Source organism: Saccharopolyspora taberi (genome assembly GCF_039534165.1).
GTDB lineage: Bacteria > Actinomycetota > Actinomycetes > Mycobacteriales > Pseudonocardiaceae > Saccharopolyspora_D > Saccharopolyspora_D taberi.
Map to the genome: position 1 here is coordinate 88,212 of NZ_BAAAUX010000003.1, position 43,832 is coordinate 132,043.

A 43,832-nucleotide genomic window follows, 5' to 3' on the forward strand; every position below is an offset into this window, starting at 1 on the left:
AACTCGGAGAAGGGCTTCGGCTTCATCGCCCCGGACGGTGGCGGCGCTGACGTCTTCGTCCACTACTCGGCGATCGACGGCAACGGCTTCCGGACCCTCGAGGAGAACCAGACCGTCACCTTCGAGATCACCCAGGGCCAGAAGGGCCCGCAGGCCACCGGCGTGCGCGTGGTCTGAGGCCGCTGAGGCTTCGAACGAGCCCCCGTCCGCCCCGGACGGGGGCTCGTTCGCGTCCGGTGATCGAAATCGCAGGCGCGCGGTGCGGGGCCGCGGGGTACGGTCGTGCACGGTTGTGCCTAGGGTTCCGCTCCCGCTCCGCCGCGCATCCCACAACCAGGAGCGGTGAGGACCGGTCCGAGCGGCACTGATGAGCACTGCGGGACGTGCTCACACATCTGACGGGACAAAAGCCTGGAGGAACCTCGATGTCGCGCGCCCGCGCGGCACGGAAAGGGTTCCGTGGGCATCGTCGCCGTCCTGCTCGTCATCGCCGCCGCTTTCGCGCACGCGGGCTGGAACTTCTTCGCCAAGCGCGCTGGCACTGCCGGGCCCGGGTTCGTGTGGCTCGGCGCCGCCTGCTCGACCACCCTCTACCTGCCGGTCGCGGCGGTCTCCGCGCTGTGGACCGGCTTGCCGGAGTGGGACATCGGCCTGCTCGCCGTGTTCGTCACCGCTGTGCTGCATCTCGGGTACTTCGTGTTCCTCCAGCGCGGCTACGCCGTCGGGGACATGTCGGTGGTGTACCCGCTGGCCAGGGGCACCGGGCCGATGCTGTCGATGGTCATCGCGATCCTGGTGCTGGGCGAGCGGCCCGGCGTGCTTGGCGTCGCCGGAGGGCTGCTGGTCGTGCTCGGGGTGTTCGTCATCGGGTTCTCGGACGGCGTGCCCCGCTCGGCGGCGAGCTTCGCCGGGATCGGGTTCGGGTTGCTCACCGGTTCCCTGATCGCCCTCTACACCGTCTGGGACGCCTACGCGGTGACCGCGCTCGCGCTGTCACCGCTGGTGTTCGACTGGGCGAACAACGCCATGCGGACGTTCCTGCTCGCGCCTTACGCCGTGCGGCAGCGCGGGCGGATCGCCGGCATCTGGCGGGACCACCGGACAGAGGTGCTGGCGGTTGCGGTGCTGTCGCCGCTGGCTTACATCCTGGTGCTGTTCGCGATGCGGATCGCGCCGGTCAGCATGGTCGCGCCCGCCCGCGAGCTGAGCATCGTGCTCGCCGGGCTGCTGGCGTGGCGAGTCCTCGGCGAGGCCCAGGCCGGACGCCGTCTGGGTGGTGCTGCCGTCGTGCTGGCCGGAGTCGTGCTGCTCGGCGTTGCGTGAACGCGGTGAGCGGGTATCAACGGGTGCATGGAGATCCTCAGCGGCCGGATGATCGTGCGTCCGGTGGACCCCGACAGGTCACTGCACTTCTACCGCGACGTCCTCGGGCTGGCCATCTACCGCGAGTTCCCCGGCGGCACCGTGTTCTTTGTCGGGCAGGGCTTCCTGGAGCTGTCCGGCAGTGCCGACCACGACTCCGGACGGAACCAGGCGCTCTGGTTGCAGGTGCGGGACGTGCGGGCCGAGTTCTCCCGGCTGCGCGGGCTCGGGGTCACCGTGCGGGCCGAGCCGGAGGTCAAGCCCTGGGGACTGCACGAGGCGTGGCTGGCCGATCCGGACGGGATGCCGATCGTGCTGGTCGAGATCCCCGCCGACCACCCGCTGCGGGTCGACGTGCGCGAGCCCTGATCACACCGTCGCCCGCCGCGCCCGCACCTGCGCCTGCGGCGTCATCCCGCGCGCCCGCGGTTGCCAGGCCCACGTCTGCACGTCGTCGAACCCGGCGTCCCGGACGTCGGCGTCCAGCCCGGCCCTCCCGCCGGGCAGCCACCGCTCGTGGGTCGAGAGCAGGAACAGCCCGCCGGGGCGCAGCAGCCGGTGCAGTTCCGCCAGGGCGGCCGGGCGGTCCGGCCACAGCTGCGCGTTGTTCACCGAGATCACCACGTCGAAGTCCGAGTCCGGGAGCCCGGTCCGCTCGGCGGTGCCGTCCCGAAGTTCCACCTTCCCGGCCTTGACCAGCGCGGCGCACCGGTCGGCCGCGTCCTGCCGCATCCGCTCCGACGGTTCGATCCCGACGGTCCACGCCGCCTGCTCACCCGCCGCGCGCAGGCCGATGCCGGGACCGGGGCCGATGACCGCGACCCGTTCGGTGCCGCGCAGCTTCGCGAGCCGCACCACCTGGAGTTCGGTCTCGGCGTTGGCGCGGGCCATCAGCATCCCGCCGACGTGGCCGAGCAGACCGCGCGGATGTCCGAAGGCGAGGTCGAGGGCGCGGGATCGCAAGCCGTTCATACGACCAGCACAACACCGGTCCCAGCAGGTCGGCATCGGGGAAGACCCGGAGTTGGGCACCGGGCACGCGCGACGCCGTGGGACCATGGGGTGAATCCACCCGAGCTTCCCGCACGGACCACCCCCAAGGATTACTGAGTGAGCAGCTTCGCCGACACCACCTTCACGCCCCCGGAGCGCATCCGGAACTTCTGCATCATCGCCCACATCGACCACGGCAAGTCGACGCTGGCGGACCGGATGCTGCAGCTCACCGGGGTGCTCGAAGAGCGCGACTACCGGGCCCAGTACCTGGACCGGATGGACATCGAGCGGGAGCGCGGCATCACGATCAAGGCGCAGAACGTGCGCCTGCCGTGGGTGGTCGACGGCACCGAGCACGTGCTGCACATGATCGACACCCCCGGGCACGTCGACTTCACCTACGAGGTCAGCCGCTCGCTGGCCGCCTGCGAGGGCGCGATCCTGCTGGTCGACGCCGCGCAGGGCATCGAGGCCCAGACGCTGGCGAACCTGTACCTGGCGATGGAGCACGACCTGCAGATCGTGCCGGTGCTCAACAAGATCGACCTGCCCGCGGCCGAGCCGGAGAAGTACGCCGCCGAGCTGGCGCACATCATCGGCTGCGAGCCCTCGGACGTGCTGCGGGTGTCGGCCAAGACCGGTGAGGGCGTCGGCGACGTGCTCGACGAGGTGGTCAAGCAGGTGCCGCCGCCGGAGGGCGTGGACGACGCCCCGCCCCGGGCGATGATCTTCGACTCGGTCTACGACACCTACCGCGGCGTGGTCACCTACATCCGGGTGGTGGACGGGCGGATCACGCCCCGGCAGCGGATCCGGATGATGTCCACCGGCGCGACCCACGAGCTGCTGGAGGTCGGGATCATCTCGCCCGACCAGAAGCCGTCGAAGGGCCTCGGCGTCGGCGAGGTCGGCTACCTGATCACCGGTGTGAAGGACGTCCGCCAGTCCAAGGTCGGCGACACCGTCACCTCGGAGAAGGGCGGCGCGGCCGAGCCGCTGAGCGGCTACCGCGACCCGAAGCCGATGGTGTACTCGGGCCTGTACCCGATGGACGGCACCGACTACCCGCTGCTGCGGGAGGCGCTGGACAAGCTCCAGCTCAACGACGCCGCGCTGACCTACGAGCCGGAGACCTCCGGAGCGCTGGGCTTCGGGTTCCGCTGCGGCTTCCTCGGCCTGCTGCACCTGGAGATCACCCGCGACCGGCTGGAACGCGAGTTCAACCTCAGCCTGATCTCCACCGCCCCGAACGTCGTGTACCACGTGCGGATGGAGGACGGTTCGGAGCTGGAGGTCACCAACCCGTCCGACTGGCCGGAGGGCAAGATCGGCGACGTCCACGAGCCGGTCGCCAAGTGCACGATCATCGCGCCGTCGGAGTTCGTCGGCACGATCATGGAGCTGTGCCAGAGCAGGCGCGGTCAGCTGTCGGGCATGGACTACCTGTCGGAGAGCCGGGTCGAGCTGCGCTACACGCTGCCGCTGGCCGAGATCGTGTTCGACTTCTTCGACCAGCTCAAGTCCCGGACCCGCGGCTACGCGTCGATGGACTACGAGGAGGCGGGCACCCAGAGCTCGAACCTGGTCAAGGTCGACATCCTGCTCCAGGGCGAGCCGGTGGACGCCTTCAGCGCGATCGTGCACCGCGACGCGGCCTACGCCTACGGCACGAAGATGGCCACCAAGCTGCGCGAGCTCATCCCGCGCCAGCAGTTCGAGGTGCCGATCCAGGCGGCGATCGGTTCGCGGATCATCGCCCGCGAGACGATCCGCGCGATCCGCAAGGACGTGCTCGCCAAGTGCTACGGCGGTGACATCAGCCGGAAGCGCAAGCTGCTGGAGAAGCAGAAGGAGGGCAAGAAGCGGATGAAGACCATCGGCCGGGTCGAGGTCCCGCAGGAAGCCTTCGTCGCCGCGCTGTCCACCGACGAGGGCAAGGACGACAAGGCCAAGGGCAAGAAGTAGCGCTCGGTGTTCGCGCGATAACTCTCCGTCGGTGCTCTCTGGTTGGCTTTCCGTCAGCTCGGAGTGCCGAGCTACTGGGTGATCGACCCCCTCGTGCCACGTCTGACGGCGTTCGAGCTCAACGACGAAGACGAGTACGAGCTGATCGCCAAGGCGAGCGGCCCCGAGGTGTTCGAGGCGCAGCGGCCGTTCCCGGTGTCCGTGGTTCCGGCTGAACTGCTGCCGCGCAAGCGACCTTGACCGGTTGAACCGGCAGCCGTGGTGGCTGCCGGTTCACACCTGGTGGGACTCCAGGAACGAGTACACGTCCGCCTCGTCGACGCCGGGGAAGGTGTCCGACGGCAGCGCGGCCAGGACGTGCGAGTGCGCCCGGGCCGACGGCCACACCATGCCCTGCCAGCGGCTGGCCAGCTCGGCGGGCGGGCGCTGGCAGCACTCGCCGTTGGGGCACATCGACTTCGAGTGGTTGGTGGTGTCGCGGCCGCGGAACCAGCGGGACTCGGTGTAGGGGACGCCGAGGGTGATCGCGAAGTCCCGGCCGCGGCTGGGGTCGACGTGGGCGACGCACCAGTGCGTGGCGCCCGGCTTGTCGGTGTACTGGTAGTACGTCGAGTAGCGGTCCTGGGAGGCGAAGACCTGCCTGCCCGCCCAGTAGCGGCACATCCGCTGGCCCTCGATCGCGCCCGCCGGGTCGCTGGGGAAGACCAGGCCGTCGTTCTCGTACGCCTTGTAGATGATGCCGGTCTCGTCGTTGCGGACGAAGTGGCAGACCAGCCCCAGGTACTCGGTGGCCAGGTTGGTGAACCGGTGCGCGGCCATCTCGTAGGACACCGAGAACACGTCGCGCAGGTCCTCGACCGCCAGGTCGCGCTCCTGCTTGGCCTGCTGGAGGAAGCTGACCGCCGCGCGCTCCGGCACCAGCACCGCGGCGGCGAAGTAGTTCGCCTCCACCCGCTGGCGCAGGAAGTCGGCGAAGTCGCGGGGCTGGCTGTGCCCGAGGGTCAGGTGGCCGAGGGTCTGCAGCAGGATCGTGCGCGGGCTGTGCATGCCCAGCGACTCCCGGCGCAGGAAGATCCGGTGGTGGCGCAGGTCGGTCACCGACCGCACCGAGCGCGGCAGGTCGTTGACGAACCGCAGGCCGTAGCCGAGGTGGGTGGCGATCGACTGGATCACGCCCTCGGACAGCGCGCCGCCGGTGTAGCCGACCTTGTCCAGGATCTCGGCGGCGGCCTTCTCGATCTCGGGGAAGTAGTTCCCGTGCTCGCGCATGGTGCGGCGCAGCTCGGCGTTGGCCTTGCGCGCCTCCTCCGGGGTGGCGACCTGCTTGGTCTCCCGGCGCTTGAGCTCCTCGTAGAGGGCGAGCACGTGCTCCAGCGCCTCGGTCGGCACCCGCTTGCCGACCTTCAGCGGCGGCAGCGTCAGCCGCTGGTACAGCGGGTCGAGCTGGGCCTGCTCCACCGCGATCTCCAGCTCGGCGCGGCGGTTCGGCGGTTTTTTCGACAGGAGTTCGTCGACCGTGCTGCCCAGGGCCTCGGCCAGGGCGCGCAGCAGCGACAGCTTCGGCTCGCGGTGCCCGTTCTCCAGCAGCGACAGCTGCGACGGCGCCCGTCCGACCCGTTCGCCCAGCTCAACCAGGGTGAGCCCGGCGGCCCGGCGGAGGTGCCGCAACCGCTGACCGAACACCAGAAGGTCCTGGTCGGTAGAAAAATTACGGTCTTCTTCGGTGATGAACTCCGGCATGGCGTTGATGCTAACAGAAAAATCGAGAAAATTACTACGGAATTCCTGTCGTCTTTCGGTTGTGCGCCGCCAAGACTGAGTTCATCACGCCGCGAGAGCCTCCCTGAAAGGTGAACACCATGAGCTCCATCCGCGAGAGGGCGACCAAGGCCGCTGAGGAACTGCAGCGCGAGTGGGACACCAACCCCCGTTGGAAGGGCATCGAGCGCACCCACTCCGCCAGTGACGTCATCCGCCTCCGCGGGTCCGTGCAGGAAGAGCACACCCTGGCCCGCCAGGGCTCGGAGCGGCTGTGGAACCTGCTGCACGAGAACGACTACATCAACTCGCTGGGTGCGCTGACCGGCAACCAGGCGGTCCAGCAGATCCGCGCCGGCCTCAAGGCCATCTACCTGTCCGGCTGGCAGGTCGCCGCCGACGCCAACCTGGCGGGCGAGACCTACCCGGACCAGAGCCTCTACCCGGCCAACTCGGTCCCGGCCGTGGTCCGCCGCATCAACAACGCGCTCAAGCGCGCCGACCAGATCAACTGGTCCGAGGCGCTGGACCCGGAGGCGGGCGAGCCGGAGAACATCCACTGGCTGGCCCCGATCGTGGCCGACGCCGAGGCGGGCTTCGGCGGCACGCTCAACGCCTACGAGCTGATGAAGGGCATGATCGCCGCCGGTGCGGCCGGTGTGCACTGGGAGGACCAGCTGGCCTCCGAGAAGAAGTGCGGTCACCTGGGCGGCAAGGTGCTCATCCCGACCAGCCAGCACGTCAAGACGCTCAACGCGGCCCGGCTCGCCGCCGACGTCGCCGGCGTGCCCTCGCTCGTGGTCGCCCGCACCGACGCGCAGGCCGCGACGCTGCTGACCAGCGACATCGACGAGCGCGACCAGCAGTTCGTCACCGGTGAGCGCACCTCGGAGGGCTTCTACAAGGTCCGCAACGGCATCGAGCCCTGCATCACCCGCGGCCTGGCCTACGCCCCGCACGCGGACCTGATCTGGATGGAGACCTCGAAGCCGGACCTGGAGGTCGCCAAGCAGTTCGCCGAGGCGATCAAGGACAAGTACCCGGAGCAGATGCTGGCCTACAACTGCTCGCCGTCGTTCAACTGGAAGAAGAACCTGGACGACAGCACCATCGCCAAGTTCCAGCGCGAGCTCGGCCACATGGGCTACAAGTTCCAGTTCATCACGCTGGCCGGCTTCCACTCGCTGAACTACGGCATGTTCGACCTGGCCAAGGGCTACGCGCAGGACGGCATGACCTCCTACGTGGACCTGCAGGAGCGCGAGTTCGCCGCGGAGAAGGACGGCTACACCGCGACCCGCCACCAGCGCGAGGCCGGTACCGGCTACTTCGACCTGATCAGCACCGCGATCAGCCCGGACTCGTCGACCACCGCGCTGGCCGGCTCCACCGAGGCCGCGCAGTTCTAAAGCGGGTAGGACCGTGGGCCGCCCGTTCCTGCGCGGGCGGCCCACCCAAGACGCACCAGCGGCCCTGTGGCGGGGTGTCGGATAGATCGCGATGGTGCGAGTGGGCGGGAACCCAGGCGTCGGGTTCCCGCCCACTTCTTGTTGTGACCGGCGGCGTTCACAGGTCCTGAACGAGCGCTGCGCCCGGCTGCCGAGCGGAGTTAGGGTCCGGAACATGATCACGAATCGACCGGTACCGGTGATCGCCGCGCCGATGGCGGGCGGTGTCTCCACGCCCGCGCTGGCCGCGGCCGTGAGCTCGGCGGGCGGACTGGGGTTCCTCGCCGCGGGCTACCTCTCCGAACAAGCCCTGCGAACGCAGATCGAGCAGACCCGGGAGCTCACCGACGAGCCCTTCGGCGTCAACCTGTTCGTGCCGGGTGCCCGCCGCGACGCCGATCTCGGCCCGTACCAGGAGGCCGTCGAGGCGGAGGCGGCGCGCTACGGCGTGCGGGCGGGGACTCCGCACTGGGACGACGACGACTACCAGGCGAAGGTCGAGCTGGTGATCGCCGAGCGGGTTCCGGTGGTGTCGTTCACCTTCGGCGCACCGAGCAAATCCACAGTGGACAGGCTGCACGAGGTCGGCGCCGAGGTGGCCGTGACCGTGACGACCCCGCAGGAGGCCCGGATCGCGGCCGAGGCCGGTGCGGACGTGCTTTGCGTGCAGGGCTCCGAGGCGGGCGGGCACCGCGCGACCTTCGAGGACGACGAGCGGTTCTCCGGCGGCGGCCCGCTCTACGGGCTGCTCGCGGCGCTCCGGGTGATCTCCGCCGAGGTGGACCTCCCGCTGGTCGCGGCCGGTGGGCTGGTGCGCGGCGCGGACGTCGCCGCGGTGCTGTCGGCGGGTGCGGTCGCCGCGCAGCTGGGCACCGCGTTCCTGGTCTGCGAGGAGGCGGGCACCCAGCCCACCCAGCGCGAGGCGATCGCGGCCGGTGCCCGTGAGACCGAGCTGACCAGGGCTTTCAGTGGGCGTCCGGCCCGGGGGCTGGTGAACCGGTTCCTCACCGAGCACCGCGCCGACGCGCCTGCCGCGTACCCGCAGCTGCACCACCTGACCAAGCCGGTGCGCGGGGCCGCGGGCAAGGCGGGCGACCCGGAGGCGATGTCACTGTGGGCGGGTCAGACCTACGCGCAGGCCCGGCCGATGCGGGCCGCCGGGCTGGTGCGGGTGCTGGTCGACGAGGCCCGGGAGGCGCTGGACTCGGTCCGCCGGGTGCTGTGACCGGGCGGAGCGGGCGCCGATTAGGTTGGGGCGCGTGGGTTACGTCGAATCGGTGAACGTCGCGGTGGTGTGGACCGGTGCCTGGACGGGGCGGGCCGGCCGGACGGGGATCGACAAGCGCCCGGTCACCGGACCGGTCGAGTTCACCGGGACCGGCGTGACCGGTGACTCCGTGTGCGACACCAAGCACCACGGCGCGTGGTACCAGGCGGCCTACTCCTTCGACGTCGAGGAGCTGCGGTACTGGTCCGCCGAGCTGGGCCGGGAGCTCGTCCCGGGCAACGCCGGGGAGAACCTGAGCCTGACAGGCCAGGACACCAGCGCCGCGGTGATCGGGGAGCGCTGGCGGATCGGCTCGGCGGTGCTGCGCGTGACCGGGCCCCGCCAGCCGTGCCGGGTCTTCCAGGGCTTCTGGGACGTCGAGCAGTTCATCAAGCTCTTCACCGAGCACGGCCGTCCCGGCGCGTACCTCGCGGTCGAGGAAGCGGGCCGGATCACCGCGGGCGACGGCGTCGAGGTGATCTCCCGGCCCGAGCACGGGGTGACGGTGGGCGACGTGTTCGCCCTGACCATGCAACGACGTGGCGAGCTGTCCGAGCACGTCGCACCCGTTCTCCCGGACCTGCCGGAGAAGTGGCGGGCCAAGGTCGCCAAGGCGCTGTGATCCCTCAGCGCCGCGCGCATTCGACGATGCAGTAGCCGTTGTCGAGCCGGTTGACCTCGGCGACGGTCAGGCCGGCGGTCACCGCGACGCGGTCCAGCGCGTCGAGGTCGCGCAGCCGCCCGCCGACGTAGATCATCATCCGCAGGTCCAGCTCGGTGAACAGCTTCATCACCCCGGGACCGGCGACCACTTCGATCACGACGACCCGCCCCGCGGCCTCCGCGCAGCGGCGCAGGATTCGCACCGCGTCGTCGTCATCCCAGTCACCGAGGACGTCGCAGAGCACCACGGCGTCGGCTTCGACCGGCAACGGCTCGAAGAAGTCCGCCGCCACCACCTCGGTCCGGTCCGCCAAGCCGTTCGCGCGGAAGTGCTCGGCGGCGTTGCGGACCGGGCCCTTCCGGTCGAGGAGGATCCCCCGCAACCCCGGATGGGTGCGCAGGATCTCGGCCAGCAGCACGCCCTTGCCGCCACCGACGTCGGCGACCCGCGCGAACCGGCTCCAGTCGTGGCCGGACGCGACGGCGGGCGCGAGACTTCGCGTCTTGGCCTCCATCAGCGCGTCGAAGGAGTCCGAGAGCCGGTCGCTGTGCGCGAGGTCTTCCCAGAACGTCCGGCCGAACGCCGTGGGGTAGGCGGTGTGGTGGCCGCGCACCTGCTCGATGAGTTCGACGAAGGCGAGGTCCGCGCGACCGACCGCCCCGTCGAGGTCGAGCCAGGCGCGGGCGCCGTCGTCGCCCTCCAGCGCCCGCGACGCCCGGTTCGGCCCGAACACGCCGGGCTCGGGTTCGCTGAACAGGCCGCGGTGCACCAGGAACCGCAGCACCCGGCCGAGCGGGTCGGGATCCGCGCCGCAGCGGCGGGCGAGTTCGGCCAGCGGCAGCGGACCGCCGCTGACCTCGTCGGCGATCCGCAGCGTGGCCACCGTCCGCACGGCGAAGGGCGTGGTCAGATCCGCCATCGCCCAGACGTCCAGCGGATCGCGGGGCATGTTCCGAGCGTAGCCAGCAGCGGGCGGTTCCGCGTGGCGACCGTCCACTGCGGACCGGGTCAGCCCGCGGGCGGGCCGGGTTCCGCGGGCCGGCTTGTGGCCGGGGGTTCGCCCGGGAAGCTCGGTTGGCTCGAGATCGGAGGTTCGCCCGGGGCGCTCGGTTCCGCGGGGTGGCTTGAGATCGGAGGTTCCCCGGGGACGCTCGGTTCCGCGGGGTGGCTCGACGTCGGGGGCTCCACCGGGAAGCTCGGCTCCGGGGGTCGGCTCGACGTGGGAGCGGGCGGGAACTCGGGCACCGGCTGGGAGGTCTCCGGCGGCGCCGGACGCGGCTCCTCCACGACCGGCGCTCCCGGACCGGCGGGCTGGATCTCCGGCGCCACGCCGGCGAACGCCGCGGCCCCGAACACGACCCCGCCGACCACCGCGGTCAGCCCGCCCACCGACAGCGCCCAGCGGGTGCGAACCTGCCTGCGGCCCCGCCGGATCACCTCCTCGCGCCGGATGTCGAGTTCCGGTTCGCCGGTGACCGCTCGGTTCAGCATGGTTCGGATCTCCTCGTCGTCCCAGTTCATCGGACTCCCTTTCACCGGAATCCCCCGGTCGCGGGCTGGGCGGTGCCGAGCAGGCGGCGCAGCGCGGCGAGGCCCCGCGCGGTCTGGCTCTTGACCGTCCCGGTGGTGCAGCCGAGCAGTTCCGCGGTCGCCTCCACCGACTGGTCCTCCCAGTAGCGCAGGACCACCGCGGCCCGCTGGCCCTGCGGCAGCTCTGCGAGCGCGTTGCGCAGGTCGACCGCGTCCTCCACGCCGGGCGGCGCGGTGCCGCGGTCGGGGACGTCCCGCAGCGCGGTCTCCCGCTTGCGGAACGCCCGCCGGGACTCGTCGATCGCGCTGCGCACCAGGACCTTGCGGGCGTAGGCGTCGACGGAGCCGTCCCGGCTGATCCGGGGCCACGCCACGTAGATCTTGGTGAGCGCGGTCTGCACCAGGTCCTCGGCCCGGTGCCAGTCCCCGCACAGCAGGAACGCCGTGCGGCGCATCGGCGCCACCCTGGCGTCGAAGAACTCGGCGAACTCCTCGTCTCGCTGGTGCAAGCTCGGCCACCTCCCGTCGCCCGGTAGTACGGGTCCGGGCAGGCGGGAGGTTGTCAACGAATCCGAATCCGGTTCAGTCCCGCTTGGGCAGGTTCTCGATGCCTTCGGTGACCGCCCGCGGGGCGCCCGGGCCTCCCCTGCTGACGTCCCACGTCCAGAACTCGACGACGTTGCCGTCCGGGTCGGTGACGTAGGCCGAGCGCGCCTGGCCGCCGAACTCGACCTCGTCCACCTTGACCCCGTGCGAGCGCACCTCGGCGATCACCGAGTCGTAGTCGTCCTCGTCCACCGACAGCGCGTAGTGCACGTGGACTCCGGGCCGTCCGCCGGAGATCCCGATGGCGGGCTTCCACAGCCCGATGCGGGTTCCGCCCGCGAGCACCCACACGGCGTCGGTGGGCGTGCCGTTCCACCGCTCGATCACCGGGAAGCCGAGCACCTCCGTGTAGAAGCGCTCCGCGGCTTCGAGGTCGCGGGATTCGAGCACCAGTTCGTTGACGCCGGTCGTGGAAACCATCGAGTACCTCCTATATAGGCAAATGCCGATTATCTCTATAGGAGATTAGCGATATGCTGATCGCGTGGGCAAGGACGAGGTGACGCGCTCGGCGGCGCTGCTCCGCGCGATGGGGCACCCGATCCGGCTCGGCATCCTCGACCGCCTCCGCGCGGAGGGCGAGATCTGCGCCTGCGACTTCACCGAGCACTTCGGCGTCAGCCAGCCGACGATCTCCGGCCACCTGCGCACGCTGCGCGAGAGCGGCCTGGTCCGGACCCGCCGCAACGGCACCCAGATCTGCTACTCGCTCGACCCCGGCGCGCTGTGCGACGTCCAGCGCATGGTCGGGCAGCTCTGCGGCTCCGCGAGCTGACGCCCCGTACGGGGCATCTGAATCGACGCTGAACTCTTCCTCAGCCGACAGGGCGCATCATGTGATTGAGAGCACATGTGCCGCGCTCTCGGCAGCGCGGAAACATTGGAGTACAAAAGGTAGGTCTTCCGAGTAAATCGGGTGGAAGCGGCGAAGGGTGCGTTGCGTTATGACCAACGAGCTTGGGCACTTCATCGGCGGGAAGCGCGTGGCCGGCACGTCGGGTTCCTTCGGTGACGTGTTCGATCCGAACTCCGGGCAGGTGCAGGCCAGGGTCGCGCTGGCCGCGCAGGAGGAGGTCGCGGCGGCCGTCGCCAACGCCGCCGAGGCGCAGCCCGCGTGGGCGGCGCTGAACCCGCAGAAGCGGGCCCGGGTGCTGATGCGGTTCCTGCAGCTGGTCAACGACGAGATGGACTCGCTGGCCCGGCTGCTGTCCTCCGAGCACGGCAAGACGATCCCCGACGCCAAGGGCGACATCCAGCGCGGGCTGGAGGTCGTCGAGTTCGCCACCGGCATCCCGCACCTGCTCAAGGGCGAGTACAGCGAGAGCGTCGGCACCGGCATCGACGTCTACTCGATGCGCCAGCCGCTGGGCGTGGTCGCGGGCATCACGCCGTTCAACTTCCCCGCGATGATCCCGCTGTGGAAGGCGGCCCCGGCCATCGCCTGCGGCAACGCCTTCGTGCTCAAGCCCTCCGAGCGCGACCCGTCGGTGCCGCTGCGGCTGGCCGAGCTGTTCATCGAGGCGGGCCTGCCGCCGGGGATCTTCAACGTGGTCAACGGCGACAAGACCGCGGTGGACGCGGTGCTGACCGACCCGCGGATCGAGGCCGTCGGCTTCGTCGGCTCCTCGCCGATCGCCGAGTACATCTACTCCACCGCCGCCGCGCACGGCAAGCGCGCCCAGTGCTTCGGCGGCGCGAAGAACCACATGATCGTGATGCCCGACGCCGACCTGGACCAGGCCGTCGACGCGCTGGTCGGCGCCGGTTACGGCTCGGCAGGCGAGCGCTGCATGGCGATCTCGGTGGCGGTCCCGGTCGGGGAGGCCACCGCCGACGCGCTGGTGGACAAGCTGGTCGAGCGGGTCAACAAGCTCAAGATCGGCACCAGCTTCGACGCCGACGCCGACTTCGGGCCGCTGGTCACCAAGCAGGCGTTGGAGCGGGTGCGCGACCTCGTCGACGCGGGCGTCGAGGAGGGCGCGGAGCTGCTGGTCGACGGCCGCGGGTTCAGCCTGGAGGGCCACGAGAACGGCTTCTTCATGGGCGCCTCGCTGTTCGACCGGGTCAAGCCGGACATGCGGATCTACCGCGAGGAGATCTTCGGTCCGGTGCTGTCGGTGGTGCGCGCCGCGGACTACGAGGAGGCGCTGCGGCTGCCGAACGAGAACGAGTTCGGCAACGGCGTGGCGATCTTCACCCGCGACGGCGATGCCGCCCGTGAGTTCACCGCGCGGGTCAACACCGGCATGGTCGGCGTGAACGTGCCGATCCCGGTGCCGATCGCCTACCACACCTTCGGCGGCTGGAAGCGGTCCGGATTCGGCGACCTGAACCAGCACGGCCCGGACTCGATCCGCTTCTACACCAAGACGAAGACCGTCACCTCGCGCTGGCCGTCGGGGCTCAAGGAAGGTGCCAGCTTCACCATTCCGACGATGAACTGACGTCGGGAAGCGGCGGGCAGCCACAACCGGGCCGCCCGCCCACCAACATCGATTCGCGGGGCGGCCCGACCGGCCGCCCCGCTCATCCGGGGAGGGCAGTGGGCGTGTCCATCACGGCATCCGCGCCGGTGTCACCGTTCGAGCTGACCGAGGACCAGCGCGCGATCCAGGAGACCGTGCGGGAGTTCGCCGCCGAGCAGCTGGCGCCGAACGCGATCGAATGGGACCAGCAGAAGCACTTCCCGGTCGACGTCCTGCGCGCCGCGGGCGGGCTCGGGCTCGGCGGCGTCTACGTCGACGACGCGGTCGGCGGCAGCGGGCTGTCCCGGTTCGACTCGGTGCTGATCTTCGAGGCGCTGGCCACCGGGGATCCGTCCATCGCCGCCTACGTCTCCATCCACAACATGGTCGCCGGGATGATCGACCGCTTCGGCGACGACGAGCAGCGCCGCCGCTGGCTGCCGGGCATGTGCTCGATGGAACGCCTCGGCAGCTACTGCCTGACCGAACCGGGAGCGGGCTCGGACGCCGCCGCGCTGCAGACCCGCGCGGTCCGCGACGGCGACCACTACGTGCTCGACGGGGTCAAGCAGTTCATCTCCGGCAGCGGCGACTCCGACGTCTACGTCGTGATGGCCCGCACCGGTGAGCAGGGCCCGCGGGGCATCTCGACCTTCGTCGTCGAGGGCGGCACCGACGGGCTCTCGTTCGGGCCCAACGAGAAGAAGATGGGCTGGAACGCGCAGCCGACCCGGCAGGTGATCTTCGAGGGCGTGCGGGTTCCGGTCGCCAACCGGCTCGGCGCCGAGGGCATCGGCTTCAAGATCGCGATGGCCGGGCTGGACGGCGGCAGGCTCAGCATCGCCGCGTGCTCGCTGGGCGGGGCGCAGGCCGCGCTCGACAAGAGCCTCGGCTACGTGCGGGAGCGCAGCGCGTTCGGTTCCAAGCTCAGCGAGTTCCAGGTGCTGCAGTTCAAGCTCGCCGACATGGCCACCGAGCTGGAGGCCGCGCGCACGCTGCTGTGGCGGGCGGCGTGGGCGCTCGACGTCGGGGATCCGGCGGCGACCAGGCTGTGCGCGATGGCCAAGCGGCTGGCCACCGACGCCGGTTTCTCCGTCGCCAACGAGGCGCTTCAGATCCACGGGGGATACGGATACCTTGCGGAGTACGGGCTGGAGAAGATCGTCCGCGACCTGCGGGTGCATCAGATCCTGGAAGGTACCAACGAAATCATGCGGTTGATCATCTCCCGCGGACTGCTGGCGGCCTGAGCGCCGACCGGACGGGGGTGGCCCCGCGAGAACTGGAGTCGGCAACATGACAGCAACGCCGGAGATCCTGATCGGCGAGCAGGGCGCGCTCGGGCGGATCACCCTCAACCGCCCCAAGGCGCTCAACGCGCTGACGCTGGGCATGGTGCGCGAGATGGCGGCGGCGCTGGAGCGGTGGCGCTCGGCCGACCACATCGCGGTCGTGCTCGTCGACGGCGCGGGGGAGCGGGGGCTGTGCGCCGGCGGGGACATCCGCGCCCTCTACGACGCGGCCAAGGCCGGCGACGAGGAGTTCCCCGCGACGTTCTGGAGCGAGGAGTACCGGCTCAACGCCGCGCTGTCGCACTACCCGAAGCCGGTCGTCGGCCTGATGGACGGCATCACCATGGGCGGCGGCGTCGGGGTCAGCGCGCACGGCTCGCACCGGGTGGTCACCGAGCGGTCCAAGGTCGGCATGCCCGAGACCGGGATCGGGTTCGTGCCCGACGTCGGCGGCACCTACCTGCTGTCGCGGGCGCCGGGCGAGCTGGGCACGCACATGGCGCTGACCGGCGCGCCGGTCAGCGGCGCGGACGCCATCGAGGCCGGATTCGCCGACCACCACATCGACAGCTCCCGGATCGGCGAGCTGGTCGAGGGGCTGGCCACCGGCGCGGTGGACGAGACCATCGGCAGGCTCGCCGAGCAGCCCCCGGCCTCGGCGCTCGCGGCCAACCGGGAGTGGATCGACGCGGCCTACTCCGCGGACACCGTCGAGGAGGTGCTGCAGCGGCTGCGCGAGCGGCCCGAGGAGGCCGCGCACGAGGCGGCGGAGCTGATCGGGACCAAGTCGCCCACCTCGCTGAAGGTGACCCTGCGCGCGCTGCGCGGCGGCTACGACTCGCTGGAGCAGGCGCTGGACCAGGAGTTCCGGGTGGCGATGGGCTGCATCCTCATCGGTGACCTGGTCGAGGGCGTGCGGGCGACGCTGGTGGACAAGGACCGCGACCCGAAGTGGTCGCCGGCGCGGCTCGACGAGGTCGACAGCGCCTGGGTGGAGAAGTTCTTCGAGTCGCCAGGCGTGGGAGAGCTCGGCCTGGCCGGGCGCGCCTGAGCGTCGTGCGCGGTGCCGCCCGCGACCGGCGGCACCGCCGCGGAACCTGCTGGGCATGACTGGGAACCTGCTGGAAGGGGACATGACAATGGCTGTCATCGGTTTCATCGGGCTCGGCCACATGGGCGGGCCGATGTCGGCGAACCTGGTCAAGGCCGGGCACACCGTGCGGGGCTACGACCTGGTGCCCGCCGCGCTGGAGGCCGCCGCGGCCAACGGCGTCACCACCGCTGCTTCGGTCGCCGAGACGGTCACCGGGGCCGACGCGGTGATCACGATGCTTCCCGGCGGCAAGCACCTGCTGGACTGCTACGACGACGTGCTGGCCTCGGCGTCCCCGGACACGCTGCTGATCGACTCGTCCACGGTGGACGTCGCCGATGCCCGCGAGGCGCACCGGCGGGCCGAGGCGGCCGGTTTCGGATCGCTCGACGCGCCGGTCTCCGGCGGCACCGCGGGCGCCGAGGCGGGCACCCTGACCTTCATGGTCGGCGGCAGCGAGGAGGCGTTCCACCGGGCCGAGCCGGTGCTGGAACCGATGGCCCGCAAGGTGATCCACTGCGGCGGTCCGGGCAACGGCCAGGTCACCAAGATGTGCAACAACCTGATCCTGGGCGCGTCGATGATCGCGGTCAGCGAGGCGTTCGTGCTGGGCGAGCGGCTCGGGGTCGCCAACCAGGCGCTCTACGACGTGGTGTCGATCTCCACCGGGCAGTGCTGGTCGCTGACCACCAACTGCCCCGTCCCCGACCTGGTGGAGACCAGCCGCGCCAACCACGACTACGAGCCCGGCTTCGCCGCCGCGCTGATGCTCAAGGACCTCAAGCTGGCGGCCTCGGCCGCCGAGCAGAGCGGCACCGACGCCGCGATCGGCCGCCTGGCCACCGAGCTGTACCAGCGGTTCAACGACGAGGGCGGCGGGGGCTACGACTTCGGCGCGATCATCAAGTCGATCCGGGACCGATCCGGCGACTGAGGTCGCGCGGACCGGGTGAGGGGGCGGCGCGACGCCCTCTCACCCGGGCGTACGCTTGCGCTCCGTGATGGAGTGGTTGGTCGAGTGGTGGGACGCCGCCGAGCTCTGGCTCGTGCAGTTGCCGTACCCGCTGCAGGTGACGCTCGTGCTCGCGGTCCTGGTTCCGCTGGCCTGGGGGCTGGGCTGGCTGATCGACCGCGGCGTCGACACCCTCGGTGCCAAGCTCACCCGGGTCCGCGACGCGGAGCCGCCGGTGGGGCGGCGCGACGGCGTGGCCGGGAGCTGATCCGGTGACCCCGCGCAAACGCATCTCGGTCGCGCTGGTCGGCCTGATCGCACTGGTCGTCATCGGCTGGCTCGTCCGCGACTACGCCGGAACCGGCGAGAGCTCCCCGCCCGGCGCCACCGAGTCCGGGCTGCAGGTGCAGCGGATGTCGGCGCTGCCGCCCGAGGTCGCCACCACCTGGAAGTCGATCACCGAGGGCGGGCCCTTCCGGTATCCCGGAAAGGATGGCACCGTGTTCGGGAACCGGGAGGATCTGCTGCCCCAGCGGCCTTCCGGTTACTACCGCGAGTACACCGTGCCGACCCCGGGTTCGCCGGACCGGGGAGCCCGTCGGCTGGTCACCGGCGAAAGCTCCGAGATCTACTACACCGGCGACCACTACGAATCCTTCGTGGTCGTCGACCCCGACGAGTGAGTGCGATGTTTGCGACGAAGCGGGCCAGCGCAGTGCTGGGAAAGGAGCCGGCGGTGAGCGGGCTGGAGGAACCTGGCGTCAGCGCCGAGCAGGCCGCCGAGGACGCGCGGGGCAGGGGTGCCGCGGTGCACGTGCTCGACGGCTCGGAACTGGCCAGCAAGCGCACCGCGCTGGACGGCATCGCCGCGGTGCTGGACTTCCCGGAGTGGTCGGGGCGCAACCTGGACGCGCTCTACGACTGCCTGACCGACCTGTCCTGGCTGCCCGAGGGCGAGCACGTGCTGATCTGGTCCGGCTACCAGGCGCTGGCCGACTACGACCCGAAGGCCTACCGCAAGATCAGCGCGGTGCTGGAGGAGGCGGCGCAGACCTCCTTCTGCGGGCGGACCTTCACCGCCGTGCTCACTCGCAGCTGATCATCGCTCAGTAGTAATACCGGCTCGCGCGAGTGATCGCTCACCGCCCGCTATTGCCGGGGCAGGCGCGTGACCAGCAGTAGCGCCAGCGACGCGAACACCAGGGCACCGATGACGCCGACGGTGTGGAGCCCGCTGGTGAAGGCGCCGTGCGCGGCGGCGACGAGGTCGGCTGCCTCTCCGGGCGGCAGGGCCGCTGCCGCCGCGGTGGCGCCCGCCACGGTTTCCCGGGCAGGGCCGGGCAGGTCCGCCATGTGGTGGCGGTAGATCGCGCCGGCGATCGTGCCCAGGACCGCGATGCCGAGGGTTCCGCCGAGGTGGTTCGCGGTCTCCGACATGGACGCGGCCGAACCGGCGCGTTCGGGCGGGACCGATCCGACGACGATCCCGGTGCCCAGCGCGAACAGCGGTCCGGTTCCCAGCGCCAGCACGGCGACTGCCGTCACGACCGTTCCGACGCCGTCGGTCAGCGCGAGCAGCGCCGAGCCGGCGGCCGAGAGCACGAGACCGCCCGAGATGGCCGTCCGGGGACTGATCCACTTGGTGATGGTCGGCGTGAGCAGGGTTCCGGCGGCGACTGCCAGGCCCATCGGCGCGAACCACCACGCCGACAGCGTCGGCGAGTAGCCGAGGACGGTTTGCAGGTACTGGGTGACCAGCATCCCGGCTCCGGCCATCACGACCCCGGCGAAGGTCAGCGTGGCCAGCACCGCGCCGAAGGACCGCTCGGCCAGCAGCCGCAGATCCAGCAGTGGATCGGTGCTGCGCAGCTGCCGACGTGCGAACAGCGCTCCGCAGACCAGGCCCACTGCGAGGGCGGCGACCACGGTCGGTGCGAACCCGGTGCCGACGGCGAGTTCCTTGAGGCCGTAGACGATCGGCAGCACCGCCAGCAGCGAGAGCGCGACGGCGGGCAGGTCGAGGCGGCCCGCGCCGGGATCGCGGTGCTCCGGCAGCAGCACCGGGCCCAGCAGCAGGAGCAGCACCATGACCGGGACGGCCAGCAGGAAGACCGACCCCCACCAGAACCGCTCCAGCAGCAGACCGCCCAGGACCGGGCCGAGCGCGGCCCCGGCGAACTGGCAGGTCGCCCAGACCGCGATGGCGGTTCCGCGCTGCGCCCGGTCGGCGAACATGCTGGTGATCAGCGCCAGCGTCGAGGGCATCAGGGTCGCTCCCGCCACGCCGAGCGCGATGCGGGCGGCGATGAGCAGGCCCGGAGTCGTCGCGAACGCCGCCGCCAGCGAGGCGAGGCCGAAGGCCGCGCCGCCGACGAGCAGCAGCCTGCGGCGGCCGATCCGGTCGCCCAGAGTTCCCATCGTGATCAGGAACCCGGCCACCATGAAGCCGTAGGCGTCGATGATCCACAGCTGCTCGGCGCTGCTGGTGCCCAGCGCGGCCGTCAGCGCGGGCAGGGCCAGGAACAGCGCGTTGATGTCGATCGCGACCAGCAGCGTGGGCAGCACCAGCACCACCAGCCCGCACCACTCGCGCCGTCCGGCTCGTTCCGCCACTTCCGTCATGTCCCACTCCTCGTCCGGTGTTCTCGATCGCGGGTCGGAGCGGGCAGGCCGAACCCGACATCGGAGTGCGGAGAAATTTCGGCGGTGCTGAGGTAGGAAGAGCCGGACCGGCTACGACTTCCGGGTGAGTGGCGCCGGAGGGGCGCCGGACGAACAGGAGCGAACCGTGAAGTACCTGCTGATCATGCAGTTGAACCAGGAGATCTGGGACGCGCTCACCGAGGAGGAGCGCAACGAGGTGATGAACGGCCACGGCGACTTCATGAAGACCATCCAGGAGTCGGGCGAGATGATCAGCACCCACGCGCTGGCCGATCCGTCCAACAGCGCCGTCGTGCACACCAAGGGCGGGGTGCCCGCGGTGACCGACGGGCCGTTCCTGGAGGCCAAGGAGTACATGGGCGGCTTCTACCTGGTCGACGTGGAGAGCCGGGAGCGGGCGCTCGAACTCGCCCGGCTCATCCCGGACACCCGCGTCGAGGGGCTGGGCGTGGAGGTCCGGCCGGTGATGTTCTCGGCCGGTTCGGACGTGTGACCGGTCACGAGCTCGGGGACCTGCTGCGCGGGCTCGCGCCGCAGGTCCTCGGCGTGCTCGTGCGCAGGCACGGGCAGTTCGACGCCTGCGAGGACGCCGTGCAGGAGGCGCTGCTGGCCGCCGCCGTGCAGTGGCCGGAGGAAGGCGTTCCCGCCGAACCGGTGGGCTGGCTGGTCCGGGTCGCCGGGCGCAGGCTCACCGACCTGTGGCGCAGCGAGAGCGCGCGGCGCCGCCGCGAGCAGTCCGCCGCGCTCGGGCACGACGGCCTGGTGCCGGGAGCGGACGAGGAGCAGGCGCCGGACAGCGACGACACGCTGGCGCTGCTGTTCCTCTGCTGCCACCCGGAACTGTCACCGGCGTCGCAGGTGGCGCTGACGCTGCGGGCGGTCGGGGGCCTGACCACGGCGCAGATCGCGCACGCGTTCATGGTCCCCGAGGCCACGATGACCCAGCGCATCACCCGCGCCAAGCAGCGGATCCGGGACGCCGGGGCGACGTTCCGGATGCCCGCGGAGCCGGAGCGCACCGACCGGCTCCGGGTGGTGCTGCACGTGCTCTACCTGATCTTCAACGAGGGCTACACCGCCACCGCCGGTCCCGAGCTGCAGAGCCACGCCCTGACCGGCGAGGCGATCCGGCTGGCCCGCGAGCTGCACCGGTTGCTGCCCGCGGACGGGGAGGTGTCCGGCCTGCTCGCGCTGATGCTGATCACCGACTCCCGGCGGGCCGCCCGGGTCACCCCGGACGGGGTGATGATCCCGCTGGCCGAGCAGGACCGGGACCGCTGGGACCGGGCCCTGATCGCCGAGGGGACCGAGCTGATCGGCCGCACCCTGGCCGGTTCCCGGCTCGGGCCGTACCAGGTGCAGGCCGCGATCGCGGCGGTGCACGCGGAGGCTCCGTCCACTGCGGACACCGACTGGCGCCAGGTGCTGATCCTCTACCGGATCCTCGACCGCATCGCGCCGAACCCGGTGGTCACGCTGAACCGGGCGATCGCCACCGCCATGGTGCACGGGCCTGCCGAGGGGATCGCGCTGCTGTCCACTTTGGATGGAGACAGGAGGGTGCGGCACCGCATCGATGCGGTGCGCGCGCACCTGCTGGAACTGGCGGGCGACCGCGCCGCCGCGCTGGACTGCTACCGGCGGGCGGCGCGGGCCACGCTCAGCATCCCCGAGCGCCGCTACCTCGAATCCCAGGCGGCCAAGCTCGCCCGGTGAAGGGGCTCAGTCCTGCGGAACCCAGGAGGGCTTGCGCTTCTCGCCGAAGGCGCGGATGCCCTCCTGGCCCTCCTCGCCCGCGAAGTGCTCGGCCGACAGCGCGAGCATCTCGGCGAAGTCGTCGCTCATCTTCGCCGCGCGCGGGCGGCGGAGCATGTCCTTGGTCGCGGCCAGCGCGTTCGGGCCGCCGAGGGCGAGCATGTCGGTGTAGCGGGTGGTCTCGGCGTCGAGGTCCGCGGCGGCGACGGCGGAGTTGAGCAGGCCGATCTCCACCGCGCGGCGGGCGTCGAAGGTCTCGCCGGTGAGGAACAGCTCGTGCGCCTGGCGGGCGTGCAGCCGGGGGAGCACGGTCACCGAGATCACCGCGGGGACCACGCCGATGCGGACCTCGGAGAAGGCGAAGGTCGCGGTGTCGGCGGCGACGGCGATGTCGGTGGCGGCCACCAGGCCGACGCCGCCCGCGCGGGCGGGCCCGGCGAGCTTGCTCACGACCGGCTTCGGGCTGGTCCAGATCAGCTCCAGCAGCGCGGGGAGGTCCTGCACGCCCTGGTCGCCCGCGCCCGCCGAGCGCGACTCCTTGAGGTCCATCCCGGCGCAGAACACCGGTCCGGTGTGGTCCAGGACGATCACCCGCACGCCGTCCTCGCCGATCGAGCGCTCCAGGTGGTCCCGGAGCTCGCGGCGCAGCTGCGCCGACAGCGCGTTGCGGTTGTGCGGTGAGTCCAGCGTGATCGTCGCGATGCCGTTCGTCACGCTGCGGTGCACGAGTTCTTCGGCCATGCCGCGAACGTTAGCCGCTCTCACCGGTTCGTGGCGACAGGGCGAGGTTCCGTGGCATAGTTGAACGCAAGTTCAACAACATGAGGAGACCTCCATGGGCTACCTGCTGCTGCTCGGTGCGATCGCTTCCGAGGTGATCGGCACCCTCGCGACCCGGTACTCGGCCGGGTTCACCCGCGTCGTCCCGTCGGTGGTCGCGGTGCTGGGCGTGGTCGGCGCCTACTTCCTGCTGTCGCAGGTGCTCAAGCAGGGCATGGGCATCGGCGTGGCCTACGGGATCTGGGCCGCGGCGGGCGTGACCGCGATCGCGGTGATCGGGGCGGTGTTCCTGGGCGACAGCCTCACGTGGGTGCAGGCGTTCGGGATCGTGCTGGTGATCGGCGGCGTACTCTCGCTGGAGTTGGGCGCGCAGCACTAGACCGAAGGGCAGCATTGACCGAGGACGGCAGGAAGGCACGAGGACGGCGCAGGCGCGCGGAGCTCATCGCGGCGACGCTGGCGGTCGTGGAACGCGACGGGGTCGCCGGGCTGACCCACCGAGCGGTGGCCAGGGAAGTGGGATGTCCGGCCAGTTCCGCGGTCTACTACTTCGCGACCCTGGACGACCTGCTGGTCGCCGCGCTCAGCGCCGCCATCGACGAGTACATCGGCCAGCTCCGGGAGCTCGTCGCCGACGGCCGGTCCGAGGTCGACGCGATCGCCCAGCTCATCGCCGACGTCGGCGGTCCGGGGCGCGGTCGCGCGATGGCCGAGCGGGAGCTGACCCTGCTCGCCGCCCGCAGGCCCGCGCTCCGGCCGATCGCGCAGCGGTGGCGGGACCAGGTCGTCGAGGTGGCTTCGCAGCACACCGACGACCCGGCGACCGTCCTCGCGTTCGTCGACGTGTCGGAGGGGATCTGCGCGCGCATGCTGCTCGACATCGAGCCGCTCGGGTACGACGAGATCCGCACCGAGCTGCTGCGCGTGCTGGGGCGTTAGGGGCCGGTTCCGCTCTCTCGCGCCCCTTCTCGGTCAGGTGGCCGGGTAGCGCTCCAGCCACTCCGCGCCGCGAGGCGGGCGGGGGCCGAACTCCAGCGCCGCGTCCCGGGCCAGCTGCTCGATGACCTCGGCCAGTTCCAGGTCCGTGATCCAGTGCTCCGGGATCGCCTCCGCGCCGACGCTCGCGCCGACCAGGCTGCCGCAGACCGCGCCGGTGGTGGCGCTGTTGCCGGAGTGGTTCACCGCCGCGGGCAGCGCCACGTCGAAGTCCCCGCCCGCCGACAGCGCGGCGAACAGGCCGATCGCCAGGGCTTCCGGCGCGCTCCAGCCGCCACCGATGGTCGCCTCCACGGTCTCGGCGGACGCGCCGCTCTCGGCGAGCCGGACCGCGGTCGCGAGCGCGCGGCTGACCTCGGCGTGGCCCCGCTGCCGGGCCAGGTGCGCCATCGCCTCCTCCACCGCGTCCGGCAGCTCCGCCCCGTCGAGCAGCCTCGACACCAGGAACGCAAGCGTCCCCGCGCTGAGGTAGGCCACCGGATCGCCGTGGGTGAGCGCGGCGGTGTTCATGCCGACCCGGAACACCTCGGCCGGGTCGTCGCTCCACAGCGCCGCGGGCACCGCGCGCATGACCGCGGTGCTGCCCTTGGAGTCGCTGACCGGGCGCTCGGGCGTCCCCATCTCCTGCTGCCCCTTGGCGAACGCGATGAGCGTGCGCATCATCGTCCGCCCCGGGTTGCGGGTCTGGAACAGCGCCCGCTGCCGCACCAGCCAGCCGTCGGGCTCCGGGGTGTGCCGCAGGAACTCGCCCGCCGCGCGCGCCCAGCTGAGGTGCTGGGTGTGCAGCCAGCGCTGGTAGGCGTGCTGGATGTGCCGGGACGGGTCGGTGACGCCGTGCTCCCTGGCCACCCCGGCGCGGATCATGCCTTCCAGCGAGAACAGCATCAGCTGGGTGTCGCTGCCCAGCCGTCCCGCCGGATGGCCGGCGGGCACGTAGGACCGGAGGCCGGACTCGCCGTGGCGGTCCCGGATCTCGGCCCAGCTGTCGCCCGCGATCGGCCCGCCGAGGGCTTCGCCGACCGCGCAGCCGAGCACCGCGCCGAGGAACCGGTCGCGGGACGCGGCCAGGCGCGGGGTGGCGGCGAGCCCGTCGCGCTGCGGCTCGGTGGCGGCGCCGACCGGGTACCGGGCGGTCCACGCCTCGGACTCGTCCGGGTAGGGGCCGAACTCGGTGGTGGCGTCGGTGGCGATCCGCTCGGCCAGCTTCAGCGTCGGCAGGTCCGCCAGCAGGCCCGGTGGGATCGCGGTCGGGCCGTGCAGGGCGCCGAGCAGCTGTCCGCACAGCACGGCCGAAGTCGCCGCGTCGCCGCTGTGGTCGGCGGCGACGCGGACCGCGGTGGCGAAGTCGTCCTCGCACGCGGTGGCCACCCGGATCGCGATGCCCAGCACCTCGGTGCCGCTGCGCCCCGCGCCCATCGAATCACTGCGCCCCGCGCCCATGGAGTCACTGCGCCCCGCGCCCATGGAGTCGAGGTGCCGCCGCGCGGGAACCGTTCCGGCGGGGCTGTCGAGCCCGAGCCGGTGCGCGCGCCGCAGGTGCTCCGACGGCCACCGCGCGAGCCCTGCTCCCAAGGCGTCCCGGAGCGAAGAACCGCGCAGCAGCAACGAAATCGCGGTCCCGAGGACGCCGGCCGGGCGGTGTCCGTCCGGATGCCCGTGGGTCAGCGCGGCCAGGTCGACGGCCAGCGGGAACACGTCGGCTCCGGCCCGCCACAACGCCGCCAGTGCGCCGAGCGGCACCGCGGTGGCGGAGTCGAACCCGTTGATCGGCTGCTGGCGGGTGCCCGCCGGTTTGCCCGCGGCGATCTGGGCGAGCGCGGCCAGCATCGTCGGCTCGTCGCTGCGGCGGGACCGCAGCTCCGGTGCGCCGACCAGCAGGCCGTCCGGCGACTCCTGCTCGGAACCGCAGTCGCGCCAAGGAATTCCCCGGCTGTGCAGCCACCGCCGGAGGCCCTCGGAAGCGCCGTCGAGCGGATCACCGTCGCCGGACAGCCGCAGCCGCGTGTGCGCGCCGACCAGACCTTCCAGGGCGAACAGCAGCGCCGCCGAGCGCTGGCCGACCTCGCCCTGCGCGACGAGCTCCCCGGCCGCGGCGCCGAGCAGCATCCCGAGGAACCGGCTCGGCGCCTCCGGCGCGTCGGCCAGCCCGGTCGCGGGGGCGGGCGCCTGCCCGGCGCCGAGCCGGTGCTGGAGCGCCGCGCCCCACGGCGGCCGGGTGGCGGGGGACTCCCGCCAGGTCCGCCACCGGTCGAGCAGCGCCCGCTCGACCGGGTCGAGCCGCGGTCCGGACACCGCGCCGCGCCGGACCTCCCGCCAGGTCGCCAGCAGGGTCCGTTCCGCTTCGCTGAGTCCGTCCCGTGCTCGGTCCATCTACGACGACAGGTAGCGCTGCGCCCACTCGGGCGGTCGCTGGTCGGTGTAGATCTCCGACGAGATCCGGCCTGCGTCGGTGATCAGGGTTTCCAGGACCTCCGCGAGTTCGAGGTCCCTGGTCCACTCCTCCGGGATCGCCTGCGCCCCGCGCGCGGTGCCGAGCAGGCTGCCGCAGATGGCCGCGGTCGCCGCGCTGTTGCCGCTGTGGGTGGCGGCGAGCGCGACCGCGTCGGCGAACGAGTTCGGGTGCGACAGGGCCGCGGCCACCGCGATCGCCAGCGCCTCGGGCGCGTCCCAGCCTGCGCCGAGTTCTTCCAGCGCGGTCGGCGGCACCGGGCCGGAACCCGCCAGCTCCAGCGCGGACCGCAGCGCGGTCGCGGTGGTCTCGGCGCCCTCCCGCCGGTCCAGCTCGGCGAGCACCGCGCGGACCGAGTCGGCCAGGGTCTGGCCACCAGCCAGCGCGGCGATCAGCCCGGCCAGCGCCCCGGCGGGCAGGTAGCCGTCGGGAGCGCCGTGGGTGATGACCGCGATCTCGGCGCCGACCGAGACGGCGTCCTCCGGAGCGCTGACCTGGAAGCCGAGGACCGCGCCGCGCACCGTCGCGGCGGCGGTGGTCGCGGAGTTCGGCGGGTTGCCCGCGGTGGGGAGGTGGTTGGCGTTGCCCAGCCGGGCCAGCGCGGTGACGGTGGTTTCGTCCGGGAACCGCTGCGCGCGCAGGGCCTCGGACCGCGTCAGCTCACCGGGCTCGAACACCGGCTGGATGTGCGCGCCCTGCGCGAACATCCAGTGCTGCAACGTGCCGCGCACCTTGCCGGGCAGCGATCCGCCGATCCCGCGCAGGATGCTGCGGATGGCCGAGCGGATCAGGCCGTCGAGCACGAACACCGACTGCTGGCCCAGCGCGCTCGCGGCGCCGAGGCGGCCGAAGTGCTCGCGGAACTCCCGGACGCCGTCCGGGTTCTCCCGCAGGATGTGGTTCAGGCTGGTGAACGTCCACGGCGCGCCGAGCGCGTCGCCGACCGCACCGCCGAGCGCGCAACCGGCCAGGCGCTCCTGCCGGGTCAGCTCGACCGGGGTTTCGCCTGCGAGCTCGTCCTCCCCGGCTTCGGCTTCCTCCTCGGCGGCCTCCCCGACGAGCTGCGCGGCGCGCTCCTCGCCGAACGCCTCCACCAGCAGCTTGTGCAGGCCCAGCGACAGGTCCGACGGCGCGTCCTCGTCGCTGTCGCGGAACTTCCGCCAGGCGGCGAGCAGGCGCAGCTCCTCGTCGGAGAGGTTGTCGTCGGAGTCGTCCTCGGCGGCCGGAGCCTCCGGCTCCCCGGCTTCCTGGGCCGCCGGTTCCTCCGCGCCGCCGACGGGGTAGCGCTCCAGCCACCCGGGCTCCGACGGCGGGTTCTCGCCGAACTCGCGCGCGGCGTCGGTGGCCAGCTGGGCGATGACGTCGCGGAGTTCGAGCTTGTTCCGCCACTTGCCGGGGATGACCTCCGCGGTGTGCACGGCGCCCATGATGTTGCCGCAGATCGCACCACTGGAGTCGCTGTCACCGGAGTGGTTGGTCGCCTGCAGCACCGCCTCGACGAACGAGTTCGGGTGCGACAGCGCCGCGCACACCGCGATCGCCAGCGTCTCCTGCCCGACGTGGCCCTCGCCGAGCCGCTCGTGCATCCGCTCCGGAGTCGGGGTGCCCTCGGCGGCCAGCTCGATCGCGCGCCGCAGCGCGTCCGCGGTCTCCTCATGACCGTCCCAAGTGGACAGTTCGGTGAGCGCGCGGTCCACAGCCTCCGGGATCGACCGGCCGGCCAGCAGCTGACCGACGATGACCGCCAGCGCGCCCGCGGGCAGGAAACCGCTGGGGTGGCCGTGGGTCAGCGCCGCGGTCAGCGCACCGACCCGGAACACCTCGGTCGCGTCGTCGGACCACAGCGCGGCCGGGGCGGCGCGCATGACGCCACCGCAGCCCTTGGAGTCGTTGAGCCGGTTGCCGAAGGTGCCCAGCGCGTTGCCGCTGGCGTAGCCGTGGAGGGCCTGTATCGAGGTGGCCCCCGGCGCGCGGCGGACGAACAGGCCCTTCTGCTCGATCAGCCAGCCGTCCGGCGGCGAGCCCGCGATCGGGCCGCCCGCGTCGCGCCAGTCGAAGCCCTGGGTGTGCAGCCAGCGCTGGTAGGCGTGCTGGACCTGGGTCGCGGGCTCGGTCTCGCCGTAGAGCCTGCGGCGGATGCCGGCGCGGATGAGCCCTTCCAGGGTGAACAGGGTCATCTGGGTGTCGTCGCTGATCGAACCGCCGGGGCGGTGCGCGTCGACGAAGTCGGTGAGCCCGGAGCGGCCGTACTTGGCGCGGATGGAGTCGATCGACTCGTCCTCGACCGGGTAGCCCAGCGCGTCACCGACCGCGCCGCCGAGCAGGAAGCCCAGCACCCGGGCGTCCCGCTCGGCGGGAGCTTCGGCGGGTTTCGCGGCTGGGGGCGTTGCGGCCGTGGGCGTTGCAGCGGGTTTCGCGGCGGCGGGTTTCGGTTGCTGCGCGGGCGCTTGCGGCGATTCGGGACGCGCGGGGGCGGGCTGCTCCGCCGGGGCCGGGGCTTTCGCCGCTGCTCCGGCCTCGGCCGGGGTCGCGGGGCCGGCCGGAGCCGCTGGGCTTGCCGGGGTGACGGGGCTGGCCGGGGTGGCTGTGCTCGTCGGAATTGCCGGGCTGGCAGAGGTTGCCGGGGTTGCCGGGCTGGTCGGGGTTGCCGGACCGGGCCTCGCCGGAGTGGCAGCTCCGGGGTTCGGGGCAGCGGAGTTCGCCGGGGCGGCAGCCCCAGGCGCCGCTGCTTCGGACTTCGCCGCGTTGGCGGTCTCGGGAGTCTTGGCAGCTTCAGGAGCCTTGGCGGTCTCAGGAGCCTTGGCGGTCTCGGGAGCCTTGGCTGCCTCAGGAGTCTTGGCTGCCTCGGGAACTGCTGCTGCGGGCTTCGCTGCGGCTTCCGGCGTGGCTGCGCCCGACTTCCTCGGGGCGGTCGCGGGCTCGGACTTCGCCGCGTTGGAGGTTTCGGGGGTCGCTGCGCCGGATTTCGCCTCGACAGCTGCGGCACCGACCGCTGCTGCGCCAGCACCCGCCGCCGCGGCGGCAGCACCGACCGCAACGGGCTCGGGCTGCGCCACGGGCGTCGGCTGAGCAGCGGGCGCCGACTGCGCCACGGGCTCCGGCTGAGCCGTGGGCGCTGGCTGAGCAGCGGGCTCGGGCTGCGGCGCCGGGCCGCCCGCCTTCCCCGACTCCGCCTGCCGCACCGGAACGCCTGTGCGCTGGGTGACCTCCGGCGACGGCTCCTCTGGGTTCGAGTGGGGGGCGTCCGGGTCGGGGGAGTTCGGGTCGAGCCGCTTCTGCGCGCTTTCCCGTTGCACCGTGCGGGTTTCCGTCGGCACCTTGATCGCCGGTTCGGAGTCGTCCTCCGGCTCGACGTTCCCCGGCTCGACGACCTCCGGCTCCGGCTCGGGCTCCGGTTCCTCGGGTTCGTCGCCCGCCGCGGGCAGGGTGGAGGTGAACACCAGGCTGGAGATGTCCTTCTCCGCCGGGTACCGCTGCGTCCACGCCGAACCGGTCGGCGGCTGCGCGCTGAACTCCAGCAACGCGTCCTTGGCCAGGGCCTCCACGAGCTGGCTGTGCTGGAGGTCCCGCAGCCAGACACCGGGCAGCGCGGTCGCGCCGTACCTCGCGCCGACGATGTTGCCGCAGATCGCGCCGGTCGAGTCGCTGTCGCCGGAGTGGTTCACCGCGACCATCACCGCGGCGGCGATGCTGTCGGTGCTCAGCGCCGCGCACAGCGCGATGGCCAGCGCCTCGTGCGCGGCCCAGCCACCGCCGAGCTGGTCCTTGAGCTCCTCGGGGCTTGGCCTGCCCTGCGCGGCGAGGTCGACCGCGGCCTGCAGCGCGGCGTCCACCTCGCGGTGCCCCCGGTAGTCGCCGAGCAGCACCCGGGACTGGGCCAGCGCTTCCTCCAGCGGTTCCCCGCGCAGCAGCCGGTGCACGATCACGGCGAGGACACCGGCGGGCAGGTACCCGGTGGGCTTGGAGTAGGTCAGCGCCGCGGTCGCGGCGGCCAGCTCGAAGACCGCCTGCGGGTCGTCCGACCAGAGCGCCACCGGGGCCGCGCGGACGACACCGCCGCAGTCGTCGGAGTCGTTGATCGCGCGCTCGAACGTGCCGGGCGCGCCGACCGACGCGAACTCCCGCAGCGCGGTGATGCAGCTGCTGTTGGGGGAGCGCACGGCGAACAGCTCGCGCTGCCCGATCAGCCACCCGTCGGGCTCGGGGTGGCTGTCGACGAACGGTCCCGCCGCGCGCGGCCAGGCGTAGCCCTGGGTGTGCAGCCACCGCTGGTAGGCGAGCTGGATCGCCGACAGCGGGCTCTCGGCTTCGGTGGTCCGGGTCGCGATGTGGCCCCGGATCAGCCCTTCCAGCGTGAACATCGCCATCTGGGTGTCGTCGGTGAACTCGCCGGGGCGCTCGCCCGCGCGGTCGTAGTCGCTGACGCCCTGCGCGCCGTAGCGGCTGCGGATCTGGTCGACCGGGTAGAACTCCACCGCCGCGCCCAGCGCGTCGCCGATCGCGCCCGCCAGCATCGAGCCGATGAACCGGCGGCCGAAGTCGGTCTCGGCCGGGTCGGGCTGCGGTGCCTTCGCCGCCGGTTCCGCGGCCGGGGGCGCCGCCGGTTCCGCGGGCGCCTGCGCGGCGGGCGGCACCGCGGGTGCCTTGGGCGGGACCGCCGCCGCGGCGTTGACCAGGTCCTCGGCGGGGATGCGGGCCTTGACCGGGCTGGTCGGGTTGATCTGCAGGTCCATCCCGGTGACCTTGAGCTCGGCGAGCTGGCGGCCGGTCATCCGCTGCCAGCTAGTCCAGTTCGACGGCAGGAACCCGTCGGAGGTGAACAGCTGGAGCTGCCGCCTGCCGGACTCGTGCTCCATCGTGAACAGGCCGCTGCCCTGCGGCTGGGCGAACAGGATCAGCTCGGCGTCCAGCAGCGCGGCCAGCAGGGTCTGGCCGGGGGCGTAGCCGGTGGTGGTGAGCTGGAGGGCGCGCTCGGCGTCGTTGGTCGGCGCGGGCAGCCGCAGCGCCACCGGGGAGGGGCGGTAGTTCGGGTTGGGGGAGAAGTCGTCGGTGAGCTCACCGCGCTCGTCGACCCGGTAGCCGCCGATGAACCCCCACGGCGGGACCTCCGCGTTCGGATCGGTGAAGATCGGGTCGACCACGTACAGCCAGGTGTTGGGCTGCTTGGTGGCCTGCTCCCGCATGGCCGGTGTGATGACCGGCCGGTTCGGCTGCTGCGTGTTCATCTCCCGCTTGTGCCCCCGACTTCTCGTCCAGCCCTTGATCCCAGCCATCGACGCGATCACCTATCGCCCGACAGTGCAGTGTTTGAGTGCGACGCACACGGTCGGCTATGGGTTCCGACCTCTCGTCGCTAAGGGATCACTCTCTCATGGCCACATGGTGTGAAGTTTAGTGTTCGCCGAAAATACGCTGAGTCAGCAAGGGGTTTCCCACGGCGAGCGCTCAGCCGACCAGCGCCGCGCGCAGCAGGCACGGCATGCACGGCATCCCGACCGGGCCGTCCAGCTGCTCGGCCTGCCCGGGGGTGATGTCGAACCCGCAGTAGGCGCGCAGCGACTCGGGCACCGCGCCGTCGGGGGGCAGCGGGAACAGGTGGCAGGACAGCTCCTGCTCGGTGCGCGCGAGCTCCGGGCGGACCCGTGCGATCAGGTGCGTGTGCGCGTTCATGATGCCGCCAGCAGGTTCGGGTCCGGCAGCGACCGGAAGTGTCGGAGGTTGTTCCGCGCCGCCGCCGGTGGTCGTGCGACCAGTCGGACCGCACGTGACGCATCATCCACGGAAGGTTGCGCGGCGGGGCGCCGAATGCCGAAATTGCGCAACAACGGCGCAGTTCCGGCCGCTGGATGCAGGACGCCGTTCATCCCAACGGCGGCTGTCGCGACGCTCGGTGTTCAGGGCAGCAGCGCGAAGGCCGGGACGTGGCGCGGACGCACGACCGAGAAGTGGCGGCGATCCAGAGTCGCGACAGCGGCCACGCCCAGCCGTTCGGCGATGCTCACCACGGATGCGTCGGTCGTGCCGAGCGGGAGGTCCGAGTACTTCGAGACCAGCTCGCGCACCCGGTCAAGATCCTCGCCGGAGAGTTCCGCCAGCTCGAACATGCCGCTGCGCACTTGGTCCAGGAACATCACTTCGGCGGTGACGCCGACACGGCTTTCGAGCAGCCAGCAGGTTTCCGCAATGACGGTGGAAGGCACCAGAAGTTTTCCCGGGTACCGGGAGAACAGATCCATGCACGCCGAATGGTGGTGATCCCGAAGGTTGCCCAGTGCGACCAGCGGACCCGTGTCAACGATGATCACGAATCGCCGCTGTCGCCGCGGAACCGGCCGTGCAGGTACTCCTCCGAGCGCTCGCCGAGGTCCGGCTCCGCGGAGAACGAACCCGCATATCCGGTCAGATCGCGAACGGGCTCGTCGGCCAGCTCCATCGTCTGCGTGACGAGCAGTACCAGCGCGGACGCGGCGTCGTCCAGCTTGTCGCTCGGCAGCTGCTCGACAAGCTGGTGGAGGTCGTCATGAGTGACGCTCATGGCGCCGATTCTAGTGCTGGCCAGCAGCCCGGCACACCTTCGGTCACAGCGCGGGGGAGAACTCCTGCGGCCGGGAGACGGCGGCCCGGACGTCGTCGTAGCGCTGGAGGATCAGCTCCGCCACCCCGGTGTCGTCGGCCATCGGCGCCGCCAGCGCCGGTGCGCCGGTGTGCTCGCGGGCGAGCCGCTCGATCCGGTCCGGCAGCAGGCCGGGGGCCAGGAACCAGGAGCCGACGGCGAACCGCAGCGCGCCCCGGGCCCGCAACCGCGCGACGGCGGCGGGCACGTCGGGCTCGGCCGCGGCGGCGAACGCCGCCACGACCCCGGCCCAGGACGTGCCGGCCTGCCAGCGGGCCGCGACCTCGGCAGCGAGCCGGTTCGCCGGGTCGTGCAATGAGCCGGCCCCGGCCAGGACGACGCCGAGTTCCGGGTCGTCGGGGCTGACCCCGGCCTGCGCCAGCCGCCGCCACGCGGCGTCGGCCAGCCGCTGGTCGGGGCCGAGGACGTCGCTGACGTGCACCAGGAACCGCGGGTAGCGCTGCTGCACCTCGGCCACGGCGGCGGGCACGTCGACGCGGGCGTGGAACGCGCGGCCGAGCAGCAGCGGGACCACCACCGCTTCGCCGTACCCGTCGCCGTGCACCGCGCTGAGCACGTCGCCCAGGCGCGGTGCCGACAGGTCCAGGAACGCCGTGCGGACGTCGAGTTCCGGGCGCAGCGCGCGGACCACGTCCATCAGGCCGTGGATCGTGGCCGCGGAACGCGGATCGCGGCTGCCGTGCGCGACGGCGACCAGTGGAGCGGTCATCCGGCTCACTCGGCCAGCGGCGCCAGCGGACGGCCGACCAGACCGGCCGCGAGGGTGGTGCCGTCGGACGGGTCGATCACCAGGAACGAGCCGGTGCGCCTGCTGGCGGCGTAGTCGTCCACCGGCAGCGGCTCCGAGGTGCGCAGCCGGACCCGGCCGATCTCGTTGAGCTCCAGCGAATCCGGTGCGTCCACACTGGACAGCTGCTGCTCGTCGAAGCGGGCCGACAGCTCGGTGACGATCGCCTGCACCGTGCGGGTGCCGTGCTTGACCAGCGCCCGCGCTCCCGGCCGCAGCGCCTTCTCGGCGAGCCAGCAGACCGTCGCGTCGATCTCGTCGGTGACCGCCGGAGCCGACTCCGCCGCGGCGATCAGATCGCCGCGCGAGATGTCGACGTCGTCCTCCAGCAGGACCGTCACCGACCGCCCCGCCGCGGCGCGCGGCACCGAACCGTCTGGAGTGTCCACCTTGGACACCCGCGTGCGCACGCCCGCGGGAAGCACCACGACCTCGTCGCCCTCGGCCACCACGCCGGCGGCCACCTGGCCCGCGTAACCGCGGTAGTCCGGGTGCTCGGCCGTGCGCGGGCGGATCACGTACTGCACCGGCATCCGGAACGGCGCGTCGTGCGGGTCCGGGGCGACCGGCACGCTCTCCAGGTGCTCCAGCAGCGCCGGCCCGGTGTACCAGGGCGTCTGCTCGGAGCGCTCCACGACGTTGTCACCGTGCAGCGCCGAAACCGGGATCGTCACCACGGTGCCGTCGGCGTAGCCCAGCTTGGCGGCGTGCGCGGTGAACTCCGCTGCGATCCGCCGGTAGGTGGCCTCGTCGTAGCCGACCATGTCGATCTTGTTGACGGCCAGCACCAGCCGCGGGACGCCCAGCAGCGCCAGGACCGCCGCGTGCCGCCGGGTCTGCTCCAGCACGCCCTTGCGCGCGTCGACCAGCAGCACCGCGAGCTGCGCGGTGGACGCGCCGGTGACCGTGTTGCGGGTGTACTGCACGTGGCCCGGGGTGTCGGCGAGCACGAACGACCGCTTCGGCGTCGCGAAGTACCGGTAGGCGACGTCGATGGTGATGCCCTGCTCGCGCTCCGCGCGCAGGCCGTCGACCAGCAGCGACAGGTCCGGCGTCTGGAGCCCGCGGTCCGCGCTGGCGCGGTGCACCGCGTCGAGCTGGTCGGCGAGCACCGACTTGGTGTCGTGCAGCAGCCGACCGACCAGCGTGCTCTTGCCGTCGTCGACGGAACCGGCGGTGGCCAGCCGCAGCTGGTCGGTGTGCACGGGCAGGGTCACGGTCGTGCCGGAATCGGGCGCCGTGCGGGTGGTGGTCTCGGTCATGTGGAAGTCCTCGAACTCGTTTTGAGCAGCGGTGCCGGTTGCGTGCGTGGGCCAAGCGGCTGCACCGCTTCGAAAGGCGGGCGCGCTTCGAAGACGGGCATCTAGAAGTAGCCTTCCCGCTTGCGGTCTTCCATCGCCGCCTCCGACATCCGGTCGTCGGCCCGGGTCGCGCCGCGCTCGGTGAGCCTGCTGGCCGCGACCTCCGCGATCACGTCGTCCACCGTGTACGCCTCGGACTCCACCGCGCCGGTGCAGGAGCCGTCGCCGACCGTGCGGTAGCGGACCGTCTTCTCCACCGGTTCCTCCCCGTCGCGCGGCCCGCCCCACGGTCCGGAGGTCAGCCACATGCCGTCGCGCTGGAACACCTCGCGGCGGTGCGCGAAGTAGATCTGCGGCAGCTCGATCTTCTCCCGCTGGATGTAGCGCCAGATGTCGAGCTCGGTCCAGTTCGACAGCGGGAACACCCGGACGTGCTCGCCCGGCCGGTGCCTGCCGTTGTAGAGGTTCCACAGCTCGGGCCGCTGGCGGCGCGGGTCCCACTGCCCGAAGGCGTTGCGCAGGCTGAAGATCCGCTCCTTGGCCCGGGCCCGCTCCTCGTCGCGGCGACCGCCGCCGAAGACCGCGTCGAAGCGGTTCTCGCTGATGCCGTCCAGCAGCGGCGTGGTCTGCAGCGGGTTGCGGGTGCCGTCCGGCCGCTCCTGCAGCCGCCCGTCGTCGATGTAGTCCTGCACCGAGGCCACCACCAGCCGCAGGTCGTGGCGGGCGACCAGCTCGTCGCGGAAGTCGATGACCTCGCCGAAGTTGTGCCCGGTGTCGACGTGCAGCAGCGGGAACGGGACCGGTGCGGGCCAGAACGCCTTGAGCGCCAGGTGCACCAGAACCGTCGAGTCCTTGCCGCCGGAGAACAGGATCACCGGCCGGTCGAACTCCCCCGCGACCTCGCGGAAGATGTGGATCGCCTCGGACTCCAGGGCGTCCAGGTTGTCGACCTGCGGTGGCGCGTCCCCGGACGCCGGGTGGTCCGGCAGTTCGATCGCGTCGGTGGTCATCTCTCCTACTTCCTCCCCTCGTGAGCGGTGGTCGACCGGGACCACCGCGCCACGATTCAGCCGTGCAGGCCGCACTCCGTCTTCGCCGTTCCGGCCCATCGTCCGCTGCGCGGGTCCGCGCCGGGCGCCGGCTTCGCCGTGCACGGCTGGCACCCGATCGACGGGTAACCGGCCGGGACCAACGGGTTCACCAGGACCCCGTGCTCGGCGATGTAGGCGTCCACTTCCGCATCGCTCCATGCTGCCAGCGGATTCACCTTGACCAGGTTGTTGCGTTCGTCCCAAGTCACGATGGGCGTGTTGGCCCTCGTCGGGGCCTCCACCCGGCGCACCCCGGTCACCCACGCCTCGTAGCGCGCCAGCGTGTCCCGCAGCGGCACCACCTTGCGCAGGAAGCAGCAGCGGTTCGGGTCGCGCTCGAACAGCCGCGGCCCCTCGCTCGCGTCCTGCTCGGCGACCGTCTGCGCGGGCAGCGCGTTGACCACGTTGACGTCGTAGACCTGGGCCACCGCGTCGCGGGTGCCGATGGTCTCGGCGAAGTGGTAACCGGTCTCCAGGAACAGCACGTCCACGCCCGGCTTCGCCTTGGCGGCCAGGTCGACCAGCAGCGCGTCCTGCATGTTCGACGCGACGATCAGGCCGTCGCCGAAGGTTTCGGCGGCCCAGCTCAGCGCCTCCTGCGCGGTGGCCTCGGCCAGCCGCGGGGCGGCCTGCTCGACCAGGGCGCGCAGCTCCTCGTCGCTGCGCCGGACGCCGATCTTGGTGGTGGGTTCGGCAGTCATGGCTGTTCGGTTCCTCCGAGTGAGAGTCCAACGAGACTTACGGTGAACACCCGCAGGCACGAGTGGCACTTCCAGGCCCCCGCCGGGGTTTCCTCCGGCGTGAGCTCCTCCTCACCGCAGTACGGGCAGTAGAACGGAACCGCCCTGCCCTCCGGTGAACTCACTTCAGGTCGTCCTCCTCGGCCCGGGCGACCCACTGCGCGAACCGCTCGCCGTCCTCGCGCTGGTCGAGGTAGCGGCGGACCAGCCGCTCGACGTAGTCGCCGAGCTCGGTCGAGGTCACCTTGTGCCCGCGGATCTTGCGGCCGAACCCGGCGTCGAGGCCGAGCCCGCCGCCCAGGTGCACCTGGAAGCCCTCGACCTGGTTGCCCTCGCTGTCGGTGACCATCTGGCCCTTGAGCCCGATGTCGGCGACCTGGGTGCGGGCGCAGGCGTTGGGGCAGCCGTTGAGGTTGATCGTGACCGGGTTGTCCACGTCGCCCTGGACGTCGGCCAGCCGCTGCTCCAGCTCGTTGATCAGGACGATCGCGCGTTCCTTGGTCTCGACGATGCCCAGCTTGCAGAACTCGATGCCGGTGCAGGCCATCACGCTGCGCCGCCACGGCGACGGGTTCGCCTGCAGGCCCAGCTCCGCGAGATCGGCGACCAGTCCGTCCACATCGGACTCGGGAACGTCGAGCACCAGCAGGTTCTGCTCGACGGTGGTGCGCACCCTGGTCGACCCGACCCGCTCGGCGGCCTTGGCCACCTCCACCAGCGTCGAGCCGGTGACCCGCCCGGCCTCCGACTTGACCCCGACGTAGTAGTTGCCGTCGTTCTGCTTGTGCACGCCGAGGTGGTCGCGGGCGGCCGGCGTCTCCGGGGCCGGGCCGTCGACCAGCTTGCGGCCCAGGTACTCGTCCTCCAGCACCTGCCGGAACTTCTCCGGTCCCCAGTCGGCGACCAGGAACTTCAGCCGCGCCCGGTGCCGCAGCCTGCGGTAGCCGTAGTCGCGGAAGACCTGCACCACCGCGTGCCAGACCTCGGCGGCCTCGGCCAGCGGCACCCAGGCGCCCAGCCGGACCGCCAGCTTCGGGTTGGTCGACAGCCCGCCGCCGACCCACAGGTCGAAGCCCGGCCCGTGCTCGGGGTGCACCACGCCGACCAGCGACACGTCGTTGATCTCCGGCACGGTGTCCCAGCGCGGCGAACCGCTGATCGCCGACTTGAACTTGCGCGGCAGGTTCGACAGCGACCGGTCGCCGATGTAGCGCTCGGTGATCTCCCGGACCGCCGGGGTGGCGTCGATGATCTCGTCGTCGGCGATCCCGGCGACCGGCGAGCCCAGCAGCACGCGCGGGCAGTCGCCGCACGCCTCGGTGGTGGACAGGCCGACGGCCTCCAGCTTCTGCCAGATCGTCGGCACGTCCTCGACCCGCACCCAGTGCAGCTGCACGTTCTGCCGGTCGGTGATGTCGGCGGTGTCCCTGGCGTGGGTCTGGGCGATCTCACCGACCACGCGCAGCTGTTCGGTGGTCATCGCCCCGCCGTCGATGCGGACCCGCATCATGAAGTACGAGTCGTCGAGCTCCTCGTCCGGGATGGCGCCGGTGCGCGCGCCGGGGATGCCCGGGGCCCGCTGGGTGTAGAGACCCCACCAGCGGAACCGGCCGCGCAGGTCGGCGGGGTCGATCGAGTCGAACCCGCGGTGGGCGTAGATCGTCTCGATCCGCTGCCGCACGTTGAGCGGGTTGTCGTCCTTCTTCGACCGCTCGTTGGCGTTGAGCGGCTCGCGGTAACCGAGGGCCCACTGGCCTTCGCCGCGTGGCTTGCCCTTGCCCTTGCGGGCGGGGGCGCGGCGGGCGGGAGCTTCCGTCGGGGGGACCATCGTCGGACCTCCGGAGGGGGTGGTTGGCGCGGTGACGCCGCTTCGAACCCCGTCGGCGCTGACGGTCCTCGCAGCCGGCGTGCCCGGCGCCACTGGACAGTGCGGTTCGGGGCGCGGGATCAGTCCGTGTAACGGCACAGTGCGCTGGACACGCGCCGCAGATCCACATAGCGGCGAGCCACCAGCAGCAGCTCCGTCACGGTCACCATGCCGGTCAGCGTGCCACGTGCTCAGCTCGTGGACAAAGCTCATCCGAATGCTGGGACGGTCTTGCGCTCGACGTGAGTTGGTGTTCCGAAACGTTGCCGAAACAGACCGTTCACCGGCTCTGGAACACTGGAGTCGTGCCTGCTCAACCGCCCTCCGGAGAACCCGCCCCGCGCGACGGCTCGCTGCCGGCCGGCGCGCTGGCCGGCCTGGGCTCCCGGCCCTTCGGCGTCTACGTCCACGTCCCGTTCTGCGCCACCAGGTGCGGGTACTGCGACTTCAACACCTACACCGCCGACGAGCTGGGCTCCTCGGCCGGTTTCAGCAGCTGGCTGGAGGGGTTGCGGGCCGAGCTGGACCTCGCCGCCGGGGTGCTCGGCACGGCTCCGCCCGCGCAGACGGTGTTCGTCGGCGGCGGCACGCCGTCGCTGCTGGGCGTGGAGCGGCTGGGCGAGGTGCTGGCGGCGATCCGGGCCTCGTTCGGCCTGGCGGCTGAGGCGGAAATCACCACCGAGTCCAACCCGGAGTCGACCTCGCCGGAGTTCTTCGCGGGGATCCGGGCGGCCGGCTACACCCGGGTCTCGTTGGGCATGCAGTCGGCGGCCCCGCACGTGCTGCGGGTGCTGGAGCGGCGGCACACCCCGGGCCGCGCGGTCGCGGCGGCCCGCGAGGCGCGGGCGGCGGGCTTCGGCCACGTCAACCTCGACCTGATCTACGGCACGCCGGGGGAGACCACCGACGACCTGCGGGCCTCCGCCGACGCGGTGCTGGAAGCCGGGGTCGACCACGTCTCGGCGTACTCGCTGATCGTCGAGGACGGCACCGCGATGGCCCGCAAGGTCCGCCGCGGCGAGCTGCCGATGCCCGACGAGGACGTGCTGGCCGACCGCTACGAACTGCTCGACCGCGTCCTGGGCGGCGCCGGTCTGCGCTGGTACGAGGTGTCGAACTGGGCCGCGGACGACGACGCCCGGTGCGAGCACAACCTCGGCTACTGGCGGGGCGGCGACTGGTGGGGCGCCGGTCCGGGAGCGCACAGCCACGTCGGCGGCGTGCGCTGGTGGAACGTCAAGCACCCGGCGCGCTACTCGGCGCTGCTGGCCGACGGCGGCTCGCCCGCGCAGGCCCGGGAGGTGCTCGACGCCGAGGACCGGCGCATCGAGCGGATCATGCTGGAGCTGCGCCTGGCCGAAGGGCTGGCCACCGACGCCCTCGACGAGGAAGGGCTGGTCGCGGCGAAGGAGGCCGTCGCGGACGGGCTGCTGCGCGAAGCGGAGCTGCGGGCGGGCCGCTGCGTACTGACCGACCGCGGGCGACTGCTCGCCGACGGCGTGGTGCAGCGGCTCATAGGCTGACTGAACGCCCCGATGGGCTGAACGCCCCAGATGGGGCGTTCAGTGGCGCGCAGCGCCATCCGCCCCGCGGGCGGATTCACTACTGCTGCCGCCCCAGACCACCCGCCGGGGCCTGATTCACCACCGCTGCCGCCCCGAGCCACCCCCCGTGGCCGGATTCACTATTGCTGCCGCCCCGCCCCACACCCCCGCGTCCGGATTCACGCCCGCCGCTGACGCACCACCGCGACGACCCCGAGAACCACACCCGCCACCAGCATCACCCCGGCCGTCGGCAGCCCGAAGATGATCGCGATCCCGGCCCCGATGTTGGCCCCGACGGCCGGTGCGGTCACGAGCCGCGCGGTGCCGCCGATGATCAGCCCGCCCACCACGAACAGGCCGAACGCCAACCACGCCGGGAGCCGGGCGGTGGTGCGGCGGTACAGCAGCACGGCGCTTCCGGCGAGCAGGGCCAGCGCCAGGATCCCGGCGGTGTGCTCGGCCCACGCCGGGATCGGCGGCGGCTGGACGACGTAGTCGGCGCCCTCCGGAGGCGGCGCGATCGCGGTCAGCGGGCCGATGGCGTACCAGGCCGAGACCGGGGCCGCGACGAAGGTGGCAGCCAGGGCGGTTGCGGAGTGCTTTCCCGAAGGCATCCGGCGACGCTAGCGCCAACGCCCCGGCCGATCATGAGCAATCCTGCTCAGATTCCTACCGCAGCGCGTCGAGCTCCAGGACCCGGACGTGCAGGACCGTGCGCTGGTGCAGGGCCGACCGCAGCGCCCGGTGCAGCCCGTCCTCCAGGTACAGCTCGCCGCGCCACTGCACCACGTGCGGGAACAGGTCGCCGAAGAACGTCGAGTCCGGGCTCAGCAGCCGGTCCAGGTGCAGGACCTTGGTGGTGGTCACCAGCTCTTCCATCCGCACCTGCCGGGGTGGGATCTTGGACCAGTCGTTGGTCGACAGCTGGTGGTCGGGGTAGGGCCGTCCTTCCCGGACGTCCTTGAAGATCACGGCTGGTGGCACCTCCCGACAACGGCCCGGGCCGTGGCGGATCGTCGGTCCTGGTCGTCGACGGGAGGCTACCGGTCAGCCGCCCGTCGGCTCTCGGCTGCGGTGCCGGAGCACCGTAAACTCGACAGGCGGGCAGTCCGGAAGAGGAGGTGACGACGGTGAACGCGGACGAGCGGCGCTTCGAGGTGTTGCGCGCGATCGTGGCCGACTACGTGTCGACCAACGAGCCGGTCGGCTCGAAGGCGCTCGTCGACCGGCACAACCTCGGGGTGTCCAGCGCCACCGTGCGCAACGACATGGCGACGCTGGAGGAGGAGGGCCTGATCGCCCAGCCGCACACCAGCGCGGGCCGGATCCCGACCGACAAGGGCTACCGGCTGTTCGTCGACCGCCTGCACGAGATCAAGCCGCTGACCGGCGCCGAGCGGCGGGCGATCCAGGCGTTCCTGGAGGGCGCGCTGGACCTCGACGACGTGATGCGCCGCAGCGTGCGGCTGCTCGCCCAGCTCACCCAGCAGGTGGCGGTCGTGCAGTACCCGACGCTGACCCGCTCCACCGTGCGGCACGTCGAGGTCGTCACGATCACCCCGGCCCGGCTGATGCTGGTGCTGATCACCGACACCGGCCGGGTGGACCAGCGGATGGTCGACCTCGGCGACGTCATCACCGACGACGACGTCTCCCGGATGCGCGGCGTGCTCAACTCGGCGATGGCCGAGAAGCGGCTGGCCGACGCGTCGGCGGCGGTGGCCGAACTGCCCGACCAGGCGCCGCCGGAGCTGCGCGACGCCATGACCCGGGTGTGCAGCGTGCTCATCGAATCGCTGGTCGAGCACCCGGAGGAGCGGATGGTGCTGGGCGGCACGCCGAACCTCACCCGCAACGTCACCGACTTCCCCAACTCGCTGCGCCAGGTCCTCGAAGCCCTCGAGGAGCAGGTCGTGGTCCTCAAGCTGCTGGCCGCGGCCCGCGACTCGCGGACCGTGACGGTCAGGATCGGGATGGAGAACGAGGCCGCCGAGATGCAGACGACCTCGGTGGTGTCCACCGGCTACGGCTCGCATGGCATGGTGCTGGGCGGCATGGGTGTGGTCGGTCCCACCCGGATGGACTATCCGGGAACGATGGCGGCGGTACGGGCCGTTGCCGCGTACGTGGGGGAGATCCTGGCCGGCCGGTGAACGCCGCCGGACTCGCCCGGAACCCGTCGATCGAGCAGAGGAAGAACTCAGAACTGTGGCCAGGGACTACTACGGGACCCTCGGGGTGGCCAAGGACGCTACGCCGGAGCAGATCAAGCGGGCTTACCGCAAGCTCGCCAGGGAACTGCACCCCGACGTCAACCCCGACGACGGTGCGCAGGAGCGCTTCCGGGAGGTGACGACGGCCTACGAGGTCCTTTCGGACCCGAAGAAGCGCCAGGTCGTCGACCTCGGCGGCGATCCGCTGTCCAACGGCGGCGGCGCGGGCCCCGGCGGGGGCGACCCGTTCGCCGGGTTCGGCGGGCTCGGCGACATCATGGACGCCTTCTTCGGCGGCGGTGCCGCGGGCGGCGGGCGCGGCCCGCGCAGCCGCGTCCAGCCGGGCTCGGACGCGCTGCTGCGGCTGGAGCTGACGCTGGAGGAGTGCGCCAGCGGTGTCAACCGGGACATCACCGTCGACACCGCCGTGCTCTGCGACGTCTGCGACGGCGGTGGCTCCCAGGCGGGCAGCGCGCCGTCGACCTGCGACACCTGCGGTGGCCGCGGCGAGGTCCAGTCGGTGCAGCGCTCGTTCCTCGGCCAGGTCATGACCTCCCGGCCGTGCCCGGTCTGCCGCGGGTTCGGCGAGGTCATCACCGATCCGTGCCAGCAGTGCGGCGGCGACGGCCGGGTCCGCGCGCGGCGCACGATCACCGTCAAGATCCCGGCCGGGGTCGGCGACGGCATGCGGGTGCGGCTGGCCGGTGAGGGCGAGGTCGGGCCCGGCGGCGGCCCGCCCGGCGACCTGTTCGTCGAGGTCGAGGAGCTGCCGCACGAGCGGTTCACCCGCGACGGCGCCGACCTGCACTGCAACGTCGAGGTGCCGATGACGGCCGCCGCGCTGGGCACCGTGATCACCCTCGACACGCTCAGCGGCCAGGAGGAGCTGACCGTCGAGCCGGGCACCCAGCCGGGCACCGAGCACGTGCTCACCGGGCACGGGCTGCCCAAGCTGCGCTCCAACGGCCGCGTCAGCGGCCACGGCGACCTGCACGTCCACCTCGACGTGGTGGTGCCGACCCGGCTCGACGACCAGCAGGCCGACCTGCTGCGCCAGCTGGCCTCGCTGCGCGGCGAGGAGCAACCGGAACCGACCGTGACCGCCAACGGCAACGGCCAGCGGCACGGCCTGTTCTCGCGGTTCCGCTCGTTCGGGCACCGCTGACGTGTCGCTGCCGGTCTTCTCCGTCGACGAGCTGCCCGGCGTCGGCGGGACCACGCTGTCCGGCCCCGAGGGCAAGCACGCCGCCACCGTGCGCCGGATCGGCGCCGGTGAGCGGCTGCTGCTGTCCGACGGGCGCGGCGGGATGGCCCGCTGCGAGGTCGTCGAGGCCGCCCGCGACTCGCTGGCGCTGACCGTCGAGGAGACCTGGCGGGTGCCGCAGCCGCGGCTGCGGGTCCGGCTGGCGCAGGCCCTGGTCAAGGGCGACCGCGGGGAGCTCGCGGTGGAGCTGGCGACCGAGGCCGGCGTGGACGCGGTGCTGCCGTGGAAGGCGGCCCGCTGCGTGGCGCGCTGGGACGACGGTCCGCGCGGCGCGAAGGCGCTGGCGCGCTGGCGCCGCATCGCCGCCGCGGCGGCGAAGTAGGCGCGGCGGCCGTGGACGCCGCGG

Annotated in this window: 44 protein-coding genes and 1 pseudogene (1 of these 45 only partly in view); 24 read left to right on the top strand and 21 right to left on the bottom strand. The window is 72.1% G+C overall.

The annotated features are described in order from the left end of the window. The 3 genes from ABD691_RS03100 to ABD691_RS03110 form a co-directional block, all read left to right on the top strand. On the top strand, nt 1-177 hold the 3' portion of the coding sequence (locus tag ABD691_RS03100; RefSeq protein WP_344677806.1) for a cold-shock protein. Its footprint begins 27 nt before the window's first position; only the last 177 of its 204 coding nucleotides appear in the window; the start codon falls outside the window, past its left edge; the stop codon is at nt 175-177. A gap of 282 nt (nt 178-459) precedes the next feature. After that, the gene (locus ABD691_RS03105; protein WP_344677807.1) at nt 460-1,323 is read left to right on the top strand and encodes an EamA family transporter; all 864 of its coding nucleotides are present in this window, start codon (nt 460-462) and stop codon (nt 1,321-1,323) included. Nucleotides 1,324-1,350: 27 nt separating this feature from the next. Further along, nucleotides 1,351-1,731: a VOC family protein gene (locus ABD691_RS03110; protein WP_344677808.1), complete on the top strand. Its 381-nt coding sequence runs from the start codon at nt 1,351-1,353 to the stop codon at nt 1,729-1,731. On the opposite strand, the gene ABD691_RS03115 is transcribed toward ABD691_RS03110, so the two are convergent. Further along, complete coding sequence (locus tag ABD691_RS03115) at nt 1,732-2,334, bottom strand: class I SAM-dependent methyltransferase (RefSeq protein WP_344677809.1); 603 nt, start codon at nt 2,332-2,334, stop codon at nt 1,732-1,734. A gap of 138 nt (nt 2,335-2,472) precedes the next feature. On the opposite strand from ABD691_RS03115, the gene lepA reads away from it, so the two are divergent. Then, nucleotides 2,473-4,323, top strand: coding sequence for a translation elongation factor 4 (gene lepA / locus ABD691_RS03120; RefSeq protein WP_344677810.1), 1,851 nt, complete (start codon nt 2,473-2,475; stop codon nt 4,321-4,323). Nucleotides 4,324-4,365: 42 nt separating this feature from the next. Next, nucleotides 4,366-4,563 carry a Uma2 family endonuclease gene (locus ABD691_RS03125; RefSeq protein ID WP_344677811.1) on the top strand — a complete coding sequence of 66 codons (198 nt, stop codon included), beginning with the start codon at nt 4,366-4,368 and terminating at the stop codon, nt 4,561-4,563. A gap of 33 nt (nt 4,564-4,596) precedes the next feature. On the opposite strand, the gene ABD691_RS03130 is transcribed toward ABD691_RS03125, so the two are convergent. Then, entirely contained in the window at nt 4,597-6,063 is a 1,467-nt protein-coding gene (locus tag ABD691_RS03130; RefSeq protein ID WP_344677812.1) for a helix-turn-helix domain-containing protein, read from the bottom strand. Nucleotides 6,064-6,182: 119 nt separating this feature from the next. Here ABD691_RS03130 and aceA point away from each other — a divergent pair, with 119 nt between their 5' ends. The 3 genes from aceA to ABD691_RS03145 all read left to right on the top strand — a co-directional run bounded on the left by aceA (nt 6,183) and on the right by ABD691_RS03145 (nt 9,418). After that, complete coding sequence (gene aceA / locus ABD691_RS03135) at nt 6,183-7,490, top strand: isocitrate lyase (protein ID WP_344677813.1); 1,308 nt, start codon at nt 6,183-6,185, stop codon at nt 7,488-7,490. A gap of 91 nt (nt 7,491-7,581) precedes the next feature. Continuing rightward, a complete protein-coding gene (locus ABD691_RS03140; protein WP_344677814.1) occupies nt 7,582-8,754 on the top strand; it encodes an NAD(P)H-dependent flavin oxidoreductase in 1,173 nt (390 codons plus the stop codon). 34 nt (nt 8,755-8,788) lie between these two features. Then, nucleotides 8,789-9,418, top strand: coding sequence for an MOSC domain-containing protein (locus ABD691_RS03145; protein ID WP_344677815.1), 630 nt, complete (start codon nt 8,789-8,791; stop codon nt 9,416-9,418). 4 nt (nt 9,419-9,422) lie between these two features. Here ABD691_RS03145 and ABD691_RS03150 read toward each other — a convergent pair whose 3' ends face one another. From ABD691_RS03150 to ABD691_RS03165, 4 genes are all read right to left on the bottom strand, one after another. Continuing rightward, entirely contained in the window at nt 9,423-10,409 is a 987-nt protein-coding gene (locus tag ABD691_RS03150) for a methyltransferase (RefSeq protein WP_344677816.1), read from the bottom strand. Between the two features lie 59 nt (nt 10,410-10,468). After that, nucleotides 10,469-10,981 carry a hypothetical protein gene (locus ABD691_RS03155; protein ID WP_344677817.1) on the bottom strand — a complete coding sequence of 171 codons (513 nt, stop codon included), beginning with the start codon at nt 10,979-10,981 and terminating at the stop codon, nt 10,469-10,471. 11 nt (nt 10,982-10,992) lie between these two features. Next, a complete protein-coding gene (locus tag ABD691_RS03160) occupies nt 10,993-11,499 on the bottom strand; it encodes a SigE family RNA polymerase sigma factor (protein ID WP_344677818.1) in 507 nt (168 codons plus the stop codon). Nucleotides 11,500-11,572: 73 nt separating this feature from the next. Further along, complete coding sequence (locus ABD691_RS03165; protein ID WP_344677819.1) at nt 11,573-12,016, bottom strand: VOC family protein; 444 nt, start codon at nt 12,014-12,016, stop codon at nt 11,573-11,575. Nucleotides 12,017-12,080: 64 nt separating this feature from the next. On the opposite strand from ABD691_RS03165, the gene ABD691_RS03170 reads away from it, so the two are divergent. The 8 genes from ABD691_RS03170 (at nt 12,081) to ABD691_RS03205 (ending at nt 18,497) form a co-directional block, all read left to right on the top strand. After that, a complete protein-coding gene (locus tag ABD691_RS03170) occupies nt 12,081-12,371 on the top strand; it encodes an ArsR/SmtB family transcription factor (RefSeq protein WP_344677820.1) in 291 nt (96 codons plus the stop codon). A gap of 169 nt (nt 12,372-12,540) precedes the next feature. Continuing rightward, the gene (locus ABD691_RS03175) at nt 12,541-14,040 is read left to right on the top strand and encodes a CoA-acylating methylmalonate-semialdehyde dehydrogenase (RefSeq protein WP_344677821.1); all 1,500 of its coding nucleotides are present in this window, start codon (nt 12,541-12,543) and stop codon (nt 14,038-14,040) included. A 104-nt stretch (nt 14,041-14,144) separates the two neighbouring features. After that, a complete protein-coding gene (locus ABD691_RS03180; RefSeq protein WP_344677822.1) occupies nt 14,145-15,311 on the top strand; it encodes an isobutyryl-CoA dehydrogenase in 1,167 nt (388 codons plus the stop codon). Nucleotides 15,312-15,357: 46 nt separating this feature from the next. Beyond that, complete coding sequence (locus ABD691_RS03185) at nt 15,358-16,404, top strand: enoyl-CoA hydratase/isomerase family protein (RefSeq protein WP_344677823.1); 1,047 nt, start codon at nt 15,358-15,360, stop codon at nt 16,402-16,404. A gap of 88 nt (nt 16,405-16,492) precedes the next feature. After that, nucleotides 16,493-17,380 carry a 3-hydroxyisobutyrate dehydrogenase gene (gene mmsB / locus ABD691_RS03190; protein ID WP_344678014.1) on the top strand — a complete coding sequence of 296 codons (888 nt, stop codon included), beginning with the start codon at nt 16,493-16,495 and terminating at the stop codon, nt 17,378-17,380. Between the two features lie 67 nt (nt 17,381-17,447). After that, on the top strand, nt 17,448-17,666 hold the full coding sequence (locus ABD691_RS03195; RefSeq protein WP_344678015.1) for a hypothetical protein: 219 nt from the start codon (nt 17,448-17,450) through the stop codon (nt 17,664-17,666). 4 nt (nt 17,667-17,670) lie between these two features. Next, nucleotides 17,671-18,081: a guanyl-specific ribonuclease gene (locus ABD691_RS03200; RefSeq protein ID WP_344677824.1), complete on the top strand. Its 411-nt coding sequence runs from the start codon at nt 17,671-17,673 to the stop codon at nt 18,079-18,081. Nucleotides 18,082-18,134: 53 nt separating this feature from the next. Further along, the gene (locus ABD691_RS03205) at nt 18,135-18,497 is read left to right on the top strand and encodes a barstar family protein (RefSeq protein ID WP_344677825.1); all 363 of its coding nucleotides are present in this window, start codon (nt 18,135-18,137) and stop codon (nt 18,495-18,497) included. A gap of 50 nt (nt 18,498-18,547) precedes the next feature. On the opposite strand, the gene ABD691_RS03210 is transcribed toward ABD691_RS03205, so the two are convergent. Further along, nucleotides 18,548-20,020: an MFS transporter gene (locus ABD691_RS03210; protein ID WP_344677826.1), complete on the bottom strand. Its 1,473-nt coding sequence runs from the start codon at nt 20,018-20,020 to the stop codon at nt 18,548-18,550. Nucleotides 20,021-20,186: 166 nt separating this feature from the next. Between ABD691_RS03210 and ABD691_RS03215 the strand changes: the two genes are divergently transcribed. Further along, nucleotides 20,187-20,555, top strand: a complete 369-nt coding sequence (locus ABD691_RS03215) for a YciI family protein (protein ID WP_344677827.1) — start codon at nt 20,187-20,189, stop codon at nt 20,553-20,555. Next, complete coding sequence (locus ABD691_RS03220; RefSeq protein ID WP_344677828.1) at nt 20,552-21,778, top strand: RNA polymerase sigma factor; 1,227 nt, start codon at nt 20,552-20,554, stop codon at nt 21,776-21,778. The genes ABD691_RS03215 and ABD691_RS03220 overlap by 4 nt, the downstream gene beginning before the upstream one ends. Nucleotides 21,779-21,784: 6 nt before the next feature. Here ABD691_RS03220 and ABD691_RS03225 read toward each other — a convergent pair whose 3' ends face one another. Further along, nucleotides 21,785-22,558, bottom strand: coding sequence for an enoyl-CoA hydratase-related protein (locus tag ABD691_RS03225; protein ID WP_344677829.1), 774 nt, complete (start codon nt 22,556-22,558; stop codon nt 21,785-21,787). Nucleotides 22,559-22,652: 94 nt separating this feature from the next. Between ABD691_RS03225 and ABD691_RS03230 the strand changes: the two genes are divergently transcribed. Together ABD691_RS03230 and ABD691_RS03235 are read left to right on the top strand one after the other, a co-directional pair. Further along, nucleotides 22,653-22,976 (top strand): DMT family transporter, encoded by a 324-nt coding sequence (locus ABD691_RS03230; protein WP_344677831.1) that lies wholly within the window; start codon nt 22,653-22,655, stop codon nt 22,974-22,976. Between the two features lie 14 nt (nt 22,977-22,990). Further along, the gene (locus ABD691_RS03235) at nt 22,991-23,536 is read left to right on the top strand and encodes a TetR/AcrR family transcriptional regulator (protein WP_344677832.1); all 546 of its coding nucleotides are present in this window, start codon (nt 22,991-22,993) and stop codon (nt 23,534-23,536) included. Nucleotides 23,537-23,569: 33 nt separating this feature from the next. On the opposite strand, the gene ABD691_RS03240 is transcribed toward ABD691_RS03235, so the two are convergent. The 11 genes from ABD691_RS03240 to ABD691_RS03290 form a co-directional block, all read right to left on the bottom strand. Next, nucleotides 23,570-25,963, bottom strand: coding sequence for an ADP-ribosylglycohydrolase family protein (locus ABD691_RS03240; RefSeq protein ID WP_344677833.1), 2,394 nt, complete (start codon nt 25,961-25,963; stop codon nt 23,570-23,572). After that, entirely contained in the window at nt 25,964-31,315 is a 5,352-nt protein-coding gene (locus ABD691_RS03245; RefSeq protein ID WP_344677834.1) for a type VII secretion system-associated protein, read from the bottom strand. Between the two features lie 172 nt (nt 31,316-31,487). Further along, nucleotides 31,488-31,712: a hypothetical protein gene (locus ABD691_RS03250; RefSeq protein ID WP_344677835.1), complete on the bottom strand. Its 225-nt coding sequence runs from the start codon at nt 31,710-31,712 to the stop codon at nt 31,488-31,490. Between the two features lie 224 nt (nt 31,713-31,936). Beyond that, nucleotides 31,937-32,347 carry a type II toxin-antitoxin system VapC family toxin gene (locus ABD691_RS03255; protein WP_344677836.1) on the bottom strand — a complete coding sequence of 137 codons (411 nt, stop codon included), beginning with the start codon at nt 32,345-32,347 and terminating at the stop codon, nt 31,937-31,939. Then, nucleotides 32,344-32,577: a hypothetical protein gene (locus ABD691_RS03260; RefSeq protein ID WP_344677837.1), complete on the bottom strand. Its 234-nt coding sequence runs from the start codon at nt 32,575-32,577 to the stop codon at nt 32,344-32,346. Before ABD691_RS03260 ends, ABD691_RS03255 begins: the two co-directional genes overlap by 4 nt. 43 nt (nt 32,578-32,620) lie before the next feature. Further along, a complete protein-coding gene (locus tag ABD691_RS03265) occupies nt 32,621-33,385 on the bottom strand; it encodes a sirohydrochlorin chelatase (RefSeq protein WP_344677838.1) in 765 nt (254 codons plus the stop codon). A gap of 5 nt (nt 33,386-33,390) precedes the next feature. Continuing rightward, complete coding sequence (locus ABD691_RS03270) at nt 33,391-34,725, bottom strand: sulfate adenylyltransferase subunit 1 (protein WP_344677839.1); 1,335 nt, start codon at nt 34,723-34,725, stop codon at nt 33,391-33,393. A gap of 101 nt (nt 34,726-34,826) precedes the next feature. Next, nucleotides 34,827-35,774, bottom strand: a complete 948-nt coding sequence (cysD, locus tag ABD691_RS03275; protein ID WP_344677840.1) for a sulfate adenylyltransferase subunit CysD — start codon at nt 35,772-35,774, stop codon at nt 34,827-34,829. A gap of 56 nt (nt 35,775-35,830) precedes the next feature. Further along, on the bottom strand, nt 35,831-36,556 hold the full coding sequence (locus ABD691_RS03280; protein WP_344677841.1) for a phosphoadenylyl-sulfate reductase: 726 nt from the start codon (nt 36,554-36,556) through the stop codon (nt 35,831-35,833). Nucleotides 36,557-36,716: 160 nt separating this feature from the next. Continuing rightward, nucleotides 36,717-38,423, bottom strand: a complete 1,707-nt coding sequence (locus tag ABD691_RS03285; protein WP_344677842.1) for a nitrite/sulfite reductase — start codon at nt 38,421-38,423, stop codon at nt 36,717-36,719. A 119-nt stretch (nt 38,424-38,542) separates the two neighbouring features. Further along, nucleotides 38,543-38,632, bottom strand: coding sequence for a putative leader peptide (locus ABD691_RS03290; RefSeq protein WP_344677843.1), 90 nt, complete (start codon nt 38,630-38,632; stop codon nt 38,543-38,545). Nucleotides 38,633-38,767: 135 nt separating this feature from the next. On the opposite strand from ABD691_RS03290, the gene hemW reads away from it, so the two are divergent. After that, nucleotides 38,768-39,985 (top strand): radical SAM family heme chaperone HemW, encoded by a 1,218-nt coding sequence (hemW, locus tag ABD691_RS03295; protein ID WP_344677844.1) that lies wholly within the window; start codon nt 38,768-38,770, stop codon nt 39,983-39,985. Between the two features lie 200 nt (nt 39,986-40,185). Here the strand turns inward: hemW and ABD691_RS03300 are convergent, their stop codons facing one another. Together ABD691_RS03300 and ABD691_RS03305 are read right to left on the bottom strand one after the other, a co-directional pair. Then, complete coding sequence (locus ABD691_RS03300; protein WP_344677845.1) at nt 40,186-40,623, bottom strand: hypothetical protein; 438 nt, start codon at nt 40,621-40,623, stop codon at nt 40,186-40,188. A gap of 55 nt (nt 40,624-40,678) precedes the next feature. Beyond that, entirely contained in the window at nt 40,679-40,981 is a 303-nt protein-coding gene (locus ABD691_RS03305; protein WP_344677846.1) for a type II toxin-antitoxin system VapB family antitoxin, read from the bottom strand. A 158-nt stretch (nt 40,982-41,139) separates the two neighbouring features. Between ABD691_RS03305 and hrcA the strand changes: the two genes are divergently transcribed. The 3 genes and pseudogenes from hrcA to ABD691_RS03320 all read left to right on the top strand — a co-directional run. Then, complete coding sequence (gene hrcA, locus ABD691_RS03310) at nt 41,140-42,162, top strand: heat-inducible transcriptional repressor HrcA (protein ID WP_344677847.1); 1,023 nt, start codon at nt 41,140-41,142, stop codon at nt 42,160-42,162. A gap of 55 nt (nt 42,163-42,217) precedes the next feature. Then, nucleotides 42,218-43,387 (top strand): molecular chaperone DnaJ, encoded by a 1,170-nt coding sequence (gene dnaJ / locus ABD691_RS03315; protein ID WP_344677848.1) that lies wholly within the window; start codon nt 42,218-42,220, stop codon nt 43,385-43,387. Nucleotide 43,388: 1 nt separating this feature from the next. Then, nucleotides 43,389-43,781 (top strand): annotated as a pseudogene (locus ABD691_RS03320) (RsmE family RNA methyltransferase); the annotation flags it as partial. Nucleotides 43,782-43,832 lie beyond the last annotated feature (51 nt).

Coding starts and splice junctions, on each gene's coding strand:
- ABD691_RS03300 (WP_344677845.1), bottom strand. CDS start 40,623: ATGCCTTCGGGAAAGCACTCCGCAACCGCCCTGGCTGCCACCTTCGTC.
- ABD691_RS03140 (WP_344677814.1), top strand. CDS start 7,582: ATGGTGCGAGTGGGCGGGAACCCAGGCGTCGGGTTCCCGCCCACTTCT.
- ABD691_RS03260 (WP_344677837.1), bottom strand. CDS start 32,577: ATGAGCGTCACTCATGACGACCTCCACCAGCTTGTCGAGCAGCTGCCG.
- aceA (WP_344677813.1), top strand. CDS start 6,183: ATGAGCTCCATCCGCGAGAGGGCGACCAAGGCCGCTGAGGAACTGCAG.
- ABD691_RS03130 (WP_344677812.1), bottom strand. CDS start 6,063: ATGCCGGAGTTCATCACCGAAGAAGACCGTAATTTTTCTACCGACCAG.
- mmsB (WP_344678014.1), top strand. CDS start 16,493: ATGGCTGTCATCGGTTTCATCGGGCTCGGCCACATGGGCGGGCCGATG.
- ABD691_RS03225 (WP_344677829.1), bottom strand. CDS start 22,558: ATGGCCGAAGAACTCGTGCACCGCAGCGTGACGAACGGCATCGCGACG.
- ABD691_RS03270 (WP_344677839.1), bottom strand. CDS start 34,725: ATGACCGAGACCACCACCCGCACGGCGCCCGATTCCGGCACGACCGTG.
- ABD691_RS03265 (WP_344677838.1), bottom strand. CDS start 33,385: ATGACCGCTCCACTGGTCGCCGTCGCGCACGGCAGCCGCGATCCGCGT.
- ABD691_RS03240 (WP_344677833.1), bottom strand. CDS start 25,963: ATGGACCGAGCACGGGACGGACTCAGCGAAGCGGAACGGACCCTGCTG.
- ABD691_RS03150 (WP_344677816.1), bottom strand. CDS start 10,409: ATGCCCCGCGATCCGCTGGACGTCTGGGCGATGGCGGATCTGACCACG.
- ABD691_RS03245 (WP_344677834.1), bottom strand. CDS start 31,315: ATGGCTGGGATCAAGGGCTGGACGAGAAGTCGGGGGCACAAGCGGGAG.
- ABD691_RS03290 (WP_344677843.1), bottom strand. CDS start 38,632: ATGGTGACCGTGACGGAGCTGCTGCTGGTGGCTCGCCGCTATGTGGAT.
- ABD691_RS03110 (WP_344677808.1), top strand. CDS start 1,351: ATGGAGATCCTCAGCGGCCGGATGATCGTGCGTCCGGTGGACCCCGAC.
- cysD (WP_344677840.1), bottom strand. CDS start 35,774: ATGACCACCGACGCGATCGAACTGCCGGACCACCCGGCGTCCGGGGAC.
- ABD691_RS03185 (WP_344677823.1), top strand. CDS start 15,358: ATGACAGCAACGCCGGAGATCCTGATCGGCGAGCAGGGCGCGCTCGGG.
- ABD691_RS03210 (WP_344677826.1), bottom strand. CDS start 20,020: ATGACGGAAGTGGCGGAACGAGCCGGACGGCGCGAGTGGTGCGGGCTG.
- ABD691_RS03230 (WP_344677831.1), top strand. CDS start 22,653: ATGGGCTACCTGCTGCTGCTCGGTGCGATCGCTTCCGAGGTGATCGGC.
- ABD691_RS03285 (WP_344677842.1), bottom strand. CDS start 38,423: ATGGTCCCCCCGACGGAAGCTCCCGCCCGCCGCGCCCCCGCCCGCAAG.
- ABD691_RS03250 (WP_344677835.1), bottom strand. CDS start 31,712: ATGAACGCGCACACGCACCTGATCGCACGGGTCCGCCCGGAGCTCGCG.
- ABD691_RS03175 (WP_344677821.1), top strand. CDS start 12,541: ATGACCAACGAGCTTGGGCACTTCATCGGCGGGAAGCGCGTGGCCGGC.
- ABD691_RS03165 (WP_344677819.1), bottom strand. CDS start 12,016: ATGGTTTCCACGACCGGCGTCAACGAACTGGTGCTCGAATCCCGCGAC.
- ABD691_RS03115 (WP_344677809.1), bottom strand. CDS start 2,334: ATGAACGGCTTGCGATCCCGCGCCCTCGACCTCGCCTTCGGACATCCG.
- ABD691_RS03155 (WP_344677817.1), bottom strand. CDS start 10,981: ATGAACTGGGACGACGAGGAGATCCGAACCATGCTGAACCGAGCGGTC.
- ABD691_RS03195 (WP_344678015.1), top strand. CDS start 17,448: ATGGAGTGGTTGGTCGAGTGGTGGGACGCCGCCGAGCTCTGGCTCGTG.
- ABD691_RS03280 (WP_344677841.1), bottom strand. CDS start 36,556: ATGACTGCCGAACCCACCACCAAGATCGGCGTCCGGCGCAGCGACGAG.